We start from the raw sequence: 57,671 nt of genomic DNA, 5'->3' as shown, positions 1-57,671 counted from the left end.
GCGCGGGGGCGGGGGCCCGCCATCGCCGCGGGGCACAAGTCGTTGGATTCTTCGGCGGCGGCTTGGACGCGCTGTCCGGGGCGTGCGGATACCGCGCTGCCAGCGCTACGGGGCAACGAATTCCGTCGAACTATGGCGCTCTGTACGCGATATCGGTAACTTATCGCGATGTGAACGATCGATATGAGCAGCCGCTGCCCCCGGACGCACAGGCCCGCCCCGGCCGCGCCGCGCTTCCCGCGACCCTGCCCGTCACCGACCGCACCCGCCACCGCCGCCTGCGCGAGCAGGGCAGTCTGGCCCGCGCCGACCTCGAAGCGGTCCTCGACGCGGGCTTCGTCTGCCACCTCGGCGTCGTCGTCGACGGCCACCCGATGGTCGTGCCGACCGTCTACGGACGCGACGACACCCAGCTCTTCCTGCACGGCTCCGTCGCGAGCCGCAGCCTGGCCGCCGACCCCGGAGCGGCCGTCTGCGTCACCGTCACCCACATCGACGGGCTGATCCTCGCCCGCTCGGTGTTCGAACACGGCGTCAGCTACCGCAGCGCGATGATCCACGGCGTCCCGCGCCGGGTGACCGACCCCGACGAGAAGCTGCGCGGCCTGCGCCTGCTCACCGAGCACGCGACGCCCGGCCAGTGGGACTACGCCCGCCGCCCGAGCCGCAAGGAGCTCGCCGCGACCACCCTGCTCTCCCTCTCCCTGGCGGAGGCCTCGGTCAAGGTCGCCGAGGGGCCGCCCGAGGACGGTGAGGGCCCGGACGCCGAGCTCGGCGTATGGGCCGGAAACCTCCCGCTGACCGCCACCTGGGGCGCGCCGCTCCCCGACCCCCTGCTGCCCGCCGGGATCACCCCGCCCCCGCACATCGCGGGCCGCGCCGGAACCCGGCAGGGCTGAGCGGCCCCGCCCCGCGGGGGCTCAAGGCAGCTTCGGCGCCCCACACCCATGGGCCCGTGCCGAGCGCTTCGCGAACTCCTTCAGCGCGGCCCGCTCGTACGCCAGGTCGCTCGCGGACGGCTTCGCCGGGTGGTGCTTGCCCAGGCCGGCGTAGTCGTTCCGCTCGGACGCGTCGTCCCGCACGGTGAACAGCGCGGGACCGGCCCCGCCCGGACACGTCGCGCTCGCCCAGTGGCCGCCGCCCGCGAACCGGCCCGCGACCGCGTCACCGGGGCCGGGCTTCCCGGAGTACCGGCCCCGGCGTTCTTCGTGGTCGAGGCGCTGGGTCTCCGCGTACGGGCCGTAGTACGCCACGAGGTGGTAGCGCTGGGCATCGTCCACCGGGGCCTGGATCGGCACGCCGGGCCGGCCGCTTGCCACGACGCAGACCTCGACCGGGCTCCCGGAGCGCGCGCCCTCCCACGCCCGGGTCATCCGCCCGCCCCGCCCCGGCACGCCCCGGCAGGTCCCGGACGCGTCGGCGAGCGGCACATCCTCGTCGCGGTCCACCGGGAGCGCCACCGTGCGGAGCGGCTTGCCCAAGTCGGCGTCGCAGCCCCACTTCTCGGCGGCCTTCGCGGCCGTCGCGGTGGCGATCCGCGCGTACGCGGTGCGCCGGCGGGGGTCGTCGAGGGTGACGTCCTCCTCCTTCACGCCCACCGTGACGAGCAGGCCGCCGTCGCGGGCGCACTCCAGGAGCACCGCGGCGGTCGCCGTGCCGTCGGCGGACGAGGACCCGTAGGACTCCTCGGTGCTGAAGAGGCCGCGCCAGCCGTGGCCGAGCGCGGCGGGCGGCAGCTCGGTGGAGGCCGTGGGGTACAACGGGCCTGAGCCGCCCGGCAGATCGGCGGGCCGGTCGGCGGAAGCCCCGTCCGTCGCGCGTTCCCGCACCCGCCGCACGTCGACATCGACCGAGGCATCGCGCGTCGGGTGCCCCGCGTGGTGCTCGGTGTCGCGGCTGACGCTGCACGACTCCTGCCGGATCCCGCCCCCGTCGTGCTCCTCGGGACGGTCCGCGTCGCGGAGCCCGGACCTGCCGGGCCCGCTCCGGTACGGCCCGTCACCGAGCACGGCCCGCAGCTCCGGTGCGGGCAGCACGCCCCGGCACGCCTCGTCGAGGACCTGCCGCGCCACGCTGCGCTCGTGCGGGCCGCCCCACCAGTAGTAGCCGCCCGCGATCAGGGCCAGCGCGACGACCGCCCCGCAGGACGAAAGCACCACACGCCCCGCCCTGGTCTCCCACGTCAGCCGTGCCACCGCGCCACCTCTCCCATGACCTTCGTGTCCCGGCAGTGCGCGCGTCGCGGCCAGCCGCCGGGCGCCTTCAGATAGCGGTCGAGCACGGCACGCGCCCGCTGCGAGATCCGCCGCTGGTCCGCCGTTTCGAGGACGAGCGTGTCCTCCTGCAACGTGGAGTCGGCGGTGAACTCGGGTGTCACCGTGACGCGGTGGTACGTCGGCCCCGCCACGCACTCGGACCGTGCCCACAGGGCGAGCTGGGGGTCGTCGCCGGAGGACCGTTCGACCGTCACCGGCTTGCCGACGGTGGAGGGCGCCTTCGGGTCGGGCACCTTGCCGCTGTCCCGGTAGCTGTCGTACGCACCGGCCGCGAGGACGCCCGACCAGCTCTGCGCGCCCGCGGCCTTGATCGTGAGGTCGCCGGGGGAGCCCATGGTGTCGTCCCACGCGCCGGAGCACGCACCGGCACGGCGGCTGTACGCGGTGTCGCTCCCGGAGAAGGACCACTTGCCGGGGGTCAGGCGCAGCGCCTTGGGGGAGAGCCAGGCGCAGAGCTTCGGATCCTTCGCGGGAGCGGGAGCAGGGGCCGAACCGGAACCGGAGCCGGAGCCGGAGCCGGAGCCGGAGCCAGAGCCAGAGCCGGGTTCGGCGCTCAGGGGCTTGCTGCCGCAGCCCTGCTTGCTCGTGACCCAGTCGGCGACCCGCATCGCCGTCCGGGCGGCGAGCCGCCGATCGGCCTTCGGAACGTAGTACTCCTCGGCCTCCGACGGCAGTTCCACGGAGACGAGCAGGTCCCGCGCGGACCGCACCCGGCCCGTCAGCCCCTTCGGGCAGTCGACGAGCAGGGACGCCGTCACCGCGCTGCCGTGCAGCCGGTCGGCGGAGCCCACGGCGCCCAGCGCGCTCTCCGGCAGGGGCAGCCCGAAGTCGCCGGTCACCGCGTCCGTCGGGGTGCGGGTCAGGACGGCCTCGGCCCGTACCCGGGCGCGCGCGTCCGGCTCCCAGGCGTCACCGCCGCCGCCCCACGAGAGCGTGCAGTCCAGGAGCGCGCGGCTCGGCTGCCGGGGCCGCAGCATCGTCCCGAACTCGTCGAGGGCGCCCCGCTCGTCGTCCGGCACGAAGGAGCGCAGCTCAGCGGGGAGCAGGCCCGCGCAGGCCCGCGTCAACTGCTCCTGGTTGGCGGCGAGCCGGTCGTGGTCCGCGGCCCGCGACACGGCGATCCAGGTCACCGACGATGCGACGAGCACGACCCCCGCCACCGCGGCCGTCAGCCATGTGCGCCGCCGCGTCGCACGCGACGCGCCCGCCTTGGGCATGGCGCTCCCCTTCCCCCGTGAACGGCACCATGATCGGAGCCATGATCGGAGTGGACGCTATCAATCCGCCGGGCCGCGACGGCGGGCCGGGACCCTTGTCGCCGGTGGGGGCGTCTGCTTGACTCCGCTCGCCGAACGCCCCCGGAACGCCGTGCACGTCACCGTTGGAGGCCGTCATGGAGCTCACCCGCAGACGCCTGCTGTCCGCCCTGTCGGCCACCGGCCTCCTGGCGGTGGTCCCGGCGGGCCGGGTGAGCGCGGCCGCCGCCGCGGCGGGCCGCGCCCGGCTGCTCGCCAACACCGTGGCCGTCTTCGCCGGGACCGCCGCGTCCAACGCCCGCCCGGAGACGGCCGGGAAGCTCGCCGCCGTCGAGAAGACAGCGCGGACCCAGCTCACGTCGATGGACGACGCGGGCGCGGGGGAGCTCTTCGCGGGCCTGGCCCTCGGCACCGACGAGGCCAACCTGAACACCGCCTACCGCAGGCTCTACGAGATCGCCCTCGCCACCCGCACGCCGGGCACGGCCTCTGACCTGTACGGCAGTGCGGCCGTACAGCGCCGGGTGATCGACGGGCTCGGCTGGCTCCACGAGCGTTACTACGGGGACCAGTCAAAGGGGTACTACGGGAACTGGTTCCACTGGGAGATCGGCATCTCCCAGCACATCAGCAAGACCCTCGTCCTGCTCGCCGACGCGGTGGCCGCCCACCGCCCCGACCTGCTGCCCGCCTACGTCGCCTCCATGGACGCCTATCTGCGCAACGGCACCGGCGGCGACGTCGACCTCGACTCGCGCTTCCACACCGGCGCCAACCTCGCCGACATCACGACCAACCGGATACTGCAGGGCGCCCTCCTGGGCGAACCGGGCGAGGCCCGTATCCGCAAGGCCCTCACCGACCAGCTGACGGTGTTCGCGACGATCGACCCGTACCACCTCGACCACGGAGTGACGGACGGCCATTACGCGGACGGCTCCTTCATTCAGCACGCCTCCGTCGCGTACACCGGCTCGTACGGAAAGGGCCTGCTGACCCGCGTCGTACAGACCCTCAAGGTCCTGGACGGCACGGGCTTCGCGCACGGCGAGGAGCTTGTGCCGACGGTGTCAGGATGGGTACGGAACGGCTTCGCCCCGCTGATGTTCGAGGGCTGGATGATGGAGATCGTCAAGGGCCGCGCGGTGTCGCGCACGGACTCCGGGTACACCGACGCGGCCGTGGTCGTGGAGGCGGTCGTCGACCTCTCCTCGCTCGCGGCGGGCGCCGCGGCCACCGCCCTGAAGAGCTACGTCAAGCATGTCAGAGCCACCTCGCGGGCCGCCCTCGACCCGGCCCGTTTCGTCTCCCCGGTCAGCATCGTGCGCTACGCCGACATCCTCGGCGACGCCGCCGTCCCGGCCGCCGACCTCAACGCCCCCGCGCGCAGCGTCGCGTTCAACGCCATGGACAGGACCGTGCACCGCAGACCGGGCTACGCCTTCGCGCTCGCGCGCAGCTCGGACCGGATCAGCAAGTACGAGTACATGAGCGGCGAGAACCTCATGCCGTGGTTCCAGGGCGACGGGGCGTACCACCTCTACCTCGCCGGGCAGGACCAGACGCAGGCGTACGGCGTCGACTACTACACCACGGTCTCGCCTTACGGCCTCGCCGGTGTCACCGCGCCCGTCGAACAGCGGCGCACCGTACCGGAGTTGTACGGCAAGCCGTACTACGACAACCCCGGCCACCCGCTCCACTTCACGCCGTCGTCCGAGTCGCAGAACACGTACGTCTACTTCCCGCGCGGCACCAACCAGTACTCGGGCGGCGCCGTCCTCGGCGCCTACGGCGCGGCGGGAATGGTGCAGTCCGACGACGTGACCCACCGCGACCGGCACCTGCTGCCCGACGACTTCGTGGTCTACCGGGGGGCGACGGCGACGAAGTCGTGGTTCCTGCTCGACGACGAGATCGTGGTGCTCGCCGCCGACGTCGGCGACGCCGCGGGCCGGGCCGTCACCACCACCGTCGACGCCCGCACCGCCGCCGTGTCCGACCGCACCACGCTCACCGGCGTGCGGCGCGACGGTCGCCCCTGGACCGGCCCAGGCACCGCCGACCTGCGCTGGCTGCGCTATGCCAACGCCACCCAGGGCACCGCCGTCGGCTATCTGTTCCTCGACGCCCCGCCGGTACGGGTGACCCTGGCCGACGTCACCCGAAGCCGCCGGACCGTGCGCACCGCCAACCCCGATACGAACGTGACCCGTTCGGTCCTCGGCGTCACCCTTGACACCCCCGCGGGCGCCCAACCGACGCGCATCGCCTACGCGTTGCTGCCGAACGCCGACGACGACCGGCTCGCCGCCCACCGCCACGGCCCGCTGCGGGTCCTCGCCAACTCCGCCCGCCTGCAAGCCGTCGCCCACAGCGGGCTCCGTCTGACGGCCGCCAACTCCTTCGCGCCGGGGTGGCACCGGGTCCAGGGCCTGCACGTGCACGGGCCCGCCTCGGTCATCCTGCGCCGGGAGCACCGCGGCGCGACGGTCTCCCTCGCGGTGTCCGACCCGACGATGGGCCGGGACACCGTGACGGTACTGCTCCCCGGCCGTCCGCCGCGGAAGGTCACCGCGGAGCCCGGGGTGCGGGTGCGCGGGGTGCCGGGCGGCACCCGTGTCGAGGTCGACACCCACCATGCGTACGGCAGGAGCTTCACGGCCACTCTGCGGCACTGAAGCCCCCGCCGTACACCGATCACTGACGGCCCATCAGTCCTTGTCGACGCTGATGGCCCGCACCGGACACGCCCGCGCGGCCTCTCGCACCAGGGGGTCGCCGCCGCCGTCCTGGCGGCCGGGCAGGATCTCGCTGAGGCCGTCGTCGTCCTGGGTGAAGACGCGCGGCGCGGTGAGCGCGCACATGCCCGCGCCCACGCACCGGTCCTTCTCGACGTGGATCACCGTGCTCGTCATGGCCGACTCCTACCAGGTGACGGGGAGTTCGAGCATCCCCTGGATCGTGTCGCCCGGCTTGAAGGGGATGTCCTGCGCGGGCGCCGCGAGACGCAGCCCCGGCAGCCGTTCGAAGAGGGTGCCAAGCGCGATCTCCATCTCGGTGCGTGCGAGGTTCTGGCCCAGGCACTGGTGGATGCCGAAGCCGAAGGCGACGTGGTGGCGGTCCGGTCGGTGCCAGTCCAGCTCCTCGGGCTCCTCGTAGGTCACGTCGTCGCGATTGATGAGGGACGTGGCGAAGACGACGCCGTCGTCGGCGCGGATGGTGCTGCCCGCGAACTCGATGTCCTCCTTGGCCACCCGCAGCAGCCCGTCCGCGATGGACAGGAAGCGCAGCAGCTCCTCGACGGCGGCGGGCATCAGTGGCGGCTCGGCCCGCAGCCCCGCACGGAGTTCCGCCAGCCGGTCGGGGTGCTGGAGCAGCGTGAACGTGCCCAGCGAGATCATGTTGGCCGTGGTCTCGTGCCCGGCGATCAGCAGGATCGAGGCCAGCCTGACCACTTCCTCCCGGTCGAGCGCGCCCGACGCGAGCTGCTCCTGGATCAGCTCGTCGAGGAGTCCGTCGCCCGGTTCGGCGCGCTTGATGTCGATCAACGCGTAGAAGTACGCGTCCAGTTCGTCCCGGGCCCGTTGGGTGTCCTCGGCGGCGGGCCCGCGCAGCAGCCGCCGCGACTGCTCCTCGAAGAACTCGTGGTCGGCGTAGGGCACGCCGAGCAGGGCGCAGATCACCATGGAGGGGACAGGCAGCGCGAAGGCGCTCACCAGGTCGGCGGGCGGGCCCTGTTCGATCATGGTGTCCAGGAGTCCGTCGACCGTCTCCTGGATCCGCGGCCGCATGGCCGCGATGCGCTTGACGGAGAAGCTCGGGATCAGCATGCGGCGCTGTGCGTTGTGCTCGGGGTCGTCGACGCCGAGGAGGGCGATGCGGCGGTCGTTCAGCCGGGCGAAGCGTTCGGTCGGCGAGGGGAACGCCTCGTGCTGGCGGTCCGCGGAGAGACGTGGGTCGACGAGCAGCTCGCGGGCCGCCTTCTGCCCGGTGACCAGCCATACGGAGCGGCCGTCGAAGAGGTTGACGCGGGAGAGCGGGCGGGTCTCGCGCAGCGGCGCGTATGCGGTCGGCGGGTGGTAGGGACACGAGCGGTTCTGGGGGAAGGAGATGGTTTGCATCGCCTTCGTTGACTCCGTCATGGGTGTACCTCGCAAGCGCAGTTCTTCCCTCTGTCCCGGCCTATTGGATGCCTGGGGCATCTATTTGGTCCACGACAAGACCGGCCAGATCGCCGCGTCGCGACATCTGTCCGGAACCACCCCCTCCGGGCAACCTGCCTGCGTCTACGGGTGTGCGAGGTCACGCGCTGCACGGGAGCCGGTCTCGCCGGGGGCGCCGCTCCGTCATGTCACGGCCTGCCAGGCGCTGTTGACGGCTGTCGCCGAGCGAATTCCGGCCGACTACGAAGCGTGGCAGGAGGGGTCGGACACCGAGGCCCGGTCGGCCCTCGCGCCGGACCGGCGGGCGGCGCGCGGTCAGCTCCGGTCGAGGTCGGCGTAGAGAGTGATCTGCACGCCGAGCGCCACCAGGCCCGCGCTCTCGGCCAGGGAGACCGTCAACAGCGGCCAGGTGAGGTGGCCGTTGACCCAGAAGACGGTCAGCGCGGCGGCCGGGCCGAAGCAGAAGGCGAGCAGGTCCACGGCGAGCTGGAGTCTCTTGCGGGCCACCCGGCGACGGTCCTGGCGATGGGCCGCCTCCCAGCCGAACACGTCGTCGCTCTGGTCCACCATGGCCGTGAGACGCGGGCTCAAGGTGCCCCGGATGTACTGCCCGATCGCCGAGATCTTCTCGTCGTTCACCAGGTAGGTCCAGCCGAGCAGCACGGAGAGCGGCGGGAGAAGCAGCAGCAGGGCCGTCCGGCTGGTGGACGGGATGGTGGCGGCGATCACCGCGGCGGTCGCGGCGAGCATCGCGTAGATGAGGTTGTCCCGCAGGGCGATGCGGCTCTTCTGCTCCGCCTTCAGCTGCTCGTACTCCGCGAGGAGCACGCGTCCCGGCGTCACTTCCTCCGGCGGTCCGGGGATCACGTGAGGTGGGGCAGCAGCGCACCGAAGACGTAGGCGGCGTTCCGGCCCGCTGTCTCGTGGTGGCTGTCGCTCTTCTGCCGGTCCGCCGCGTCGGAGATGCCGCGGACCACGAGCCAGGCCTCGGCGGCTCCGGACTCGCCGAAAGACGTATGTGCGGCCGCCGCGAGACCGGCGCCCTCCGTCTCCACGGCAAGGATCTTTTCGTTGTACTCGCGCAGGTAGCGGCGTTCATCGGCACGCACGTCCGCGAGTACGGCCTCACCCGAACCGATCAGGCCGCGCAGCGCTCGGTGGCCGGAGGAGCCGGGCAGCGTCCAGGGTTCTCCGTGCGACGTGAAGAAGCCGTTGACGGCGCGCTGGACTCCTGCCGTGACGGCGTGGCTGCGGCCCCGGCGGAGCACGCCCTCCGGCGTCACCTTGCGCGGCTCGTAATGGACGATTTCCTGAGCGATCACGACGTCACCCAGGCGCACGTCCGGATGGATGGAGCCGGCGATCCCGACCAGCGCGACCAGCCGCGGGGCGTACTCCCTGCGCAACTGCTCGACCGCGGAGGCCGCGAAGTGCTGCCCCGGCAGGAGCGACTGGGTCACGGACAGCCGAACGGTCCGGCCCTCGCCCTTATGCACGGACTCATGCACGGACTCATGCACGGGCTCATGGACGGACTCATGGACGAACTCGTGGAAGACGGTGCCCTGCAGGGTGCGCCGTTCGGTGTGGGCCCCCCACTTCGCGAGCTCGTCGAGCACGGCGCGGGTCTCCACGGAGAGAACCGTGACGACCCCCACGTCCCACACCTGCTCCTTCGCCCTCGGCTCCGCGGGGGCCGCCGGCCGGACGTCGTGCCGCGTCGCGGTCGTGTTCCTGCCCATGGCGACGGTGCCGGAGACGCTGACGTTCCCGGAGCCGGTGTTGCTGATCCCGTAGTTGCTCATCCGGAATCTCTCCTCGTATCACTTGGAGACGCTGGTTCCCTGCCCCATCGCCGCATCCTGCACGTCGACGTTCCCGGAACCCGTGTTGATGATCCCGTTGTTGAGGATGGCGGTGGCCCGCTGCAGGAACTCCGTGGTGTCGACACCGTGCTCCTTGAGGAATTCCCCGACCGTGGCCAGCAGGCGTCGTTCGATGACCTTCGAGTGCTTGGCGACGTCGAAGGTCTGGAAGTAGCTCTCGTCCGCCTCGATGGAGGCGATCTCCCGTGCGCTGAGCGAGGCACCGATGTCGAAACCGCGCTTGAGGCTCGCCGCCGTGGAGTCGGCTCCGGCGCGGGCGGACCCCAACAGGAGGGTGGCGGCGGCCACCATGCGTACGGGGGCCATGGCGACCGCCGGGAGGCGCCGCACACTCGCGAACGCGGCCCGGAACGCCGCCATGCGTCCCGTCCCGCCCACGACGTCGACCACGTGATACTCCAGCCTGGTCGGCGCGAGCCCGCAGGTGGTGAACTCGATGTAGAGAGTGCGTCCCTGGAGCGACACATGGACGAAAATGGTCGTCACCAGGTCGCCGCCCCATGACTCCACCCGGCAGGTCAGATGGTGGCGGGCGGTCTCCGTGGGGCTGTCCAGCATGCGCCGCACCAGGTCGGCGCCGGGCACCGCGGTCAGTTCACCCGCGTAGCTCTGCGCGTAACGGCCCTCCACGAAGAGGGAATCGTCCACGATGAGGCCGGGAAGCCGGGTCTCGGGGTCCTCCTCGGTACCCAACGCGGTGATGGCCCGCCGGAGTTCCTCCACGAGCTCCCAGGTGGGGAAGGGCTTCTTCGCGAACTCCACGTCCTTCTCGCCGCCGATCCCCTTGGTTTCCACCAGGCGTTGGGCGAAGGACCACGTCCGCAGGCGTCGGCCGCTGCCGATGAACGGCTCGTTCCCCGAGTACACGACCATGGGGTGCCGCTGCTGGCCATCGATGACGGAGAGCCGCCTGCTGGTCCGTGCGGGCCGGTTCATCTCCAGGTGCCGTCGCAGCCTGTTCAGCGCGAGCTGGCGCAGGACGTCCGTCACCGCGAGGACCGCACAGGGCGCCGCCGCGACGAGGGCAGCCGTCCGGAACCCCGGCACCCCGTCGTTCGCCAGCAGTACGGCAAGGGCAAGCACGGTGGCCAGTGCCGCCACGTACATGCCGTTCTCCAGGTACTTGAACGATGGCGCACGAGGGCTCTCGTCGTCGTCCTCCGTGCCGGTGCGCAGACCGGACCAGCGACTGGAGAGGCGCACGGCCAACGAGCCGAGGAGCGCGAGGTCGACGAGGACGGTCGCGGCGAAGAAGGCGGCGGCGGGCCGGGTGGCGAGGGCCGCGCAGAAGACCGCGAGGATCACGGCGTCCTCGACCGTCGACAGCCACCAGGCGCGCCAGGCGTGCGCGATTACGGGGACCAGGTCGTATCCGTAAGAGGGGGCGACGCGGCGACGGCGCGCGTTGTAGACCTCATGGATCACCGCGGTGCGGAACCGGGCGTCCACGTAGACGCCTGCGCACAAGCGTCGGGTCGCGGCTCGATCCTGTGCGCCCAGTGTCCCCACCGGTGTCTCGGGTATCGCCATTTGTCCCCCGTTTCGCCCCTGGGCGCGAATGTGGCAGGCAGCGTAGCCACTGCCGTGGTGGGGCAACAGCTCAATGCCGGACGTCCTCTTCGGGTGGTGGAAAAAGCGGTGGCGTCGGGTTCGGGGCGGTGGTTAGGCTCTGGGATGTTCCCTCCGGGCGGCCACGTGGTCGTCCGGGTCGACCGTGCAGGAGTGGAGGTGTTGACCGATGGCTGTCGTTGCGATGGGCGCTGCCCGCATCCGGAAGTTCATCAAGTCCACCTCCGTGGCCTCCGGCTGATCTGATCCACCTCCGCGCCGACCGTGCGCGGATGCCGGGGCCATCCCTGTGAAGGGTCACCCCTTGTCTTTCTCTTCTTCCTCCTCTTCTCTCTCTTCGTCTTCGTCCGCTTCTTCGTCGGCTTCCTCGTCGGCTTCGTCGGCCTTCTCGCATCCTCTTGCCCCGTACGGCTGGGACGCGGGCTGGGAGGCCGAGTTCGCGCCGTACGCGGCCCGGGACCTCGTCGCCGGACGCGTCGTCCGGGTCGACCGCGGGCAGTGCGATGTCCTCACCGCCGACGGAACCGTGCGGGCCGACACCGAGTTCGTCACCCCGCGGGACCCGCTGAAGGTCGTGTGCACCGGTGACTGGGTCGCCGTGGACCCGGCCGACCACGACCCCCGCTACGTACAGGCGTACTTGCCGCGGCGTACGTCCTTCGTGCGCTCCACCTCGTCCAAGCGGTCCGAGGGGCAGATCCTCGCCGCCAACGTCGACCACTCGATCATCGCGGTGCCGCTCGCCGTGGAGCTCGACCTCGCGCGGATCGAGCGCTTCCTCGCGCTCGGCTGGGAGTCGGGCGGCCAGCCCGTCGTCGTCCTCACCAAGGCCGACCTCGTGCCGGACGCCACCACGCTCGGCCACCTCGTCGAGGACGTGACGACCGCGGCGCCCGGCGTGCAAATCCTGCCGGTCAGCGCGGCCACCGGAGAGGGCGTCGACGTCCTCGCCGCCCTCGTCTCCGGCGGCACGTCGGTGCTGCTCGGCCAGTCCGGCGCCGGGAAGTCGACGCTGGCCAACGCGCTCGCGGGTACCGACGTCATGGAGGTCCAGGCGATCCGTGACGTCGACGGAAAGGGCCGTCACACCACGACGACCCGCAACCTCATCCCGCTGCCCGGCGGCGGAGTCCTCATCGACACCCCGGGGCTGCGCGGCGTGGGCCTGTGGGACGCCGAGAGCGGCGTCGGGCAGGTCTTCTCCGAGATCGAGGAGCTGGCGCAGCGCTGCCGGTTCCACGACTGCGCCCATGGCGCGGAGCCGGGGTGCGCGGTGCTCGCCGCCGTCGAGGACGGCACGCTGCCCGAACGCCGCCTCGACAGCTACCGCAAGCTGATCCGCGAGAACCAGCGCATCGTCGCCAAGACGGATGCGCGGGCTCGGGCGGAGATGCGGAGGCAGTGGCGGTTGCGGGGGGCGGAGGGGAAGGCGGCCTTGGAGGCCAAGCGGGGGCGCTTGCGCTGAGCTTTGGCGGTGGGGGGCGTGGGGGGCGTGGGGGCTGCGGGGCCGGTGTGGCTGGCGCGCAGTTCCTCGCGCCCCTCAAGGATTGCGCAGTTCCCCGCGCCCCTGAAAGCTCGCGCAGTTCCCCGCGCCCCTTGAGGGGGCGAGCGTCGTGTCCGAAAGCCGCTAGCCGATGCCAGGGGCGCGGATCACAATGAGGGGGTGATCGATGAAGAGACCAGGTACGAGGCCGTGCGGAGTCGGGATGCCCGGTTTGACGGGGAGTTCTTCTTCGCTGTCGAGACGACCGGGATCTACTGTCGGCCCAGCTGCCCCGCCGTCACCCCCAAGCGCAAGAACGTCCGCTACTACACCACCGCGGCCGCCGCCCAGACATCCGGCTTCCGTGCCTGTCGGCGCTGTAGGCCTGACGCCGTTCCCGGGTCCGCCGACTGGAACGTACGCGCCGACATCGTGGGCCGCGCCATGCGCATGATCGGCGACGGCGTCGTCGACCGCGAGGGCGTGCCGGGGCTCGCCGGGCGCCTGGGCTACAGCGCCCGGCAGGTGCAGCGCCAGCTCACCGCCGAGCTGGGCGCGGGCCCCGTCGCCCTGGCGCGGGCCCAGCGCGCGCACACCGCCCGCGTGCTGTTGCAGACCACGGAGCTGCCGGTCACGGAGATCGCCTTCGCCGCCGGGTTCGCCAGCGTCCGGCAGTTCAACGACACCATCAAGGCGGTGTACGCGCTGACGCCGACCGCCCTGCGCGCCGCCGCCCCCCGGCGCGGCGCGGCCCGCCCCACGCCCGCCGCCGGGATCCCGCTGCGCCTCGCCCACCGGGGCCCCTACCGCGCCGACGCCGTCTTCGACCTGCTCGCCGACGAGGCGGTCACCGGGATCGAGGAGGTCGCGGGGGAGCGGGGCGCCCGCGCCTACCGGCGTACGCTCCGACTGCCGTACGGCACCGGCATCGTGGCCGTCGAGGAGGCGCACCACGACTCCACCACGGGCAGCGGCGGAGGGTCGAGTACCGAGGCCGTGCACCGCGGCGGCTGGCTCGACGCCCGGCTGCACCTGACGGACCTGCGCGACCTCACCACGGCCGTGCAGCGCCTGCGCCGCCTCTTCGACCTCGACGCCGACCCGTACGCCGTGGACGAGCGGCTCGGCGCCGACCCCCGGCTCGCCCCGCTCGTCGCCGCCCGGCCCGGACTCCGGTCGCCCGGCGCCGCCGACCCCGACGAGTTCGCGGTGCGGGCGCTGGTGGGGCGGGCGGGTGCCGAGCGGCTCGTGCAGCGGTACGGCAAGGTGCTCGACGCCGCGTGCGGACGGCTCAGCCACGTCTTCCCCGCCCCGGCCGACCTGGCGGCCGAGCCCGGCACGCTCGGCGCCCTCGCCGCGGCCCTCGCCGACGGCTCCCTGCGCCTGGACGCGGGCGCGGACCGCGACGACGCGGAGGCGGGACTCCTCGCCCTGCCCGGCATGGACGCGCGGACGGCGGCGCTCATCCGGATGCGGGCCCTCGGCGACCCAGACGTGAGCCTGCCCGGTGGAGCGGAGCCTGCCGCCGACGCCTGGCGGCCGTGGCGTTCCTACGCTCTGCGCCATATGTCTGATCTGTCTGATCTGTCTCGGCCGGTCAGCCCCAGATGAGCGCCCCGAGCCACGCCCCCACGATCAACAGGCACGCGAACAGCTCGGTCAGCACGCTGCTGCCGCCCATCCGCAGGGCCGTCCGCGTCGCGGCCGCCGCCTCGCCGTGCCGACCGAGCCGCAGCCGCTCCCCGGCGTAGATCCCGCCGATGAAGCCGGGGATCGCGCCGATCACCGGCACCACGCAGAAGCCGAGCAGCGCCCCGGCCCCGGCGAAGACCGCCATCCGGGGGGTGGCGCCGCTCTCCCGCAGCCGCCGGGGCGGCAGCTGCCAGCGCACGGCCTGTGCCGCGAGCAGCACCACGGTCGCGCCGACGAGGATGCCCCAGGCGAGGCCGTTCGGGTCGTACAGCGTCCACCACAGGACCGCGGCCCACACCAGCCACGACCCCGGCACGCCGGGCACCAGTACTCCGCACAGGCCGAGCAGCATCACCACGCCGACCAGCAGGAGTTCCCACGCTCCCATCTGACAAGCGTGCCTGAGATCCGGTGAAACCGCAGGTCAGGTGAGGGCCGGGGGGAGGAGGAAGGCCGGGTCCGTCAGTCCTGGGGCGGCCGGGGGCGGCGTGACACCCAGTCCCTCTCGTACGCGTGCCAGCCCAGCTGGAGCCGCGTCGTGACGCCCGCGAGCTCCATCAGGCGCTTCACCCTGCGCTGCACCGTGCGCAGCCCCAGGTCGAGCTGTTTGGCGACGCTCGCGTCCGTCAGACCGGCCAGGAGCAGGGAAAGGATCTCCAGGTCCGTGCCGTCGGGGCCCTCGGGGGCGTCCTCGACGACCGTGCCGCCGTCCTGGCCCTCGCCCAGGCGCAGCGGCAGCGCCTGGCGCCACACCGCCTCGAAGAGGCCCGTCAGCGATTCGAGCAGGCCGCTGGCGTGCACGACGAGTGCCGCGGGCTCCGCCGTGCGCGAGGTCAGCGGGACCATCGCGAGCGATCCGTCGGCGATGACCAGCTTGGTCGGGACCCGGTCCACCACCCGCACCTGCTCGTCCCTGCCGATCGCCGTCGACAGCTCGACGAGGCCGGTCGGCAGGTCGAGGACCGTCCGCTCGACCACCACGCGGTAGCGCACGCCGCGGTCCGTGGCCTGCTCCTCGGCGCTGTTCTCCGTGCCGGTGATCGCGACGGGGCTGCCGGTCACCAGGGCGCACACCTCGTCGCCCGCGCCCAGCTGCAACTGGAGGAAGCGCTGCGAGACGGCGGCCGCCCCGGTGACCACCTCGACCAGGTCGTGGACGGCGGGCTCGGCGGCCTGCGCGCGGTACTCCTCGGCGAGCAGGGTGGCCGCGAGCTCGGCCTTCTCCAGTTCGTGCCGCTGCTGGGTGAGGAGCGCGCCGAGCGCGACCCCGGGCGGCGCCGCCACCCAGCGGCCCGCCCTGCCGGACGCCTGCGCGGCCAGACCGTGCCGCTCCAGGCGGCGCAGCGTCCGCTCGGTCTCCGGCTCGCCGAGTGTGAGCCTGCGCGCAAGATCCGCGACGTCGGCGGCGCCCACGGACACCAGCGCCCGGTACGCCGACTCGTGCGTCTCGTCCAGACCGATCGCTGCCAGCATGCGGCGACGTCCCTCCCCAAGGCTCCGTTCGGGCGGCGCCGTGGCGGGAAACGGCCACGGCGTAAACCCGCCCGATCACATCATCCCCGCACTACCCGTCTCTCTGCCAAGGTGACGCCACCGCAGCACCAACCGCGGCCGCTTTTGTGGCCTTTGGGCCGAATCGGCCTGTGGTTCCGCATGCCCGTCAACATGCCCGTCAACCCTGGGGAGAGCGATGCGCCCGATATCGCGTACGGCGTTGGGGGCGGCGTCCGCCGCCGTCCTCGCCGTCACCGCGGCCGTCCCGTCCGTGGCCGAGCCGCGACCGTCCGCGGAGCGTCCGCCGCTGACCGGGAGTGCGCCACAGGGCGCCGCGCGGGGCGGTGGAAGCTCCGTCGTCACGCTCGTCACCGGTGACCGGATCCTGGTGACGTCCGACGGGAAGGGCGGGTCGGGGGCGGCCGCGCTGCCCGGCGCGGACGGCACCGCTCCGCTGATCCAGACGCGCCGGTCCGGCGAGGACCTGTACGTCTACCCCGAGGGCGCCGAGCACGCCATCGCCCGGGGCCTCGTCGACGAGGAACTGTTCAACGTCACCGGGCTCGTCCGCCAGGGCTACGACGACGCGCACGCCAAGAAGCTGCCGCTCATCGCCGTGTACGACAAGTCCGTCGACGTCGCCCGCTCGCTGCCCGCCACGCCGCGCGGCGCCGAGCGCGGCCTCGTCCTCGAACCCGTCGACGGCGTCGCCCTGAAGGCCGACAAGAAGAAGGCCGCCGCCTTCTGGGCGGACATCGCGAACCCCGGGTCACGTGCGGCGGGCGACCTGAAGAAGCTCTGGCTCGACGCCAAGGTAGAGGCCACCCTCGACAAGTCGACCCAGCAGGTGCACGCCCCCGAGGCCTGGGCGGCAGGCTACGACGGCAAGGGCACCAAGGTCGCCGTCCTTGACACCGGTGCGGACGCCGGACACCCCGACCTCAAGGGCCGCATCGGAGCGACAAAGAACTTCACCGACTCCCCGGACAACGAGGACCGCCAGGGCCACGGCACCCACACCACCTCCACCGTCGGCGGCTCCGGCGCGGCGAGCGGCGGCAAGAAGAAGGGCGTCGCACCCGGCGCCGAGCTGTTGCACGGCAAGGTACTCAACGACTCCGGTTCCGGAGCCACTTCCTGGATCATCGCGGGCATGCAATGGGCCGTCGACCAGAAGGCCGACGTCGTCTCCATGAGCCTCGGCAACCCGGCCCAGACCGACTGCACCGACCCGATGAGCACGGCGACCGAGGAACTGGCGCGGTCCGCGAAGGACACCCTCTTCGTCATCGCCGCGGGCAACACGGGCCCGACCCTCAACTCCGTCTCCTCGCCCGGCTGCGCGCCCGGCGTCCTGACCGTCGGCGCCGTCGACCGCGACGACTCCACGGCCTCCTTCTCCAGCCGCGGCCCCGCGTACGGCTCGCACACGCTCAAGCCGGAGATCGCCGCGCCGGGCGTCGGCATCTCCGCCGCGGCGGCCGGTGGGCGCGGCCTCTACGCGTACCAGTCCATGAGCGGTACGTCGATGGCGACCCCGCACGTCGCGGGCGCCGCCGCCCTCGTCAAGCAGCGCCACCCCGGGTGGAGCGCGCAGCAGGTCAAGGCGGCCCTCGTGTCGTCGGCCGACAGCCGCATCCCCGGTGACGCGCGCGAGACCGGCGGCGGACGGCTCGACGCCAAGGCCGCGATCGACCAGCAGGTGCTCGGCTCGCCCGCCGTGCAGGGCGGCAGCTTCGGCTGGCCGCAGGACTCCTCGGACCGCACCACGGTCGACGTGCCCTACACCAACACCACTGATAAAGCAGTCGAGTTGAAGCTTTCGCTGGAAGGCGTCACCGGCAATGACGGCTCGGCCGTGAGTTCCGACGTCGCACGGCTCGGCAAGCGCTCCGTGAGCGTCCCCGCCGGGGCCACCGTCAAGGTGCCGCTGAAGCTCACGCCCGACGCGGACCTGAAGCGCGCCCAGTACGGCGACGTCACGGGGCGCGTCCTCGCCACGGTGGACGGCGGCACCCGCGTCTCCACCCCCTTCTCCCTCTACGTACAGGCGGAGACCGTCACCCTCCGCGTGAAGCTCGTCGACCGGAACGGCGAGCCCGCCGCCGGGGCGTCGTCGGTGGACCTCATCGGCACCGACACGGCGAGCGGCGAACGCCGCTTCAACGAGGGCGCGAACGACCAGACGTACCAAGTCCGCCCCGGCGCCTACTTCTTGACCAGCTTCATCGCGACCGGCGACAAGACCGGCGGCACCCTCACCGACTCCCTCACGCACCTCGCCCGCCCCCAGGTCGAGGTCACGAAGGACACGACCATCACGCTCGACGCCCGCAAGGCGCACCGCCTCGCCGTCGAGACCGACAAGGCGTCCGAAGTCCGCGGCGCCACCCTCGCCTTCGCCCGCTCCTGGGGCAAGGACCACTGGCTGCACGCGGGCACCGCCGCGGGCCCCCGCACCGTCCGCCGCTACTACCAGTCCATCGAGGGCAAGCCGTCCGAAGGCACCTTCGAGTCGGGCAGCTACTGGCGCGCGGCCGCTCCCCAGATCTCCCGGCTCGGCGTGGTCGGCGGCGCGGCGCTCCACCCCGTGACGGCCTCGACCGGCTCCGCCAACCTCGACGGAACCGGCCACGCGGTCCTCGTCGACGCCAGGTCCGGCACGCCGGACGAGCTCGCCGCCGCCGGGGTCAAGGGCAAGATCGCCCTGGTCAAGGTCCCCGACAGCGGCCAGGCCGCCACCGTGGCGGCCGACGCGAAGAAGGCGGGCGCGCTCGCCGTCATCGCCCACCGCGCGGCCCCCGGCCGCTGGTACCCGTCGGCAGGCTTCACCGGCTCCCCGCTGCCGGTCCTCGGCATCCCGACGGACGAAGCGGCAGACCTTCTTGCCCAACTGCACGTCGGGCAGGTCCAGTTGAAGTGGAAGGCGACGGCCAGGAGTCCTTACGTCTACAACCTCGCCTTCCCCGAGAAGGGCCAGCTCCGCGAGGACCGCACCTACCGGGTGCGGGACAAGGATCTCGCCGCGAACCGCTCGACGTACCGGGCGATGGGTGAGACAACGGACTACGTGGACCTGCCCTCGGCTGCCCGGCCCAGCGGCCTGGAGATCTACTTCGGCGACCTCGCGTCCGTGCCGGCCCCCGGCAAGCGGACCGAGTACTACTCGGCGGGCACGACCGGCTGGGGCCACCAGGTCTCCAGCAGCTTCCCGTACGGCGAGTTCATGATCGACCCGGTGCGTACGTACAAGAAGGGCGAGCGGCGCGACGAGACCTGGTACGACGGGGCCCTCGTGCCCGGCACCCCGCGCGACGCGGCGGGTGACCCCGTGCTCGCCGGAGAGCGGCAGGGCAACCTGATCGGGGTCGCGCCCGGCTTCTGGTCCGACGCGGAACACGCGGGCATCCAGGGCGGCTTCGGCGACATCGGCTCCGTACGGCTCAAGCGGAACGGCGAGGTCGTGGGGGAGTCGGGCTGGCCGTCCGGGGTCTTCACGGTCCCGGCCGAGGACTCCGCGTACGAACTCACCCTCGCCACGCAGAAGATCGGCTCGCGGGTCTGGCAGCGGTCGACGGGAACGGAGACGACCTGGTCGTTCCGCTCGCACCTCGACGAGAAGGCGTACTCGCAGGGCATCCCGATGCTCTTCCCCACCTACCGCCTCCCGGAGGACGGCCTCAAGACGCTGCCCGCGAAGGACGGACTGCGGATTGAACTCGGCGCGACGGGGCACGCGGGCTACGAGCCGGGAGCGCTCGCGGGAGTGGAGCTGTCGTACTCCTACGACGAGGGCAAGACGTGGCAGGCGGCCACCACCGCCGAGCACGATGGCGCATGGCGCGCGACCGTGAACCACACGGGCGCGTCCGGCAAGCAGGTCTGGCTCAAGTCCCGGCTGACGGACGCCCACGGCAACTCCGTCACGCAGACCGTGGCTCGCGCGTACGACGTGCGCTAGCCACGTGGGCTCCGCCGGGCGGTCCTCCCGTGGGGGGTGGGGCCGCCCGGCGGTCTCCGTCGGTCCCTGTCGTCCCCGGCGGTCGGAAATTTTCCGGTTGCACCGTTTTCGTACGGCCTCCGCGGTGGAAAATAGGGGCATGAGCCAGCAGGGGGACAGGCCCACCGGCCGCGACGACGACTGGTGGGGACAGCTGTACGACGACGCCGCGCCGGACACGGGGCCCGCGCCCGCACCGGACACCCTCGACGACCGGTTCGCCTCGGCGGCGGACGCACTGCAGGGAGGGTTCCCCGCGCAACGCGATCCCGCCTCGCGCGACTCGGCGGCCCGCGACCCCGCGCCCCGCACCTCCGCTCCCGAGCCGCCCGAGCCGCCCGAGCCGCCCGAGCCGCCCGAGCCGCGCATGCCGCCGGAGCCACCTGAGCCCCCCGCCCCGCCCCGCCCACCCGGCGCCCCGCCCACCTTCACCGCCCCCGCCCCCTGGGCCCCGCCCCCCGCCGCCCCCACCGGGCCCGTGACCTTCCCGGCCGGTGGGACGGGCAAGGGGAGCGCGTACTCCACGCCATCCACGCCGTCCACGCCGTCCACGCCGTCCCCTGAGGCGACGCGAGGGGACGAGTCCGCGTCGCGCGGGCCCGACGACCGTGCCCGCCACCGCGGGCGGGACGGCGAGACGGTGCCGCCGGGCGCGGCCCTCGCCCATGTGGGGGACGGGCCGCCGACCTACGACGCCGAGCCCACCGTGCTGCCCGCCGCAGACCCGGACGACCTCGGCGATCTCGTCGCCGACACCGTGCTCGACGGCGCGCGGTACGGGACCAGCACGCTGCGCGCCGCCTCCGTGCGCGGGGACTCCGCCAGGTACCGCGGCGAGCCGCGCCGGGACTCCCTGCTCACCGCCCGCTTCGGCAGCGGCGAGGACTCCCTGGTGCTCGTCGCCATGGCCACCGGCGCCCGCGCGACCCCGGGAGCGCACCGCGCCGCCGCCGAGGCCTGCCAGTGGATCGGCCGGGCCGTGGGCCGCAGCCACCTGCGCCTCGCCGAGGACATCAGGGCCGCCCGGCGCGGCGACCTGAAGTCGGGCCTACACCGGCTCACCGACCGCAGCCTCGGCAAGCTCCGCGCCCGCGCCGTCGACCTGGGCCTGGAGCCCGACGAGTACGCGGCGTCCCTGCGCTGCCTCCTCCTGCCCGCCGACCCCCAGTGCCGTACGCGGGTCTTCTTCGGCGTCGGCGGAGGCGGCCTCTTCCGGCTGCGCGGCGGCGAGTGGCAGGACATCGAGCCCCGCGTCGCCGACGCCACGGGCGACGCCGTGGTCGGCTTCGGGTCGCTGCCCGCGCAGAGCCCCGAGGGCGACCACCTCACCATGGACCTCGGCATCACCACCCCGCCGAGCCCCTACGAACCGGCCCCCGAGCCGCCCAGGGAGCCCTTCCGCTTCCGGGCCTCGGTCGCCCGCCCGGGTGACGCGCTCGTCCTGTGCAGCGGCGGCCTCGCCGAACCGCTGCGCGGCGAGCCCGATCTTGCCGAACACCTCACCCGCAGATGGGAGAAGAGCGGCCCGCCGGGCCTCGCCGCCTTCCTGGCCGACGTCCAGGTCAGGGTCAAGGGGTACGCCGACGACCGGACGGCCGCCGCGGTCTGGGAGGCATGACCGCCGCACCTGTGACTTCATGGACCCGAGGAACGCCCGAGCAGGAGTACGAGTGAAGACCGGGTCCACGGGTCACACGGGGTGAGCCACGGTTCACCAGCGTCGAGAGGTGCGTACAGCATGGCCAAGCAGAGCGTCGCCGAGCAGTTCGTCGACATCGTCGTCCGCGCGGGCGTCAAGCGTCTGTACGGAGTCGTCGGCGACAGCCTCAACCCCGTCGTGGACGCCATCCGCCGCACCAAGGAGATCGACTGGGTGCAGGTGCGGCATGAGGAGACCGCCGCCTTCGCGGCCGGCGCCGAGGCCCAGATCACCGGACGCCTGGCCGCCTGCGCGGGCTCCTGCGGCCCCGGCAACCTCCACCTGATCAACGGCCTGTACGACGCGCACCGCTCCATGGCCCCGGTCCTCGCCCTCGCCGCGCAGATCCCGTCGAGCGAGATCGGACTCGGGTACTTCCAGGAGACCCATCCGGACCAGTTGTTCCGCGAATGCAGTCACTACAGCGAGCTGATCTCGACGCCGAAGCAGATGCCGAGGCTGCTGCATACCGCCATCCAGAACGCCGTGGGCCGCAGCGGCGTCAGCGTCGTGTCGCTGCCCGGCGACGTCGCGGGCGAACCCGCCCCGGAGAAGGCCGCCGAGACCGCGCTGGTCACAGCGCGGCCCTCCGTGCGCCCCGGCGACATGGAGATCGAGCAGCTCGTGACGATGATCGACGAGGCGCGCAAGGTCACCCTCTTCTGCGGCAGCGGCACGGCGGGCGCGCACGCCGAGGTGATGGAGTTCGCCGAGAAGATCAAGTCCCCGGTGGGTCACGCCCTGCGCGGCAAGGAGTGGATCCAGTACGACAACCCGTACGACGTGGGCATGAGCGGCCTTCTGGGGTACGGGGCCGCCTACGAGGCGACGCACGAGTGCGACCTGCTGATCCTGCTCGGCACGGACTTCCCGTACAACGCCTTCCTGCCGGACGATGTGAAGATCGCTCAGGTGGACGTGCGCCCCGAGAACCTCGGGCGCCGCTCCAAGCTGGACCTCGCGGTCTGGGGCGACGTGCGGGAGACGCTGCGCTGTCTGACCCCGCGCGTCTCGCCGAAGTCGAACCGCAAGTTCCTCGACAAGATGCTGAAGAAGCACGCCGACGCCCTGGAGGGGGTCGTCAAGGCGTACACGCGCAAGGTCGAGAAGCACGTCCCCATCCATCCCGAGTACGTCGCCTCGGTCCTCGACGACCTCGCCGCCGATGACGCGGTCTTCACCGTCGACACCGGCATGTGCAACGTCTGGGCGGCCCGTTACCTCACCCCCAACGGCAAGCGGCGCATCATCGGCTCCTTCAGCCACGGCTCGATGGCGAACGCCCTGCCGCAGGCGATCGGCGCCCAGTTCACCGACCGCAAGCGGCAGGTCGTCTCGATGTCGGGCGACGGCGGCTTCTCGATGCTGATGGGCGACTTCCTCACCCTCGTCCAGCACGACCTGCCGGTGAAGGTGGTCCTGTTCAACAACTCCTCCTTGGGGATGGTGGAGTTGGAGATGCTGGTGGCCGGGCTGCCGAACTACGGCACGGCCAACCACAACCCCGACTTCGCCGCCGTCGCCCGCGCCGCGGGTGCCTACGGCGTCCGCGTGGAGAAGCCCAAGCAGCTCGCGGGCGCCCTCAAGGACGCCTTCGCGCACAAGGGCCCCGCCCTCGTCGACATCGTGACCGACCCGAACGCCCTCTCCATCCCGCCGAAGATCAGCTCGGACATGGTGACCGGCTTCGCCCTCTCCGCCAGCAAGATCGTCCTTGACGGCGGGGTGGGCCGGATGGTGCAGATGGCCCGCTCGAACCTGCGGAACGTGCCGAGGCCGTGACGCCCGCCCCGGCACCCGCCTCGGCACCCGCCCCGGCACCCGCTCCGGTCAGGCGGGCCGCAGCCGCAGCGTGACGATCTGGAACGGCCGCAGCGCGAGGGCCAGGCCCGCCTCGCCCGTCTCCGCCTCGTGCAGCGGCCGTTCGAGCAGGTCGGTCACCTCGGCCCCGGCCACCGGGAACGACGTGCCGAGCACGGCCGCCGCCCGCCCGCCGCGCGACTCGTAGAGACGTACGACGACGTCGCCGCTGCGGTCGTCGGCGAGCTTCACCGACTCGACGGTGACCGCCGGGTGGTCGACGCTCACCAGCGACGGCAGGGCGGGCGCGTCGGCCACCCGCAGCGGCAGATTGAGCGCGAGCCCCTCGGCGACCGCGTCGCCGGTGTCCGCCCCCGGCAGCAGCGCGTACGTGAAGCGGTGCGTGCCAAGGTCGGTCTCCGGGTCCGGGCTGTGCGGGGCCCGCAGCAGGGTCAGCCGCACGGTGGTGCCGAGCGCGTCGCCGTGGTCCTCGCGCGTCACGTCGTGGCCGTACGTCGAGTCGTTGAGCACCGCGACGCCGTACCCTTCCTCGGCCACCCGCAGCCAGCGGTGCGCGCAGATCTCGTAACGCGCCGCGTCCCAGCCGGTGTTGGCGTGTGTGGGCCGGTGCACATGGCCGAACTGGATCTCGGCGGCGGACCGTTCGGCGTGCACGTCGAGGGGGAACGCCGCCTTGAGGACCTTCTCCGACTCGCGCCAGTCGACGTCCGTGACGACGTCAAGACGCCGGCTGCCCGCCGCGAGACGGATCTCCTGGGTGATCCGCGACTCCCCGAAGGACCGCACCACGCGCACGGCGACCCGCAGCGGCCCGTCCTCGACGAGCTCGACGGACTCGGCGTTCGTGAGGTCGGTGTGCCGGTGCCGGTAGTGCTTGTCGAGGTCCCAGGCGTCGTAGTGCGTGGGGTGGTCCGGGTGCAGCTGGAGGAGGTTGCCGGGGGCGGCGAGCACCTCGCGGCCCGCGTCCAGGTCCTTGACGGAGGTCAGCAGCCCGGCGGCGTCGACGGTGACGCTCAGATGCTCGTTGGTGAGCAGGATCGTGTCGCCGGTCGTGTGCGCGACGGCCCCGGGGCCCGCGTCCCGCGCGGCGTCCAGGCTCCGCGAGCCGAGCGCGGGGACGGCGACGCGCACCAGTGTGCCGTCACCCGGGGCGACGACCTCGTCGCGCGGGTACGGCGATGCGTTCAGCGCCGCGGGCCCGCCCGCCCCGAGGGACCGCACGGCCGACGCCGTGATCTCGTCGAGCTCGGCGAGGACCCGCTCGTAGGTGTCGCGCGCCTCCCGGTGCACCCAGGCGATCGACGAGCCCGGCAGGATGTCGTGGAACTGGTGCAGAAGCACCGTCTTCCACAGCCGGTCGAGGGTGTCGTACGGATACACGTACGCGGGGTCGCGCACCGCGGCCGCCGTACACCACAACTCGGCCTCGCGCAGGGCGTGTTCGCTGCGCCGGTTGCCGCGCTTGGTCGCCGCCTGGGTGGTGTAGGTGGCGCGGTGCAGCTCCAGATACAGCTCGCCCGACCAGACCGGCGCCTGCCCGCCGTACTCCTCCTCGGCCGCCGCGAAGAACGCCGACGGCTTCTCGATCTCGACGCGCGGCGACCCCTCCAGGGAGCGCAGGCGCCGCGCCCGCTCCATCATCTCGCGGGTGGGGCCGCCCCCGCCGTCGCCCCAGCCGAACGGCACCAGGGAGCGGGAGGCGCGCCCCTTCTCGGCGAAGTTCCGTTCGGCATGGGCGAGTTCGGCGCCGTGGAACTGGGAGTTGTAGGTGTCGACGGGCGGGAAGTGGGTGAAGACCCGGGTGCCGTCGATGCCCTCCCACCAGAAGGTGTGGTGCGGCATCTTGTTGGACTGGTTCCAGCTGAGCTTCTGCGTGAGGAACCAGCGGATGCCCGCGAGCTTCGCCAACTGCGGGAAGGCGGCGGTGTAGCCGAAGGAGTCCGGCAGCCAGATCTCCTCGGTCTCGACGCCGAACTCCTCCCGGAAGAACCGCCTGCCGTGCGTGATCTGCCGGGCGAGCGCCTCGCCGCCCGGCATGTTGGCGTCCGACTCGACCCACATCGAGCCCACCGGCGCCCAGTTCCCGTCCGCCACGGCCTTCTTGATGCGCTCCCAGATGTGCGGCTGGTGCTCCTTCACCCAGGCGTACTGCTGGGCCTGCGAGCACGCGAAGACCAGCTCCGGGTACTCCTCGGCAAGCGCCGTCACATTGGCAAAGGTGCGCGAAGCCTTCCGTACCGTCTCGCGCAGGGGCCACAGCCACGCCGAGTCGATGTGCGCGTGACCGGCCGCCGACACCCGGTGCGCACTGGCGTGCGCGGGACGGGCGAGGACGTCGGCGAGCTCGGCACGCGCCGCGGCGGCCGTGCCGGGCACGTCGTGCAGGTCGAGCGCGTCGAGCATGTCCTCCAGGGCGCGCAGGATTTCGTGGCGACGCGGACGTTCGGGGTCCAGTTCGCGCATCAGCTCGGACAGCACCTCGATGTCCAAGGTCAACTGCCAAACGTCCTCGTCCAGTACGGCGAGATCGGCAGACGCGAATCGGTACATCGGGGTATTGCCTGCGGTCAGTACGTCGCCGAGGGGTGTCGGCATGAAGTCGTGCAGAACGACAGGATTGGCCGCCGCTTCAAGGAGTAGGTGCACCGGTTCGCCGCCCCGGGCGGGGGAGGCCACCGGAATATGCCGATTGCGCGGGTGAACGCCCTTCAGCGGGACGCCCGACGCGTCGTACACGAGCCCCTCCGCCTGGAAGCCGGGGCCGTCCCCGCTGAACCCGGGATCGATCACGACTTCGACCCGTCGGCCGCGCCACTCCTCCGGCACCCGACCTTGAATGCGGAACCAACTGGTGGACCAGGGGTTTCCCCACTCCGTGCCGGTCTCGAAGGGCTCGTAAGCGGCTTCGAGGGCCGTCCCGACCGGCACAGGTTCGCCCGGCGCGTGCCAGACGGAGAGGGAAAGCGGCGTGCGCCGCGCGTACTGGGCGGGCTGGATGAACTGGCGCAGTGCCCGCTCCAGGCGGCCTTCCACCAGCAGTCGATCGTCGTGCACTCGGGCTCCTCGGGGCTGAAGCGGTGGGGTCCACCGCTTCACTTCCCCCCGATGCCGTGATGCACCCCCCGCCATTGGTTGACGATTCGACAAGCGTGCCGCCACGGGCCCGGGGCATGCATCTCGTGAGGTTGTTCGAGCAGGGAGGCAGAGACATCGCTTTGTGGGCGGGGGTCATGACGAGGCAGTCACGTGGGGGCGGCCCCGGGGGAATCGGGGCCTGCTCGCCGAGAGAAACGGACGAGAGGACCGGCGAAGTGACGGGCGGCCCGGACAGCGGTCAGCTCGCGCGAAGGCTGGGAAGAGCGGATCTGCGGGCGGTGTCCGAGGTCAGGAGGGCCCTGAGGGAGCTCCTGCGGCACTGGGGGAAGCCGGGACGGTCCGAGACAGCCGAACTCCTCACCAGCGAACTGGTCACCAATGCACTGGTGCACACCGATCACGACGCGTACGTCACCGCGACCCTGGGCCCACGCGGCCTGCGCGTCGAGGTGCGGGACTTCGTGGCGGTCCGCCCCGAGCCGCGGGTACCGAACGCCGACGACGGTACGAACGGGCGGGGCCTGATCCTCGTGCAGTCCCTCGCCGACGCGTGGGGCGTGCGGGCGCACGGGGTGGGAAAGGTGGTGTGGTTCGAACTGGACAGCGGCGGCGGCACGGTATGAGCCGTGCCGCCGCCGGTCCGGTCGGGCCTGGTGCGATCAGCCGAACTGCTGCTCCAGGTCCTTGAGCTTCTGCTCCAGCGAGTCGAGCCGGGGCAGGGCCTGCGTGTCGTCCTCCGCCGTCAGGTCGACGGCGACGGGGACGGCGGGGTCGGCGGGGTCGGATCCGTCAGAGCCGTTCCTGACGGCCTGGAGGGAGGGCCGGGAGCGCACCGGCAGCTGTTCCTGCGGCGGTATTGCAGGGTCCGCGCCGACCTGCGCGGACCCGGCGGCCTGCGAGACGGCCTGCACCTCCACCTGACGGCCGCCGCCGCGGCCCTGCCAGTTCCGGTGGCCCCGGCTGAGCGCCTTGAGCTGGGCGCGCTCCAGCTTCTCCTGGTCACGCCTGCGCAGCCGCGTGACCTCCTTCTCGCGGCGGTCCTCCCGCACTTCCTCGACGGCCTCCTCCAGGGTGCGCACACCTTCGAGGAGCATCAGCGACCAGGCGGCGAAGGTCTCACGGGGTGCGCGCAGCCACCGCACGATGCGGATCTGCGGCAGCGGCCGCGGCACCAGGCCCTGCTCGCGCAACGCCGCCCGGCGGGTCTGCTTCAGCGCGCGGTCGAAGAGCACCGCGGCCGAAAGGGACATCCCGGCGAAGAAGTGCGGAGCGCCCGCGTGACTCAACCCCCGTGGCGCGTGCACCCAGTTGAACCAGGCGGCCGCACCCGCGAACGTCCACACGAGCAGCCGCGAACCGAGTGCCGCGTCGCCGTGGCTCGCCTCGCGCACGGCGAGGACGGAGCAGAACATCGCCGCCCCGTCGAGGCCGAACGGGACCAGGTACTCCCAGCCCCCGGAGAGGCTGAGGTTCTGCTGTCCGAAGCCGACCAGGCCGTGGAACGAGAGCGCGGCCGCGACGGCGGCGCAGCAGAACAGGAGCACGTAGGAGGCGGTGCCGTAGACGGCTTCCTTGCGTCTGCGGCGTTCCTCGCTGCGCTCCCACGAGTCGTCGCCCGCGCTCTCCTTCGCCGCCTTGCCGTGGCCTCGCTTGCCGCGCGCGAGCACCGCCACCGCCACCAGCATGCCCAGGAGCAGAACGCCGCCGGGAAGCAGCCAGTCCAGCGATATGTCGGTCAGTCTCATCTGGGGGTCCCTTGCGTTGCGGTAGGGCGTATCGGGCGCCATATTGACCCAACCCAGATGGCATGCAGGGGGTTTCGGGGGAAGAGGACGCCAAGGGGGGTGCATGGGAGCACACACGGCGTACTTTTGCTCGAACTCGTGGCCAGGAACCAGGCATTGAGTTCGATTAAACGAGGCTCGACCGAACGGGACTCAGCTGCTGAACGGGACTCAGCCGGTCAGGAGGCCGCGCTCAGCCGTGCGACGCGCTCCGCGTCGCAGGTGCGCGGGCAGGTGACGCAGGTGTCGTCGGGGCGCAGCGTGTAGAACATGCAGCAGCTCGCCCGGTCGCGGGTCGGCAGCGCCTCCCCAGCGGGGCCCGTCAGCTCCCGGAAGCCCGCCGTGCCGACGTAGGGCTTGGTGGCGCCGGGGAGCAGGCGCTCCAGCTCCGTCACCGCGCGCTGCTCCTCGCCGAAGAGGTGGGCGACGTACCAGAGGCCCTCGACGATCTCGTCGGTGGCAAGGCTCCACAGGGCGCGCGAGCGGCGCCGCATCCGGGGGCCGAAGGCGTCGAGGAGCGGCCCGAGGTGCTCGGCCACCGCGGCCCGCACCTCCGCGCGCAGTGCCTCCTCGTCCGGTACGACCCGGGCTCCGGGCAGGGCCGCGGCGGGGTCGTCGGGGAGGCAGGCGAATTCCTGTGTGCGTACGGCCATCCGGCCCAGCGTGCGGTGGAAGGAGACGTCGGCGACCGGGAAGCGGGGGACGCGGCGGTGCAGGAACCAGGGGACCGTGATGAGCAGGACGGCCGGCCAGGCATAGCGGTGCAGGCCGAAGCTGGCCACCACGTCCGGCCGCGCCTTGGTGCCGTAGTCCTTCAGGACCTGGGCGTCGTCCCAGGCGAGAAACGCGTCGAGGTCGGCCCCGCCCTCCGCGAGCCGGGCGGCGCTGACCCAGCCGCCGCCCTGGGGGGTCTGTTCCTCGCGGCCGAGCCCGGTGATGTGCATTCCGGAGTACACCTCGGCGAGGCGGGCATACGAGTCCGCTACGGCACTGTGAGCGCCCAGGGCGGGTGCGGCCAGGGTGGGTACGGACATGCGGGGACCACCGAATCGCGATCGATAGCAGGTTAGCCTTACCTTACCCGACGTGATCGAGGTTTCAACTCCGGTCCTGTCCGCCTATGGTGCCTCTCGTACCTTTCGGAGCAGTCAGAAGCGGGGCGGGACGTCGTGGAGCAGACCGGAGCACGCGAGGGGGGTCCCCTGGCCGGGCCGCCGCGCGTCCGGGTGCCGGAGCAGGCGGGGGCCGAGTCGCGCGGGCCCGCCGCGAACCGGGGGGAGCGCACGGTCGCCGTCCCCGGGCCCCGCCGCACGGTCCGGCGCAGCTCCGTGCGCGGGCAGATCCTCGCCGCGCTGCGCGCCGCCCTCGTCGGCGGCGAGCTCGCGCCCGGCGAGGTGTACTCGGCGCCCGCCCTCGGCGAGCGCTTCGGCGTCTCCGCGACCCCCGTCCGCGAGGCGATGCAGCAGCTGGCCGTCGAGGGCGCCGTGGAAGTCGTCCCCAATCGCGGCTTCCGGATCACCGAGCGCAGCACGCGGGAGCTCGCGGAGCTGGCCGAGGTGCGGGCGCTGATCGAGGTGCCCGTGATGCTGCGGCTCGCCCGCACCGTGCCCGCCGAGCGCTGGGCCGAGCTGCGGCCGCTGGCCGAGGCGACCGCGACCGCGGCGGCGGGCGGCGACCTCGCGCGCTACGCCGAGTCGGACCGCGCCTTCCACGGCGCGCTGCTCTCCCTGTCGGGCAACCAGCAACTGGTGCAGGTCGCGGACGATCTGCACCGGCGCTCGCAGTGGCCCCTGGCGAGCGGCCCCGTCGCGGGCCGCCGGGCCGACCTGGTGGCGGACGCGGCCGAGCACATGGCGCTCCTTGAAGCGCTGGCCGTCCAGGATCTGGGCGTGGTCTCGGCCCTGGTCAAGGAGCACTTCACGGGGGCCGCGGGCTGACGCCGCGCCGGGCCCTGGTGGGGCCCGGCGGCCGTGAAAGACAGGCTCTGAGCTACACCGCGGCGGCCGGTGGCTGCAGATGCTGGGCGAGCCACGACGGTACGCCGCCCAGGAGGCGGAACAGACGGGTGGCCTCGGCGCGCAGCCGGGTGGCCTCCGGCTCCGGCTCCGCGTCCGCGAGCGCGGCGAGCGCCGGGGCCGTGCCGACCAGGTAGCCCAACTCCTCGCGGATGCGCAGGGACTCCGTGAAACCGTGCCGCGCCTCGGCCAACTCCCCGTCGCGCAGGGCGAGTCCGGCCAGATGCCGCCAGGTGAAGGAGAGCAGCAGGGGGTCGGAGTGCGCCGTGGCGCCCGCGTGCGCCCTGCGGTAGGCCGCCTTCGCGGACTGCGGCGAGTCGGAGATGTGCTCCGCGATCAGCCCTCTGCGGAAGTCGAGCAGCGGCCGCCCGGGGGCGTTCGGGGCGAGCAGCGCGGCCGCCCTGCCGAGCGCCGTGCGTGCCTCGTCGGCCCGGTCGCGTACACCCAAGACCGTTGAGGCATACGCCAGTTGGCCTCGCTCGCAGGCCGCCGCGCCCCGGTCGCCGTCGTCCTCGGCGAGCGCCTCCGCGGTCCGCAGGCCGTCCTCGGCCTCGCCCCAGCCGTCCCCGGTGAACAGGCACCGCTCGACGAGGAGCGCCGTCCTCTGGAGTGCCGCGGCCGCCCCGCCCCGCGAGGCGAGCAGCGCTGCCGCGTCGGTCCAGCAGCCGCGTGAGCGCAGCCGCCATACCGCGGTCTGGAGTGGATCGTCCCCTGCAGTCGTTCCGGTACCAGACATGGCGGTATGCGCCACGTTGCCCTCCCCGAGCACCCCATTGAGCTGTTGAGTCGTGGGCGAATCTCAGCATGGATCGCGGCACCGGGCCAAGAGGCTGGGTGAAAGAATTCACAAAGGGCGGGCGAGGAACGGGGTCCTGGCCGGTCGGCGCCTTGCGGGCGCCGACCGGCTCCGCACCCCGATGACCTCAGCTCATCCGCAGCGCGAGGAAGAAGTCGAGCTTGTCCTCCAGGCGCGAGAGGTCACGGCCCGTCAACTGCTCGATGCGGCCCACCCGGTAGCGCAACGTGTTGACGTGCAGGTGCAGGCGCGCGGCGCAGCGCGTCCACGAGCCGTCGCAGTCGAGGAAGGCCTCCAGGGTCGGGATGAGCTCGGCGCGGTGGCGCTTGTCGTACTCCCGCAGCGGGTCGAGGAGGCGCGCGGTGAACGCCCGGCGCACGTCGTCGGGGACGAACGGCAGCAGCAGGACGTGCGAGGCCAGCTCCTGGTGCCCGGCCGCGCAGACCCGGCCGGGGCGCGCCGCGGCGACCCGGCGCGCGTGCCGCGCCTCTTCAAGGGCGCCGCGCAGGCCCTCCGCCGAGTGCACGGACGCGCTGACGCCAAGCGTGACGCGGCCGTCGCCGTCAAGGCCCGCCGACAGCGGGTCGTGCACGGACGCCAGGAGCGCGTCCGCGATCAGGCCCGTCTCCGAGCCGTCGTGCTCGCTGGAGACCGCGGGCAGCGGCACGAGCGCGATGGCCTCGTCGCCGGTGTGCGCGACCGCGATCCGGTCGGACGGCTCGGGCCCGGCCGCCGTCGGGTCCACGAGGATCTCCTCCAGGAGCGACTGGGCGACCGGACCGCCGTCGACCTCCCCGCCCTCCCACTCCACGCGGGCCACCACGACCTGCCAGTGCGGGGCCGCGCCGAGGCCCGGCAGGAGCACCGGGGCGGCGACGCGCAGCCGCGCGGCGATCTCGGCGGGCGCCGCGCCCGACTGCACCAGCTCAAGGACCTCCTGGGCCAGGCGGCGCCGCACGGTGCGGGCCGCGTCGCGCCGGTCGCGCTCGACAGCGATCAGCTGGGTCACGCCCTGTAGCAGGTCGAGGCGTTCCTCGGGCCAGTCGCCCGCGTCGGCCTCCACGGCGAGCATCCAGTCGGAGAGCACCGACTCGCGGACGTCGCGCGCGGCACCGGCCGATCCGCGCCCACTGGTCCGAATGGGGAACAGCGAGTACGTGACCGAGTCGACCGTCACGCGGTGCGGCCCGCGCCGGCCCGTCCGGACGGCCGCCAGGTGCTCCCCGGCCAGCCGTGCGCAGAGCGGCCCCGGCAGGGCGGTGCCCGCCGCGCCGGATCCGGCGATCACGCGCCCCGCGGGCGAGAGCACCCAGGCCCGCAGGTCCAGGTCGGTGCCGAGCAGGTCGAGGACGACGTCGGGGCCGCCGCCCGCGGGGCCCGAGGTCATCAGGCGGCGGTGCCGGTCGACGACGGCCGCGAGGTCCCCGGCGCGTTCGCCCGAGACCTGGCGCACCACGTGCTCGGTGATGGTCGCGAAGGCCACGGATTCGTTGACCGCGAAGAGCGGCAGGCGGTGCCGGGCGCAGGCCTCGACGATGTCGTCGGGGATGTCCCCGAGCTCGGCCTCACCGGCGGCGAGCGCCGCGACCCCCGCGCTCGCGAGGATGCGCACGAAGGGCTCGGTGTCCGAGGCGTCGTGGCGCCAGGCGAGGCCGGTGAGGACGAGCTCGCCCCCGGCCAGATAGCGGGTGGGGTCCCGCAGGTCCGTGGTCATCACACCGCGCACGGTGCGGTCCAGCTCGTCCTCGCCGCCGAGCAGCCGCAGGCCCAGCGCGTCGGTGTCCAGGAGTGCGCGCAGCCGCATGGTGTCGTCGCCGCCGATCTGTCTCGAATGGTGTGTACAAACATGTGCGCTCTGTAGCGACGGGGCCCGCTGTCGCAGGATGGCCGCGGTTTCCGGGGGGAACCCGCGAGGTTCCTGGGGCCCGTTCTTCATACGAATCTACAAGACGCGCGGCTTGGCCAGCCAACTCCTTCATGGTTTCGGTGACTGACCCCATCGGACGAGCGAGCGGTGTACTTGCCCCACTCCGCGTTAACAGCACATGAACGAGCAGTCGAGGGACCAACGGCCCGAGTGGCCTAAACGGAATCCTCTGATTCGGAAATCTCCGGTCCCTCGAAGCGAACGACCCTCGATACGAACAAGAAGAGAGCCTCATGGACTTCCTTCGCCCCGCCAGCTGGGAGGAGGCGCTCGCCGCCAAGGCCGAGCACCCCACGGCTGTGCCGATTGCGGGTGGCACCGACGTGATGGTCGAGATCAACTTCGACCACCGGCGTCCCGAGTACCTGCTCGACCTCAATCGCATCGCCGAGCTGCGCGAGTGGGCGGTGGGCGAGGAGACGGTCCAGCTGGGTGCCTCCGTCCCGTACACGCAGATCATGGAGGAGCTCCGCACGGAGCTCCCCGGCCTCGCGCTCGCCTCGCACACGGTGGCCTCGCCGCAGATCCGCAACCGCGGCGGCGTCGGCGGCAACCTGGGCACCGCGTCCCCCGCGGGCGACGCCCACCCGGCCCTTCTCGCCGCCGATTGCGAGGTCGAGGTGGAGTCTGTGCGGGGCTCCCGCCTGATCCCGATCGACGACTTCTACACCGGTGTGAAGCGGAACGCGCTCGCCGCGGACGAGCTCATCAAGTCCGTCCACATCAAGAAGGCGGACGGCCCGCAGCAGTACTCGAAGGTCGGCACCCGCAACGCGATGGTCATCGCCGTGTGCGCCTTCGGCATCGCGCTGCACCCCGAGACCCGCAGCGTGCGGACCGGCATCGGTTCCGCCGCCCCCACCCCCATTCGGGCGAAAGCGGCCGAGGACTTCCTGAACGCGGCCCTCGACGAGGGCGGTTTCTGGGAGAGCAAGAAGATCATCACCCCCTCGATCGCCAAGCAGTTCGCGGAGCTCGCCTCCGGTGCCGCCAACCCGATCGACGATGTGCGCGGCACGGCGAGCTACCGCCGCCACGCCGTCGGGATCATGGCCCGCCGCACGCTCGGCTGGACCTGGGAGTCGTACCGCGGCAACGGCCGCAGCACTGAGGGAGTCGCATAATGCGCGTGAACTTCACGGTCAACGGCCGTCAGCAGGAAGCCGACGACGTGTGGGAGGGCGAGTCCCTCCTCTACGTGCTGCGCGAGCGCATGGGCCTGCCGGGCTCCAAGAACGCCTGCGAGCAGGGCGAGTGCGGCTCCTGCACCGTCCGGCTCGACGGCATCCCGGTCTGTTCGTGTCTGGTCGCGGCGGGCCAGGTGGAGGGCCGCGAGGTCACCACCGTCGAGGGCCTCGCCGGTTACGCCAAGCACCGTCAGGACGCCCACCCGGGCGGCGGCTGCGCCTCCGGCGCGTGCGGCACCTCGCTGCAGGACGCCAAGGGGTGGCAGGCCAACCCGGAGAAGGGGGCCACCGACTCGCAGACCGGCGAGGGCGGCGAGCTCTCTCCCATCCAGCAGGCGTTCATCGACGCAGGCGCCGTCCAGTGCGGCTTCTGCACCCCCGGCCTGCTCGTCGCGGCCGACGAGATGCTGGAGCGCAACCCGCAGCCGTCCGACGCCGACATCCGCGAGGCGCTCTCCGGCAACCTCTGCCGCTGCACCGGCTACGAGAAGATCCTTGACGCGGTCCGCCTCGCGGCCGCGCGCCAGTCCGAGGGGGTCTGACGCCATGGGAACCACAGGTACACCCACCAAGATCACGCAGGGTTCCACGACCAAGGGCGGCATCGGCGAGTCGACGCTGCGCCCCGACGGCACCCTGAAGGTGACCGGCGAGTTCGCGTACTCCTCGGACATGTGGCACGAGGACATGCTGTGGGGTCACACCCTGCGCTCGACCGTCGCGCACGCCGAGATCGTCTCCATCGACATCTCGGAGGCGCTCGCGCAGTCCGGCGTCTACGCCGTCCTGACCTACGACGACCTGCCGGCCGCGATGAAGAACTACGGCCTGGAGATCCAGGACACCCCGGTCCTCGCGCACAAGAAGGTCCGCCACCACGGCGAGCCGGTGGCCATCGTGGCCGCCGACCACCCGGAGACCGCGCGCCGCGCCGCCGCCAAGATCAGAATCGAGTACAAGGAGCTGCCCCTCATCACCGATGAGGCCTCGGCGACCGCTCCCGACGCCGTACTCGTGCACGAGGGCCGCGACGACCACCACATCGGCCACGTCCCGCACCCGAACATCGTGCACCGCCAGCCGATCGTCCGCGGCAACGCCGAAGAGGCCGCGAAGAAGGCCGACTTCATCGTCAAGGGCGAGTACACCTTCGGCATGCAGGACCAGGCCTTCCTCGGTCCCGAGTCCGGTCTCGCGGTGCCTTCCGAGGACGGCGGCGTCGAGCTCTACGTCGCCACCCAGTGGCTGCACTCGGACCTCAAGCAGATCGCCCCCGTCCTCGGCCTGCCCGAGGAGAAGGTGCGCATGACGCTCTCCGGTGTCGGCGGCGCGTTCGGCGGCCGCGAGGACATCTCGATGCAGATCCACGCCTGCCTCCTGGCGCTGCGCACCGGCAAGCCGGTCAAGATCGTCTACAACCGGTTCGAGTCCTTCTTCGGCCACGTGCACCGCCATCCGGCGAAGCTCTACTACGAGCACGGCGCCACCAAGGACGGCAAGCTCACGCACATGAAGTGCAAGATCGTCCTGGACGGCGGCGCCTACGCGTCGGCCTCCCCGGCGGTCGTGGGCAACGCCTCGTCCCTCTCGGTCGGCCCGTACGTGATCGACGACGTCGACATCGAGGCGATCGCCCTCTACTCCAACAACCCGCCCTGCGGCGCGATGCGCGGCTTCGGCGCCGTCCAGGCCTGCTTCGCCTACGAGGCCCAGATGGACAAGCTCGCCGACAAGGTGGGCATGGACCGGGTCGAGTTCCGTCGGCTCAACGCCATGGAGCAGGGCACGCTCCTGCCGACCGGACAGCCGGTCGACTCGCCCGCCCCGGTCGCCGAGATCCTGCGCCGCATCAAGGCCCGCCCGCTGCCGCCCGAGCGCCAGTGGGAGTCCAGCGAGGGGGCCGACGTGCGCCAGCTGCCGGGCGGCCTGTCCAACACCACGCACGGCGAAGGTGTCGTACGCGGTGTGGGCTACGCGGTCGGCATCAAGAACGTCGGCTTCTCCGAGGGCTTCGACGACTACTCCACCGCCAAGGTGCGCATGGAGGTCATCAACGGCGAGCCCGTGGCGACCGTGCACACGGCGATGGCCGAGGTCGGCCAGGGCGGCGTCACCGTCCACGCGCAGATCGCGCGGACCGAGCTGGGCGTCACGCAGGTGACGATCCACCCCGCCGACACCCAGGTGGGCAGCGCGGGGTCGACGTCCGCGTCGCGCCAGACGTACGTCACCGGCGGCGCCGTCAAGAACTCCTGCGAGCTCGTCCGCGAGAAGGTCCTGGAGATCGGCCGCCGCAAGTTCGGCACGTACCACCCCGCGTGGGCCACCGCCGAACTGCTCCTGGAGGGCGGCAAGGTCGTCACCGACGGCGGCGAGGTCCTCGGCGACCTGGTCGACGTCCTGGCGGGCGAGACCGTCGAGATCGAGGCCGAGTGGCGCCACCGCCCCACCGTCGCCTTCGACCTGGAGACCGGCCAGGGCAACGGCCACGTCCAGTACTCCTTCGCCGCGCACCGCGCGGTCGTGGAGGTCGACACCGAGCTCGGCCTGGTCAAGGTCATCGAACTGGCCTGCGCCCAGGACGTCGGCAAGGCGCTCAACCCGCTGTCCGTGATCGGCCAGATCCAGGGTGGCACCACCCAGGGCCTGGGCGTCGCGGTCATGGAGGAGATCATCGTCGACCCGAAGACCGCGAAGGTCAGGAACCCCTCCTTCACGGACTACCTGATCCCCACCATCCTCGACACGCCGACCATCCCCGTCGACGTGCTCGAACTCGCCGACGAGCACGCCCCGTACGGGCTCCGCGGCATCGGCGAGGCCCCGACCCTGTCGTCCACCCCGGCGGTCCTCGCGGCCATCCGGAACGCGACGGGCCTGGAGCTCAACAGGACGCCGGTACGGCCTGAGCACCTGACCGGCACGTAGTCCTGCCGGGGTGGAGAGCAGCCGTCCACCCCCCCAAATTCTCCGAGCGGTGCGGGCGATCCCAGGAACGTCACACTTCCACCCGCCCGCACCGCTCGGAGCCCAGCTCCCCCTCCCCACGAGGGAGCGTCGTTCGTCTCGGGCCGTCCCCCGGGTCGTGCAGCCAATGCACCATCCCAAATCCCGTGAACTCAGCGGGTGCCCCTGTGAACCTTGGGAGTAGGCACCATGACCCAGTCGTCAGTGGAGCCCAAGACCACCGCAGAGGACGCGGGCCCCGGCTCACGCGTCCCGGCCGGCAGGTCTTGGCTCGATCGGTACTTTCACATATCCCTCCGGGGATCGACGGTCGCGCGTGAGGTGCGCGGCGGCATCACCACCTTCATGGCGATGGCGTACATCGTCCTGCTCAACCCCGTCCTGCTGTCGGGGAAGGACGCGGCCGGAGACACCATGGGCCAGAAGGCCCTGGTCACCGCGACGGCGCTCGCCGCGGCCGTCACCACGCTCCTGATGGGGTTCGTCGGCAAGGTGCCCCTGGCCCTGGCCGCCGGACTCTCCGTGTCCGGAGTGATCTCCTCGCAGGTCGCGCCCGAGATGACCTGGCCGCAGGCCATGGGCATGTGCGTGATGTACGGCGCCGTGATCATGCTCCTTGTGGTCACCGGGCTGCGCGAGATGATCATGAATGCGATCCCGCTCGCCCTCAAGCACGGCATCACCATGGGCATCGGGCTCTTCATCGCCATCATCGGCCTGGTCAAGGGCGGCTTCGTGCACCCCGGCAGGGCCACCCCGCTCTCGCTCGGCCCCGCCGGTGAACTCTCCGGCTGGCCCGTACTGCTCTTCGCGGGCACCCTGCTGCTGATCTTCATGCTGCAGGCGCGCAACACCCCGGGCGCGATCCTGATCGGCATCGTCACCGGCACCGTCGTGGCCGTCGCACTCAACGCGTTCGACGTCATCGACCCCAAGCAGTGGGCGAACGGCGCCCCCGAACTGCACGGCAGCGCGATCTCGTCCCCCGACTTCTCCCTCCTCGGCGACGTCGAGTTCGGCGGCTGGGGCGAGGTCGGCGCGATGACCGTCGGCATGATCGTCTTCACCCTGGTCCTGGCCGGCTTCTTCGACGCGATGGCCACCATCATCGGCGTCGGCACCGAGGCCAACCTCGCCGACGACAAGGGCCGCATGCCGGGCCTGTCCAAGGCGCTGTTCATCGACGGCGCCGGCGGTGCCATCGGCGGCGTGGCGGGCGGCTCCGGCCAGACCGTCTTCGTGGAGTCCGCGACCGGCGTCGGCGAAGGCGCCCGCACCGGCCTCTCCTCGGTCATCACCGGCCTGTTCTTCGCCGGCTGCCTCTTCTTCACGCCGGTCACCGCGATCGTGCCCCAGGAGGTCGCGTCCGCCGCGCTCGTCGTCATCGGAGCGATGATGATGATGAACGCCCGGCACGTCGACTGGGCCGACCGCGCCACCGCGATCCCGGTCTTCCTGACCGTCGTGCTCATGCCCTTCACGTACACCATCACCACCGGTGTCGCGGCGGGCGTCATCTCCTGGGTCGCCATCAAGATCGCCCAGGGCAAGGCCCGCGAGATCGGGGCCTTCATGTGGGGCCTGACGCTCGTCTTCATCATCTATTTCGCCCTCAACCCCATCGAGAGCTGGCTGGGCGTCCACTGAGGCGCCGAGCCCTCCGCACACCCGTAGAGCCTTGAGGAGGCCGAGATGCTGGACATCGCCGACGAGCTGAACCGGTGGGTCGAGCAGGGACGTGACTTCGCCGTCGCCACCGTGGTGGCGGTCGGCGGCAGCGCGCCCCGGCAACCGGGCGCCGCGCTCGCCGTCGACAGCGAGGGCACGGCGATCGGCTCGGTCTCCGGCGGATGTGTGGAGGGCGCCGTCTATGAACTGTGCCGACAGTCCCTCGACGACGGCGAGACCGTACTCGAACGCTTCGGCTACAGCGACGAGGACGCCTTCGCCGTGGGTCTGACCTGCGGTGGCATCATCGACATCCTCGTCACCCCGGTCCGCGCGGACGCCGCTGCGCGGCCGGTCATCGGCGCCGCGCTCGCCGCCGCGTCCGCCGGGGAGGCGGCAGCCGTCGCCCGCGTCACCTCCGGACCCACCGGCCTTCTCGGCCGCGCCCTCCTCGTCCGCGCGACGGACGGGGCGGGGGCGTACGAGGGCGGCCTCGGCGGCCATCCGGAGCTGGACCGCACGGTGGCGGGGGAGGCGCGCGCGCTGCTCGACGCGGGCCGCACCGCGATCGTGGAGATCGGCGAGGACGGCTCCCGGTGCGGCTCGCCGCTGGTCGTCCTCGTCGAGTCCAGCGTCCCGCCGCCCCGCATGATCGTGTTCGGGGCCATCGACTTCGCCTCGGCGCTGGTACGCATGGGCAAGTTCCTCGGCTACCACGTGACCGTGTGCGACGCGCGCCCCGTCTTCGCGACGCCGACGCGCTTCCCCGACGCCGACGAGATCGTCGTCGAGTGGCCGCACCGCTACCTGGAGTCCGCCGACGTCGACGCCCGCACCGTCCTCTGCGTCCTCACGCACGACGCCAAGTTCGACGTGCCGCTGCTGCACCTGGCGCTGCGGCTGCCCGTCGCCTACGTCGGCGCCATGGGTTCGCGCCGCACCCACGAGGACCGCAACGAGCGCCTGCGCGAAGTGGGCGTCACCGAGCTGGAGTTGGCCCGCCTGCACTCGCCCATCGGGCTCGACCTGGGCGCACGCACGCCCGAGGAGACCGCCCTGTCGATCGCCTCGGAGATCGTCGCCCACCGGCGCGGCGGCAGCGGAGTCTCCCTGACCGGCGCGCACACGCCCATCCACCACGACGCGGCACGCACCCCCTCGGGGCGGATCGGCTCGGTCGCCTGAGCGGCGCCCTTCTTTACGGGGACGGCTTCCGCCTTTGCGTACGCCTTCCGCCTTTACGGACGGCTTCCGCCTTTACGGACGGCTTCCGTCTTTACGGACGGCTTCCGTCTTTACGGACGGCTTCCGCTCGGTACCGGTACCGGTCCCGCCGCGATCAGCCGGTCCGCGGCGCCCCCGAACATCCGCCGCGCCACGGCCGCGAGAACCCCGTCGAAGAGCGCGGGCAGCCACCGTACGCGCAGGTCCTCGCGCCACACCAGCGCCGAACCCGGGCCGTGCGCGGGGTAGACCTCGATCTCCGCCCACCCCGTCACGAGCGTCCCCCGCTTCTCCAGACGGCAGCGCCCCGGTGCCGTACCGTCCGGCGGGCTCCACTCGACGACCTCCATCACGTCGTCGAAGCCGACGGGGCCCAGCGCGCTGCGGGCGACGAAGACCGTGCCCACGTGGGTGGGCGGGGGAGTGCGGACCGCGACGCGGGTGAGCGGGACGACGTCGCCGTGCCGCTCCCAGGCGGTGAGGCGGCGCCACGCCTCGGCGGCGGGCAGGGGAAGGTCTCGGGTGATCTGGAAGATGGCCACGGTGTGAGCCTGCCAGGCCGGGGCCCGGATGGCAGCGGGCCGAGGGCACCGGGCCGACGGCAGCGGGGCCATCCGGTACAGGCCAGGCCCTAGCGGTAGACCTTGCCCGGCTCCGCCTTGCCCGGCGCGAGCAGCTGCGGGACCGTCACGAAGACGTATCCGCGCTTCTTCAGCTCGTCGATGACACCGGGGACGGCCGGCACGGTGCCCTTGTAGATGTCGTGCAGCAGGATGATGCCGTCCCGCTTCGTCTGGTCGATGACCCGCTTCTGGATCAGCTTGGAGTCATTGGTCGTGTAGTCCTTCGCGGTGACGGTCCACAGGACCTCCGCGAGGCCGAGCTCCTTGGAGAGCTTGTTGACGTCGTCGTCGGTGCGGCCCTGCGGCGGGCGCATCAGCGTCGGCTTCTTGCCTATGAGCTTCTCGATCGCCTTGTTGGGGCGCTCCAGCTCGCTGCGCGCCGCCTTCTCGTCGATCTTCGTCAGGATCTTGTGCGACCAGGTGTGGCTGGCGACCTCGTGGCCCTCGGCGTCCATCTGCTTCACGAGCTCGGGGTACTTCTCGATGTGGTTCTTGCCGAGCGTGAAGAAGGTGGCGTGGACCTGCTTCTCCTTGAGGATCTTGAGAAGTCTGGGCGTGTTCTCACTGGGGCCCGCGTCGAAGGTCAGCGCCACGCACTTGGCCTTGCGGCAGTCGACGGTGCCCATCTTTCCCTGATCCGCGGCCTTCGCGTCCGCGCCTTCCTTACGGACGGTGCTGGGCGAGGTGGTGTCGAGCTGGGTGCACCCCGTCAGGGCGAGCGTGAGGGCCGCTCCCGTCGCGAGGACGGATATGGCGCGACGAGGCAACCTCTTGGGGGAGCGCGTCGTCTTGATCTCGGAAGGGATGTTCGTGGGGGGCATGTACACACTATACACATCGTGTATACACCTCGCGCATAGTGTGCGTCGACTTCCGGCGGAACGGGTAAGGGCAGCGGGCAGGCGACACCTCACCGGCCCTTCCCCGAGGAGCAAGATGTCACCGTCCCCCCGGCCCCGCGCCGCGCTCGCCATGTCGCAGGGAGCGGCCGAGGCCGTCCTGGAACAGCCTGCCCTCGACGCGCTCGCCCGGGTCACGACGCTCGAACCGCCGCCCGTGCTCGACGACTTCTCCACCGACCGCGCCCGCGCCGTGCTCGCCGGGGCCGAGCTCCTCGTCACCGGCTGGGGCTGCCCACCCCTCACCGCCGAGGTGCTCGCACACGCCCCGCGCCTGCGCGCCGTCGCCCACACGGCGGGCTCCGTGCGCGCCCACATCACCGAGGCGTGCTGGGAGCGCGGCATCGAGGTGTCCTCGGCCGCAGCCGCCAACGCGCTGCCCGTCGCCGAGTACACCGTCGCGATGGTCCTGCTCACCGGCAAGCGCGTCCTGGAGAGCGCCCGCGACTTCCGCGCCGCCCGCGCCGAGGTGGACTGGCGGCGCACGCCCCGCGGCGTCGGCAACTACCGCCGCTCGGTGGGCCTCCTCTCCGCCTCGCTGATCGGGCGCCGCGTCATCGAGCTCCTTCGCCCCTACGACCTTCGAGTGCTGCTGTCCGACCCGTATGTGTCCGAGGAGGAGGCCGCCGCGCTCGGCGTGGAGCTCGTGCCGCTCGCCGAGCTCTTCGCGCGGAGCGACACCGTGAGCGTGCACACCCCGCTGCTGCCCGCCACGCACGGTCTCGTCGGCCGTGAGCTGCTCGCGTCGATGCGCCCCGGCGCCGTGCTCATCAACACCGCGCGCGGCGCCGTCGTCGACCAGGAGGCGCTCACCGACGCCGTCACCGCGGGCCGCGTCCGCGCGGTGCTCGACGTGACCGACCCTGACGTCCTGCCGCCCGGCCATCCGCTGTGGGACTGCGAGCACGCCCTGCTCACCCCGCACCTCGCGGGCTCCCAGGGCAACGAGTGGCGGCGCCTCGCCGAACTCGCCGTCGACGAGGTCAGCCGCTGGGCCGCGGGCGACGGCTTCGCCCACGCGGTACGACGCGACAGGCTCCCGTACATGGCATGAGACGGATGGCGTGAGTCGGATGACGTGAGCCGGATGGCATGAGCCGTAATCAGCAAGAGCGTCCCCCCGACCCGTTGGACGGCGTATAACCCTCTCGCACACGGCGATTAGGGTGGTGTTCCGTACGACAAACGAACTCGGGCAAGGACGCTGTGCGGGATTTCCTCTTGGTTTTGTGCGTGGTCGCTGCCGTCACCTGTCTTGCCACGGGGCCGGTGCGGAAATTCGCCATTGCGGCCGGGGCCGCCCCAGCGGTCCGGGCACGCGATGTGCACCGCGTGCCCACGCCCCGCCTCGGCGGCATCGCCATGTTCATCGGCCTCTGTGCCGGTCTGGTCGTCGCCAGTCGACTGCCGGGCCTCGCGCGCGTCTTCCCCACCGGTCAGCCCCAGGCCCTGCTCGGCGGCGCGGCGGTGATCTGGCTGGTCGGGACCCTGGACGACAAGTTCGAGATCGACGCGTTCAGCAAGCTCGGCGGCCAGATCATCGCGGCGGGTGTGATGGTCTACAAGGGTCTCGTCATCCTCTGGCTGCCGATACCCGGCTACGGCACGCTCTATCTGGACCAGGTCCAGGGCTCCTTGCTGACGGTCGCCCTGATCGTCATCACCATCAACGCCGTCAATTTCGTCGACGGGCTCGACGGACTCGCGGCGGGCATGATCTGTATCGCCGCCGCCGCATTCCTCATGCACAGTTACCGCTTGCTGTTCGGTTACGGCATCGAAGCCGCCGAGCCCGCCGCGCTGTTCTCCGCCCTGCTCGTGGGCATGTGTCTGGGATTCCTGCCGCACAATGTGCATCCGGCGCGGATTTTCATGGGCGATTCCGGTTCGATGCTGATCGGCACGGTTCTCGCCGGGTGCGCCATTTCGCTCACCGGCCAGGTGGACGCCTCCCTGTTCGTCCAGGCGGCGGGCAGCACGCACGAGGCGAACAAGGTGATGGTGCCGCTCTACATCCCCCTGCTGCTTCCCCTCACCGTGCTCGCGCTCCCCGTGAGCGACCTCGTGCTGGCGTTCGTCCGGCGCACCTGGCGCGGGCAGTCGCCGTTCGCGGCCGACAAGGGGCATCTGCATCACCGGCTCCTGCAGATCGGCCACTCGCACCGCAGGGCCGTACTGATCATGTACGCCTGGGCGGCCCTGTTCGCCTTCGGCACAGTGGCGGTCGCCGCGGGCGGGGGAGCGCGCTGGTTCCTGCTGGGGCTGCTCGTCGTCTGCGCGACGGGGATGGTGGTGCTGATGCTTCCGGGCTTCTCGCCGTCCGCGACGCTGCGGACCGCACGATCGCTGGTCCCGAGCCTCAGATCTGCGAGGTCTGCGAGGTCTGCCAGGTCTGCGAGGTCTGCCAGGTCTGCGCCTGCTCCGGCCGATGCGCCCTCACCGTCCGGCGTGCCGGTCCCGGTCGTGGCGCAGCAGCACGAGCACCGCACGCCGCACGGCCGCCGCGACGCCTAGCGCCCCGCCGGTCCACCGCAGCCCCTTGACGACGCGCGGCGGCAGATCCCAGAACAGGGCCGGGGCCATGACGACACCGAACACGAAGGCGCCGACGACCAGGGCGCTCACGAGCGCGAACATGATCTCGACGGTCATCGCGTCCTTCTCCCAGCGGGACTCACGGCCCATATCCATGACCGGAGTTTCCCACGGCGCTCACGAGAGGGAGCGCGGGAGCGGCGGGTCGGTGGGGCAGGCGCGTCAGTGGTGGAAGGCCAGCAGCTTCGCGATCCCGTTGCGCTGGATCTCCGAAGTGCCGGTGAGGATGCGGAACATCCGGATCTTGCGGAAGAGGAACTCGATCTCGTTGCCCTGGGTGAGCCCCTCCTTGCCATGGATCTGCACGGCCTCGTCGAGGATGCGGAACGAGGACTCGGCGACGAAGAGCTTGCACATAAACGCTTCGGCGTGCACCTCGCGTCCCTCGTCGAGGGCGGCGAGCGCGGCGTACGTCATGGAGCGCGCGGCGTAGAACTCCGTGGCCATGTCGGCGACCTTGTGCTGGATGGCCTGCAGCATGAGCAGGGGCTGTCCGCCGGCCACCTTGCGGGTGCGGGCCCGGTTCAGCGTCAGGTCGAGGGCGCGGCGGGTGGCGCCGAGGACGGTGGGACAGTGCAGCAGCCGGTTCGTGGTGACCCGGCCGAGGGCGATGCGCATGCCTTTGCCCTCCTCGCCGAGGAGGTTCGCCGCGGGAACGTGGCAGTCGTCCAGCACGATGTCGCTCTCGATGTGCTCGCCGGACATCGGGGTCGCCCCGTCCTCGACCCGGCAGCCCGGACTGTCGAGGTCCACGAGGAACGCGGAGAAAAGCGGTTTCTCGCCGTCCTGTTCACCGGTACCGGCCATGCGGGCCACGACGATGGCGAAGTCGGCGAAGGGCCCGGCGGAGGAGAACACCTTGTGCCCGGTCAGCCGGTAGCCGTCACCGTCCCGTACGGCGACGGTCCGCATCGAGCGGACGTCGGAGCCCGCGTCGGTCTCGGTGAGGGAGAAGCAGCAGGCCCGCTCGCCGCGGATCAGGGGCAGCAGATACGTCTCCAGCTGGTGTGCGGTGGCGTACTTGACGATGTCGCCCGCACGCAGCGGCCCACCCATGTCACCGAGGACGCAGTGCGACAGAACGCGTCCGCTGGCGCCCACCTCCTCCTTGAGCGCCGCGAGTTGGGAGTAGGTGAGGTGCTGGCCTCCGTACTCCTCGGGGAGGTGGATGCCGTAGAAGCCGAGTTCGCGACTGCGGCGCCAGACAGGCTCCAGGTCGGCGCGGGTGAGGCGGCTGTCGTGGGTGAGCCCGCGCTCGCGTTCGTAGTCGGCGAGTTCGCCGTCGAGGTAGTCGCGCAGCCGTTCGACGAGTTCGGCGGTGCGCGGGTCGGCAGGGGCGGGACGCAAGGAGAAGGCGGTCATCGAGAGGTCCTTGAGGTAGCGGCGGATGTACGAACGAGGCTCGTGGGTGCGTCAGTTGACGCGGCGGGCGGTGTGGGCCCAGTACGGCTCACGCACGGCCCTGCGGTCGAGCTTGCCGTTCCGGTTGTGCGGCAGCTCGGTCGCGAAGTCCACGGAGCGCGGCTTCTTGAACCGGTCGAGGCGCTCGGCGCAGAAGGCGATCAGCTCGTCCGCGCCGACGACCGCGCCGGAGTGGCGTACGACGACGGCCTTGACCGCTTCGCCCCACCGTTCGTCGGGCACGCCGACGACGCAGGCTTCCCGGACGGCGGTGTGCTCGTACAGGGCCGCCTCGACCTCGGTGCAGTAGATGTTGAAGCCACCCGAAATGATCATGTCTTTCTTGCGGTCGACGAGGAAGAGATAGCCGTCCTCCCGCATCCAGGCGAGATCGCCGGTGTGCACCCACCCGTCACGGAAGGTCTCCGCGGACAGCCCTGGCTCCTGCCAGTACTCGCGTACGCAGTCGGGTCCGCGCACGATGATCTCGCCGACCTCGCGCGGGGCGAGCTCCCGGCCCGCTTCGTCGACGACGCGTATCTCGGTGTCGTAGGTGGAGCGCCCGCACGACTGCAGCAGTTCGGGGTCCTCCCGCACCGCGCGGGCGATCTCGTCACCGCTCAGGCCCGCGACCACGCTGGTGGTCTCGCCGAGGCCGTACCCCTGGGCGACGACGGGGCCGAAGAACTCCACGGCGTCGCGCAGGCGTTGCGGTGAGACGGGCGCCCCGCCGATCCGCACGCTCGTCAGCGAGGACAGGTCGTGTCCGGCGGCGCCGGGGTGGGCGAGCACCATGTTCACCATCGCCGGTACGAGGAAGGTGGCGGTGATGCCTTCCTTCTCGACCGTCTCCAGGAAGGCCTGCGGGCTCCAGGAGGGCAGGACGTACGTCGTGGAGCCGCCGAACACGCCGGCGAGCAGGCCCATTCCGGTGGCGTGGGTGATGGGGCCGCAGGCGAGGTAGCGGGTGCCGGGGCGGGGCCGGGACTCGTCGGCCATCAGCAGTTTGCGCATGTTCGCCAGCCGGTTGCCGACCGTCTGCACCGCGGCCTTGAGCGCCCCGGTCGAGCCGGAGGTGAAGTTCAGGACACAGGGCTCGTCCTCGCCCACGTCGACGAGGAAGGGGGCGTCGTCGCCCCCGGCCAGCAGCGTGCCGTAGGTGATCCCGTGCGCGTCGGGATCGTCCGGCGGGCCGTCCCGCGGATCGTCCAGCGCCACCGGCAGACAGTCGGTGCCGGCCGCGGCGATGGCGGCCAGGGCGTCCTCGCGGTGGGCGGCGTCGAACACCAGGGCCCGCACGGGGGCGTAGCGCAGGATGTGCTCGATCTCCCCCCGGCCGAGGCGGGCGTTGATCGGCGCGCGTGTCAACCCCGCTTTGTACAGGGCGAATTCGACCTCCACCAGCTCACCGCGGTTCCACGCGAGCGAGGCCACGGCGTCGCCGGGGTGCAGCCCCCTGGCGGTCAGGGCGGAGGCCAGTCGACTGGTCGCACGGTCGAGCTCGGTGAAGCTCCAGGAGCGGTCCTCGCAGACGAGTGCCGGGGCCTTGGGCCAGTAGCGGGCGCTGCGGGACAGGTAGGTGCCGAGATTCATGAAGCCGACTCCAAGCCAGAGGCGAAGCTGAAGATGTACACCAGGATCAATTGCAGACAGCTTGTTCAGTAACTGCTGCAGTGTCAAGCGTCTCCTAGACTGGGCGTGCACGCAGCGCGCGGATCGAACGCGGATCGAAAAAGGGGTGGCTCCATGGCCGAGGACAGACGGACGAGGCGGTCGCGCCGGGCCCTGGGCTCCGCCCTGGTGGAACTGGCGCTCGAACGCGGCTTCACCGCGCTGACCGTGGAGGACATCACCGAACGGGCGGACGTGGCCCGCGCCACCTTCTACGCCCACTTCCGCGACAAGGAAGACCTGTTCGCCCGTGTGACGGGCGACCTGCTCGCCGGACTCGCCGAGCGGCTCGTCCCCGCCGTCGCCGACAGCGGGATCGGCTTCACGGGCAAGCCGGTCCTGGAGATGCTGCGCCACGCGCGTGAGGAGCGCGACCTCTACCGGATCGTGCTGCGCGGCGAGGGCGACGGCAAGCCGCTGCAGATGTTCGTGGACGCCTGCGCGCGGGCGACGGCGGAGGAGTTCCGCTCCCGCGCGGAACGCAACGACGTGCAGCCGCGCATCGACCCCGAACTGCTCGCGCGGGTGTGGGTGGGGGAGCAGGTGGCCGTGTTGCGCTGGTGGGTGGAGCAGGAGGCTCCGTCACTGCCCGCCGAGGAGGTCGTGCGGATGCTCCTCGACCTGGCGATGCGCGGTCGGTACTGGGCCAGCGGCTTCGAGACGCCGGCCTGAGCTGGCGGGGCCGGTACCGGCCCCGCCAGTCCCCCTCCCGCCGACCGGCCCCAGCCCCAGCCGTCGTGCGTCCCGGTCCGGACGGATGGCGGCCAGCGCTATCAGCCCGCAGACCAGCATGACGGCGGCGGACAGCAGATACGCCTGGGTGTAGCCGGCGCTCCGTGAGGCGGCGGAGTCCAGGAGGCGGCCGGTCAGGTAGGGCGCGACGAGCCCCGGCGAGGTGCCGACCGCGGCGACGATGCCGAACACGGCCCCCCGCTGGAGCGGCGGGATCACGGCCGAAGTGGTCATGTAGTGCAGGGGGAAGACGATGGCGTGTCCGCCGAACGCCACGGCGAGCAGGGCGAGATGGGCTCCCCGCCCGTCCATGAACGGGAACGCGGCCATGGCCAGCGCGGCCACGATCACGGCGACGCCCTGCGGGACGCCGCTCGACCGGCGGACGGAAGAGCCGCGTCGGCGCAGCTTGTCCACGAAGACCGGTACCGAGAGCAGCAGTACGAGGCTGAACGCGGAGACCGCGCTGATGAGCGTGGCCGCCCCGCCCGGCGTCATGTCGAGCTGGGTCCGCAGGTATGCGGGTAGCCAGGCGTGGCTCACCGCCATCGCCCAGGAGGCGCCGAAGGCCCCGGCGATGCTGCCGAGCACCGTGCCGTTCAGCAGGAGCCGCCGGTAGGGCAAGCGGTCCCGGCGGTCGGGTGCGTGCGGGACTTCGGCGGCGCGCTCCCGGTCGTACGGGCCGTCGTGCCCCACCTTCCACCACACGAGGCTCCACGTCGCGCTCGTCACCGCGAGCACCGCGAACGCCGAGCGCCAGCCGAAATCGGTGATCAGCCACGTCACGACCGGCGCCGCCACCAGGGTGCCCAGTGCGGCACCGCTGATCTGCAGTGCCGAGGGCAGGCCCCGCCGGTCCGCGGGGAACCACTTGTACAGCGCGTGCATCGACATGGACGCCGCGGGCCCCTCGGCAGCCCCGAGCAGCACTCGCCCCGTGACCAGGGCCGGCACCGATGCCACGAACAGCACCGGCAGTTGGGCCACCGCCCACACCGCGGCCATCGCGAAGAGCAGGACCCGGCTGGAGATCCGCGCGGAGACGAAGCCGACGATCAGTCCCGAGAGACTGAACAGCACGGCGAAGGAACTGGATATCGCCCCGTACGTGCTGTTGCTGATGTCGAGCTCGTCCATGATCGGCACGGCCGCCAGCCCCAGCACGGACTTGTCCGCGTAGTTGACGAGCATGAACGTCACGATCAGGGCGGCGATCAGCCATGCGCGCCGCCGGTCGAACCGGGGCTGCGGTTGAGGCGGGGGCGGGGGCGGTTCGGTCATGGGGCGCTCCTGCGGCTCGGGAAGGGGTCGGCAGTGAGGCGGGAGGGGCGCGGAGGTTCCGGCTGCCCCCTGTTCCTGAAACTGAACGGACTGTACGTTAACGAGTGCCTAGTACGGAATAGGTGAGCAAGAGTGCGCCGCATGCCCGAGGGGCCCCGTCGCCTTCGGTGAGGCCTGCGGTGAGGCCCGCGTCGAGGTTTTGCCGCGCAGGTGGACCCGGGTCCCCTGATCGAGGCTCGCCTCGGCTGTGGAAACTGGCCGAATGTGGCCTTGCGGGCGAGTTCCGGGGGCCTTTTTCACGTATAGGTAAGGTTAGGCTAACCTCTCCCCGTGCTTGAAGGTGAAGAGACGGCCGCCGCCACGCGTGCCCAAGGTCATGAACTGTCCGCCACGGGCGTCACCGTGGCGTACGACGGCGTCGACGTGGTGCACGACGCCTCGATGACGCTGCGGCCGGGCGAAGTCACCGTCCTGGTGGGCCCGAACGGCAGCGGGAAGTCGACGCTGTTGCGCACGCTCGCGCGGCTGCAGCGGGCCCGCACCGCCGCGCTCGTCATCGACGGCGGGACCGACGGCCTCGCCATGGGCCCCCGCGAGTTCTCCCGGCACGTCGCCCTGCTCACCCAAGGGCGCCCCACCCCCAGCGGCCTGACCGTGCGCGACGTCGTCGAGTTCGGCCGCTATCCGCACCGGGGCCGCTGGGGCAAGGCCGACCCGGGCGGCCGGGCGGCAGTGGACCGCGCGCTCGCCCTGACCGGCGTCACGGAGCTCGCCGAACGCGGCGCCGAGCACCTGTCCGGCGGCCAGCTCCAGCGCGTCTGGCTCGCCGGCTGCCTCGCCCAGGAAACGGGCGTACTCCTGCTCGACGAGCCGACGAACCACCTCGACCTGCGCTACCAGGTCGAACTCCTCGACCTCATGCGGGACCTGGCGGACGACCACGGCATCGCCGTCGGCGCCGTCCTGCACGACCTCGACCAGGCCGCGGCCATTGCCGACCGGATCCTCCTCCTGGACCAGGGCCGGGTCGTCGCGGACGGCGACCCCCACGACGTACTGACACCGGAGCGGCTGACCGACACGTACGGCATCCGTATCGAAGTCGACGCCGACCCCCTCACCGGCCGCCTGCGCACCCGCGCCCTCGGCCGTCACCACTCGCGAAGCGAAAGGCTCAGCACCACCTCATGAGACGCCTCCTGTGCACCGCGGCGGCGGCCACCGCCGCGGCCCTCGCCCTGACCGCCTGCGGAACCACCGAGCCCGCCGCCGACGACGCCGAGAAGAACGGCGAGTCCTTCACCCTCACCGACGGCACCGGCACGAAGGTGAAGCTGGACGGGCCCGCCGAGAAGGTCGTCGGCACCGAGTGGAACGCCGTCGAGAGCCTGCTGTCGCTCGGCGTCGAACCGGCCGGCGTCGCCGACGTCAAGGGCTACAAGACCTGGGACACCGCCGTCCCGCTGACCAACGACCCCAAGGACGTCGGCACCCGCGGCGAGCCGAGCATGGACGCCATCGCGTCCATCAAGCCCGACCTCATCATCGCGACGACCGACCTGCCCGCCGCCGCGGTCAAGCAACTGCGCAGGATCGCCCCGGTCCTGAACCTGCGCCCGGCCGACGCCGCCGACCCCATCGGGCAGATGAACGAGAACCTGGACCTCCTCGCCAAGGCCACGGGCACCACCGAGCGGTCCGCCAAGCTCAAGAAGGACTTCGAGGCGAAGCTCGCCGAGGGCAGGAAGGCGCTCGCCGACGCCGGTCGCGGCGGCGCGAAGTACGCCTTCGCCGACGGCTACGTCACCGGCAACCAGACCTCGATCCGCCCGTACACCGACGGCTCGCTGCTCGGTGCCGTCAACGAGAAGCTCGGCCTGAAGAACGACTGGGCGGTCAAGGGCGACAAGGCGTACGGCCTCGGCGCCACCGATGTCGAGGGCCTCACCAAGCTCGACGAGGACGTGCAGTTCGCCTACATCGGCAACGACGGCGACAAGGGCAGCAACCCGTTCGCGGGCGCCCTGAAGAAGGACAAGGTGTGGACGTCGCTGCCGTTCGTGAAGAAGGGCAACGTGCACCGGCTGCCCGACGGCATCTGGATGTTCGGCGGCCCCGGTTCGATGAACCAGTACGTCGACTCCGTCGTGAAGGCCCTGAAGAAGTAGGGCCCTGAAGAAGTAGGGCCCCTGAAGAAGTAGAGCTCTGAACAAGCAAGGCTCCGAAGCAGCAGGGCTCTGAACAAGTAAGGCGCTGAAGAAGCAACACCATGGCCGTCACCGCAACCACCCCCGCCACCCGCCCGTCGACAGCCGCGTCCCGAACGGGTGCGGCCGCGGTGACGGCCGCACTGGTCCTCCTCGTCGCCGCCCTCGCGGTCGTCGACCTCACCCAGGGCACGGCCGCCGTCGGCCCGCCCGAGGCGTGGAAGGCGCTCACCGGCCGCGCCGACACCGCCGACGCGTCCGTCGTCATCGCCTCCCGGCTGCCGCGGATGACCGCGGGGCTGCTCGTCGGCGCCGTACTCGGCATGGCGGGCGCCGCCCTCCAGGCAGTCAGCCGCAACGTCCTCGCCTCGCCCGACACCCTCGCCGTCAACGCGGGCTCCTACCTCGCCCTCGGCCTGGCCGCCGCCACCGGCATCTCGCTGCCGCTCCTCGCCTCCTCCGGCATCGCGTTCGCGGGCGGCCTCGCGGCCGCGGCCGTCGTCCTCGGCCTGTCCGGCCTCGGCGCGGGCACGGTCCGCCTCGTCCTCGCCGGCAGCGCCCTGACCTCCGGCCTCACCGCCGTCACCGAGGGCCTGCTCCTGCTGTTCCCCCAGCAGACCGAGGGCCTCTACCAGTGGAACCAGGGCAGCATCGCGCAGAACGGCTTCGACGGCGTACTGCAGATGGCACCCATCGCCGTCGTCGGCCTCGTCGGCCTTGTCCTCCTCGCCCGCAGGGTCGATGCCCTGGCGCTCGGCGACGACGCGGCCCGCGGTGTCGGCGTGCCCGTCCGCGCCACCCGCGTCACCGCCGTCGTCCTCGCCGCCCTCCTCTCCACCGCGGCCGTCACCCTCGCCGGTCCCATCGGCTTCGTGGGCCTGTGCGCCCCCGCCCTCGTACGCCCGCTCGCCCGCAGGTTCCGCGCCTTCACCCGGTCACGCGCCCGGCTGCCCTTCGCGGGACTCACCGGCGCGGCCCTGGTGCTCGGCTCCGACGTGCTGCTGCGCGCCGTCGTGCCGTCGGACGTGGCGGTCGCCGTGCCGACGGGTGTCGTCACCAGCCTGGTCGGCGCCGTCTTCCTGATCGTCATGGCCGCCCGGGTCCGGGACACGGCGGGCGCGGCCCCGGCCGACCGGCTGCGCATCCGCAGCAGGACCGTCTTCGTCGTCACGACGGCCGTCCTGGTGACCGTGCTGATCGGCCTGACGATCGCCGCCGTACTCATCGGGGACAGCAAGCTGCTCCTCGGCGACGTCGTCAACTGGGCGCAGGGGAGAGCGGGCCAGAGCGTCGGCTTCGTGCTCGACACCCGGATGCCCCGCGTCCTCGCCGCCCTCCTCGCGGGCGCCGCCCTCGCCCTGGCGGGCACCCTCACCCAGGCCGTGACACGCAACCCCCTCGCCGAACCGGGCGTCCTCGGTGTGACCAACGCCGCCGCGGTGGGCGCCGTCCTGCTCGTGACGACCGTGCCGACCGCCGGGTCGTGGAGCATCGCCGCGGGCGCGTTCGCGGGCGCCGCGGTCGGCTCGGTCCTCGTCTTCGGGCTCGCGGCGCGGGGCGGGTTCCGGCAGAACAGGCTCGTCCTCGTCGGCTTCGGCGTCGCCACCGGATCGGCCGCGATCATCAGCATGCTGATCATCCTCACCGACCCGTTCAACGCGACGAAGGCACTCACCTGGCTCGCGGGTTCGACCTACGGGCGGACCCTGCCCGACGTGGTGCCCCTCGCGCTCGTCCTCGCCGCGGGCCTGGCCGTCGCGGTCGCCAGGCGCACCGAACTCGACCTCGTCTCGCTCGACGAGGACACCCCGAAACTGCTCGGCCTGAACCTGAGCCGCGGCCGCCTCGGCTTCCTCGTCCTCAGCGTCCTGCTGAGCGCCACCGCCGTCGCGGCCGCCGGCACGATCGGCTTCGTCGGGCTCGTCGCACCGCACGCGGCCCGCGCCCTCGTGGGCAGGCGGCACGTGCGGGTCGTGCCGGTCGCCGTACTCCTCGGCGCCGTCCTCGTGTGCGCCGCGGACCTGGTGGGCCGCACGGTGATCGCACCGGCGCAGCTCGGCGCCGGACTCATGACGGCGGTGATCGGCACGCCGTACTTCCTGTACCTGCTCGTACGCAGCCGTCGGTAGCCGTCGGTAGCCATCGGTAGTCGCCGGAAGGGCGCGCGTAGACTGTGGGGTCGTCGGCGCGGCGCTGCGCCTCAATCACCGCACGCCGCCCGGTATCACCGCACGCCGCCCGGTACCGCCGGGCGTGCCCGAGCACGACAGGTTCCGCCTCTCTTGTCATCCCCCGCACCGTCCCCGGCCGCGCGGCTGCGCGGCCTGCGTCCCGACTGGCTGTCCGACCCGAAGGTCTGGCGCACCGAGATCCTGGGCGGCCTGGTCGTCGCGCTCGCGCTGATCCCCGAGGCGATCTCGTTCTCGATCATCGCCGGTGTCGACCCCGCGATCGGCCTGTTCGCGTCCTTCACCATGGCCGTGACCATTTCGGTCGTCGGCGGACGCCGCGCCATGATCTCCGCGGCGACCGGTGCGGTCGCCCTGGTCATCGCCCCGCTCAACCGCGAGCACGGCCTGGGCTACCTGGTCGCCGCGGTGATCCTCGCCGGTGTCTTCCAGATCGTCCTCGGCGCGCTCGGCGTCGCCAAGCTGATGCGTTTCGTACCGCGCAGCGTGATGGTCGGCTTCGTCAACGCCCTCGCCATCCTGGTCTTCATGGCCCAGGTCCCCGAGATGCACGACGTGCCCTGGCCCGTCTACCCGCTGATCGTCGCGGGCCTCGCGCTCATGGTGTTCTTCCCGAAGATCACGAAGGTGGTCCCGGCGCCGCTCGTCTCCATCGTCGTCCTCACCGCCGTCACGGTCGGCGCCGCCATCGCCGTGCCGACCGTGGGCGACAAGGGTGACCTGCCGTCCTCGCTGCCCGTGCCGGGCCTGCCCGACGTGCCGTTCACGCTCCACACGCTCACCACCGTCGCCCCCTACGCGCTCGCGATGGCCCTGGTCGGCCTGATGGAGTCCCTGATGACGGCGAAGCTCGTCGACGACATCACCGACACCCGCTCCTCCAAGACCCGCGAGTCCATCGGGCAGGGCATCGCCAACATCGTCACCGGTTTCTTCGGCGGCATGGGCGGCTGCGCGATGATCGGCCAGACGATGATCAACGTACGGGTGTCAGGCGCCCGCACCCGCCTCTCCACGTTCCTGGCGGGCGCCTTCCTGATGGTGCTCTGCATCGTCTTCGGCCCGGTCGTCTCCGACATCCCGATGGCGGCCCTGGTCGCTGTGATGGTGATGGTGTGCTTCGCGACCTTCGACTGGCACTCCATCGCCCCGAAGACCCTGAAGCGGCTGCCCGCGGGGGAGACGATCGTCATGGTCGTCACCGTCGCGGTCGTCGTCGCCACGCACAACCTCGCCATCGGCGTGGTCGTCGGCACCCTCACCGCCACGGTCGCCTTCGCCCGGCGCGTCGCCCACCACGCCGACGTCACGGCGGTCGTCGACCCCGAAGGCACCCAGGTCGTCTACGCGGTCACCGGCGAACTCTTCTTCGCCTCCGCCAACGACCTGGTCACCCGGTTCGACTACGCCGCCGACCCCGACAAGGTCGTCATAGACCTCACCTCCGCGCACATCTGGGACGCGTCGTCGGTCGCCGCCCTGGACGCGATCACCGGCAAGTACGCACAGCGCGGCAAGCAGGTCGAGATCATCGGCCTGAACGAGCACAGCGCCGCGCTGCACGACACCCTCAGCGGAGAGCTGACGTCCTGATCAGGCACCGGCCGCGTCGCGCCTGGTGAAGCGGTGCCACCAGTGCCGCCGCCGCGGATGGACCGCTCGCCCGAGGCGGCGGCCAAGGAGCAGATAGCCGAGCAGCGCCCCGAAGGTGTTGAGGATGACATCGTCGATGTCGAAGGTGCGCCCGGTCACGAACGCGCCCTGCGCCAGCTCGACGAGGACCATGACCACCGCCGTGGCGAGCCCCACCCGGATCAGCCCCCGGGTACGGGGCAGCACCACGGGCAGCAGGAGCCCGAACGGCACGCCGAGCAGGACGTTCCCGCCGAGCTGCTTGACGGTGTCACGGAAGGCGGGCTCCGAGAGGTACGCGTCGATGGAGTCGCCCGGCGTGAAGTTGCTGTGGGTCAGCGCCTCGGAGGCCGCCGACGGCTCCAGCGTCAGCCGGGCGAGCACCACGGCGAAGGCGACCATGGCCGCGAAGGCCGCAAGCATCGTCACCGCCCGGGCGAGCGGCGACAGGCGCGGCGCCCGGCCGGGCGCGGCCCGCTCGACCCGCTCGCCGACTTTCCTGTCACGACCCGCCCGTGCCGTTCGCGTCGGTCGCGTCGGTCGCGTCATGCGTGCCGTCCGAGCCATGCGTGCCATGCGTGCCTCCAGGAAGCGCCGTGTCCGCGGCTGTGTGTCAGGTCGGTTCGGTACGGCCGAACAGACCCGCGTGCCCCGGCGGGAGCTGCGTCAGGATCCGGCGCAGCAGCGCGTCGTCCGCCGCCCGCGCGAGCGTGCCGAGCACGGCGGTCACGGCGCGGCGCGCCCCGGCCGCGTCGTCACCGGTCCGCGCGGCCACCGCGTCGACGAACTCCACGGGGGTCAGCGGCTCGCTGGCGGGCTCCGCCTCGGCAAGCACCTGCCCGCACTGTTCGGGCAGCAGCCTGGCGAGGTCGGTGCGGTCGTCCCCCACCAGATGGGCACCCAGGATGGCCAGGACGTTCTCCATGGCACCCGCCGCCTGCTGACGACTGGCGAAGTCTCCTCGCGCCCGCACCTGGTCCAGCAGTACTTCCAAGGATGTGCCCATGCCGACTCCGTGCGTCTCGGGTCCGGTTCTTGCTCCGGTTACCCGAGCCGGGCCACCTGATGCCTGCGGCCCGCGCCGGAACCTCACCGCACGGCGGCCCGCGCCCGGTCCATCTCCACCGTGAACTGCGCCCCGGCGAGCAGCGCCAGGTTGGACACCCACAGCCAGACGAGGAAGACGACGATGCCCGCGAGGGAGCCGTACAGCTTGCCGTAGGTACCGATCTCGGCGGCGTACAGCGTGAACAGTCCCGAGGAGAGCAGCCAGAGCAGCGCGCCGAGGACCCCGCCGGGCAGGATGTGGCGCCAGCCGCGGGCCTCGGGCGGCGCGTTGCGGAAGAGGACGAGCACGAGCAGCGCCACCAGGCAGACCAGCGCGGGCCACCGCAGGACGGCCCAGGCCGTCTGCCCCGCGTCACCGAAGCCGATGCGCCGTCCCACGTTCTCGGCGAGGGAGCCGCTGAGCACGAGGAGCAGCGCGCTCGCGGCGAGCAGGGCGAGCAGCGTCAGCGCGGTCATGAGCACGCGGTGCGCCTTGCGCCAGGCGGGCCGTTCGTCGGCGACCCCGTGCATCGCGTGCAGCGCCCGCCGGAACACGGCCGCGTAACTGGACGCGGACCACAGCGCGCTGACCCCGCCGGCGATCACCACCGTGAGAGCCGCGGAGCGCGCGTCCGCCATGTCGCTGAGCGCGGAGTGCAGGGAGCGGCCCGATTCCGCGGGCGCCCAGTCCGTGACCTCGGCGATGAGCGCCTGGGTGGTGGAGGGGCTGACCAGGCTGATGAGGCTGACGGTGACGAGGAGCGCGGGGAGCAGGGCGAGGATCGCGTAGTACGTCAGGGCCGCCGCCCAGTCCGACACGTCGTCGTTCCACATCGCCACGGGGGTGCGGCGCAGAGCGGTACGCCGCAGGGCCCAGGTCGAGGGCGCGGCGGTGGCCTCGGTCGTACGGGGGGAGCGTGCCCCGCGACCGTGCGGGAGCTTGACGGGTGCTCCGTGCGCGGCGGGCGGTGGACTGTCCATGCGGGCTGCTCCTTCGTGCAGGTCGGCGGCGAGAGTGCCGCCTCTTGTTCCTCTGTCCGTGTTCCGCTGTTCGGACACGCGGCACGGGGCGGTGTGACGCGGACAGGGGAGCGGGGGCAGCCTTCCCGGCGCTCCGGAGGCCGACCTCCTGGGCCGGGGACGACAGAAGCCCCGGACTCCCGTGTATGGAGTCCAGGGCTTCTCTGGAGCGCTGGGCAGGCCTTGCACCTGCATTTCCCCGCAGGAAGCGGGGCGTCTTTCCTTGGACGACCAACGCCGGTCCCCCGACCGGAAGTCCGGCGCGAGGTGGCAAGAATGATCTTATCCCACCGCGGCCTGTGCTCCGAACCGACGGCCTCACCGCCGCGTCACGGCGCGCCGCGGGCCGGGGTGAGCCGGTCCGCGGC

General features: G+C 72.0%; 44 protein-coding genes. 21 read left to right on the top strand and 23 right to left on the bottom strand.

Annotated features, from left to right (window positions below):
- Window positions 1-194 precede the first annotated feature (194 nt).
- Complete coding sequence (locus ABZ953_RS18485; protein ID WP_361725067.1) at window positions 195-899, top strand: pyridoxamine 5'-phosphate oxidase family protein; 705 nt, start codon at window positions 195-197, stop codon at window positions 897-899.
- 21 nt (window positions 900-920) lie between these two features.
- Here the strand turns inward: ABZ953_RS18485 and ABZ953_RS18480 are convergent, their stop codons facing one another.
- Window positions 921-2,195: a hypothetical protein gene (locus ABZ953_RS18480; RefSeq protein ID WP_361724521.1), complete on the bottom strand. Its 1,275-nt coding sequence runs from the start codon at window positions 2,193-2,195 to the stop codon at window positions 921-923.
- A complete protein-coding gene (locus ABZ953_RS18475; protein WP_361724518.1) occupies window positions 2,183-3,493 on the bottom strand; it encodes a hypothetical protein in 1,311 nt (436 codons plus the stop codon). The genes ABZ953_RS18480 and ABZ953_RS18475 overlap by 13 nt, the downstream gene beginning before the upstream one ends.
- A gap of 176 nt (window positions 3,494-3,669) precedes the next feature.
- Between ABZ953_RS18475 and ABZ953_RS18470 the strand changes: the two genes are divergently transcribed.
- Entirely contained in the window at window positions 3,670-6,213 is a 2,544-nt protein-coding gene (locus ABZ953_RS18470) for a polysaccharide lyase family 8 super-sandwich domain-containing protein (protein ID WP_361724515.1), read from the top strand.
- 33 nt (window positions 6,214-6,246) lie between these two features.
- Here ABZ953_RS18470 and ABZ953_RS18465 read toward each other — a convergent pair whose 3' ends face one another.
- From ABZ953_RS18465 to ABZ953_RS18445, 5 genes are all read right to left on the bottom strand, one after another.
- Window positions 6,247-6,450 carry a ferredoxin gene (locus ABZ953_RS18465; protein WP_361724512.1) on the bottom strand — a complete coding sequence of 68 codons (204 nt, stop codon included), beginning with the start codon at window positions 6,448-6,450 and terminating at the stop codon, window positions 6,247-6,249.
- A 9-nt stretch (window positions 6,451-6,459) separates the two neighbouring features.
- On the bottom strand, window positions 6,460-7,677 hold the full coding sequence (locus ABZ953_RS18460; protein ID WP_361724509.1) for a cytochrome P450: 1,218 nt from the start codon (window positions 7,675-7,677) through the stop codon (window positions 6,460-6,462).
- A 336-nt stretch (window positions 7,678-8,013) separates the two neighbouring features.
- Window positions 8,014-8,565 (bottom strand): hypothetical protein, encoded by a 552-nt coding sequence (locus ABZ953_RS18455; protein WP_361724506.1) that lies wholly within the window; start codon window positions 8,563-8,565, stop codon window positions 8,014-8,016.
- Window positions 8,562-9,503 carry a hypothetical protein gene (locus tag ABZ953_RS18450; RefSeq protein WP_361724503.1) on the bottom strand — a complete coding sequence of 314 codons (942 nt, stop codon included), beginning with the start codon at window positions 9,501-9,503 and terminating at the stop codon, window positions 8,562-8,564. Before ABZ953_RS18450 ends, ABZ953_RS18455 begins: the two co-directional genes overlap by 4 nt.
- A gap of 18 nt (window positions 9,504-9,521) precedes the next feature.
- On the bottom strand, window positions 9,522-11,033 hold the full coding sequence (locus ABZ953_RS18445; RefSeq protein WP_361724500.1) for a hypothetical protein: 1,512 nt from the start codon (window positions 11,031-11,033) through the stop codon (window positions 9,522-9,524).
- Window positions 11,034-11,457: 424 nt separating this feature from the next.
- Here ABZ953_RS18445 and rsgA point away from each other — a divergent pair, with 424 nt between their 5' ends.
- Window positions 11,458-12,618 (top strand): ribosome small subunit-dependent GTPase A, encoded by a 1,161-nt coding sequence (gene rsgA, locus ABZ953_RS18440; RefSeq protein ID WP_361724497.1) that lies wholly within the window; start codon window positions 11,458-11,460, stop codon window positions 12,616-12,618.
- Window positions 12,619-12,819: 201 nt separating this feature from the next.
- Entirely contained in the window at window positions 12,820-14,247 is a 1,428-nt protein-coding gene (locus tag ABZ953_RS18435) for an AlkA N-terminal domain-containing protein (protein WP_361725064.1), read from the top strand.
- Here ABZ953_RS18435 and ABZ953_RS18430 read toward each other — a convergent pair.
- Window positions 14,234-14,716, bottom strand: coding sequence for a DUF456 domain-containing protein (locus ABZ953_RS18430; RefSeq protein ID WP_361724494.1), 483 nt, complete (start codon window positions 14,714-14,716; stop codon window positions 14,234-14,236). The genes ABZ953_RS18435 and ABZ953_RS18430 overlap by 14 nt on opposite strands.
- Before the next feature lie 74 nt (window positions 14,717-14,790).
- Window positions 14,791-15,801, bottom strand: coding sequence for a helix-turn-helix domain-containing protein (locus ABZ953_RS18425; protein ID WP_361724491.1), 1,011 nt, complete (start codon window positions 15,799-15,801; stop codon window positions 14,791-14,793).
- A gap of 217 nt (window positions 15,802-16,018) precedes the next feature.
- On the opposite strand from ABZ953_RS18425, the gene ABZ953_RS18420 reads away from it, so the two are divergent.
- From ABZ953_RS18420 to ABZ953_RS18410, 3 genes are all read left to right on the top strand, one after another.
- The gene (locus ABZ953_RS18420) at window positions 16,019-19,783 is read left to right on the top strand and encodes a S8 family serine peptidase (protein ID WP_361724488.1); all 3,765 of its coding nucleotides are present in this window, start codon (window positions 16,019-16,021) and stop codon (window positions 19,781-19,783) included.
- 139 nt (window positions 19,784-19,922) lie between these two features.
- Window positions 19,923-21,440 (top strand): protein phosphatase 2C domain-containing protein, encoded by a 1,518-nt coding sequence (locus ABZ953_RS18415; protein WP_361724485.1) that lies wholly within the window; start codon window positions 19,923-19,925, stop codon window positions 21,438-21,440.
- Window positions 21,441-21,560: 120 nt separating this feature from the next.
- Window positions 21,561-23,303, top strand: coding sequence for a pyruvate dehydrogenase (locus tag ABZ953_RS18410; RefSeq protein ID WP_361724482.1), 1,743 nt, complete (start codon window positions 21,561-21,563; stop codon window positions 23,301-23,303).
- 48 nt (window positions 23,304-23,351) lie between these two features.
- Here the strand turns inward: ABZ953_RS18410 and ABZ953_RS18405 are convergent, their stop codons facing one another.
- The gene (locus ABZ953_RS18405; protein WP_361724479.1) at window positions 23,352-26,396 is read right to left on the bottom strand and encodes a glycoside hydrolase family 38 C-terminal domain-containing protein; all 3,045 of its coding nucleotides are present in this window, start codon (window positions 26,394-26,396) and stop codon (window positions 23,352-23,354) included.
- Window positions 26,397-26,572: 176 nt separating this feature from the next.
- Between ABZ953_RS18405 and ABZ953_RS18400 the strand changes: the two genes are divergently transcribed.
- A complete protein-coding gene (locus ABZ953_RS18400) occupies window positions 26,573-27,061 on the top strand; it encodes an ATP-binding protein (RefSeq protein WP_361724476.1) in 489 nt (162 codons plus the stop codon).
- A gap of 36 nt (window positions 27,062-27,097) precedes the next feature.
- Here the strand turns inward: ABZ953_RS18400 and ABZ953_RS18395 are convergent, their stop codons facing one another.
- The gene (locus ABZ953_RS18395; RefSeq protein ID WP_361724473.1) at window positions 27,098-28,183 is read right to left on the bottom strand and encodes a DUF2637 domain-containing protein; all 1,086 of its coding nucleotides are present in this window, start codon (window positions 28,181-28,183) and stop codon (window positions 27,098-27,100) included.
- A 218-nt stretch (window positions 28,184-28,401) separates the two neighbouring features.
- Window positions 28,402-29,256: a (2Fe-2S)-binding protein gene (locus ABZ953_RS18390; RefSeq protein WP_361724470.1), complete on the bottom strand. Its 855-nt coding sequence runs from the start codon at window positions 29,254-29,256 to the stop codon at window positions 28,402-28,404.
- A gap of 135 nt (window positions 29,257-29,391) precedes the next feature.
- Here ABZ953_RS18390 and ABZ953_RS18385 point away from each other — a divergent pair, with 135 nt between their 5' ends.
- Window positions 29,392-30,159 carry a GntR family transcriptional regulator gene (locus tag ABZ953_RS18385; protein ID WP_361724467.1) on the top strand — a complete coding sequence of 256 codons (768 nt, stop codon included), beginning with the start codon at window positions 29,392-29,394 and terminating at the stop codon, window positions 30,157-30,159.
- Between the two features lie 52 nt (window positions 30,160-30,211).
- Here ABZ953_RS18385 and ABZ953_RS18380 read toward each other — a convergent pair whose 3' ends face one another.
- On the bottom strand, window positions 30,212-30,973 hold the full coding sequence (locus ABZ953_RS18380) for a hypothetical protein (protein WP_361724464.1): 762 nt from the start codon (window positions 30,971-30,973) through the stop codon (window positions 30,212-30,214).
- Window positions 30,974-31,160: 187 nt separating this feature from the next.
- Complete coding sequence (locus ABZ953_RS18375; protein WP_361724461.1) at window positions 31,161-32,837, bottom strand: PucR family transcriptional regulator ligand-binding domain-containing protein; 1,677 nt, start codon at window positions 32,835-32,837, stop codon at window positions 31,161-31,163.
- Window positions 32,838-33,193: 356 nt separating this feature from the next.
- On the opposite strand from ABZ953_RS18375, the gene ABZ953_RS18370 reads away from it, so the two are divergent.
- The 5 genes from ABZ953_RS18370 to ABZ953_RS18350 all read left to right on the top strand — a co-directional run bounded on the left by ABZ953_RS18370 (window position 33,194) and on the right by ABZ953_RS18350 (window position 39,967).
- The gene (locus ABZ953_RS18370) at window positions 33,194-34,084 is read left to right on the top strand and encodes an FAD binding domain-containing protein (protein ID WP_361724458.1); all 891 of its coding nucleotides are present in this window, start codon (window positions 33,194-33,196) and stop codon (window positions 34,082-34,084) included.
- Window positions 34,084-34,689 (top strand): (2Fe-2S)-binding protein, encoded by a 606-nt coding sequence (locus tag ABZ953_RS18365; RefSeq protein ID WP_361724455.1) that lies wholly within the window; start codon window positions 34,084-34,086, stop codon window positions 34,687-34,689. Before ABZ953_RS18370 ends, ABZ953_RS18365 begins: the two co-directional genes overlap by 1 nt.
- Before the next feature lie 4 nt (window positions 34,690-34,693).
- Window positions 34,694-37,075, top strand: coding sequence for a molybdopterin cofactor-binding domain-containing protein (locus tag ABZ953_RS18360; RefSeq protein ID WP_361724452.1), 2,382 nt, complete (start codon window positions 34,694-34,696; stop codon window positions 37,073-37,075).
- Window positions 37,076-37,303: 228 nt separating this feature from the next.
- Window positions 37,304-38,761, top strand: coding sequence for an NCS2 family permease (locus ABZ953_RS18355; RefSeq protein ID WP_361724449.1), 1,458 nt, complete (start codon window positions 37,304-37,306; stop codon window positions 38,759-38,761).
- Between the two features lie 45 nt (window positions 38,762-38,806).
- The gene (locus tag ABZ953_RS18350; RefSeq protein ID WP_361724446.1) at window positions 38,807-39,967 is read left to right on the top strand and encodes an XdhC/CoxI family protein; all 1,161 of its coding nucleotides are present in this window, start codon (window positions 38,807-38,809) and stop codon (window positions 39,965-39,967) included.
- 110 nt (window positions 39,968-40,077) lie between these two features.
- Here the strand turns inward: ABZ953_RS18350 and ABZ953_RS18345 are convergent, their stop codons facing one another.
- Complete coding sequence (locus ABZ953_RS18345) at window positions 40,078-40,548, bottom strand: SRPBCC family protein (RefSeq protein WP_361724443.1); 471 nt, start codon at window positions 40,546-40,548, stop codon at window positions 40,078-40,080.
- 89 nt (window positions 40,549-40,637) lie between these two features.
- Window positions 40,638-41,450, bottom strand: coding sequence for a polysaccharide deacetylase family protein (locus ABZ953_RS18340; protein WP_361724440.1), 813 nt, complete (start codon window positions 41,448-41,450; stop codon window positions 40,638-40,640).
- A gap of 115 nt (window positions 41,451-41,565) precedes the next feature.
- Between ABZ953_RS18340 and ABZ953_RS18335 the strand changes: the two genes are divergently transcribed.
- Both ABZ953_RS18335 and ABZ953_RS18330 read left to right on the top strand, forming a co-directional pair.
- Complete coding sequence (locus ABZ953_RS18335) at window positions 41,566-42,582, top strand: hydroxyacid dehydrogenase (RefSeq protein ID WP_361724437.1); 1,017 nt, start codon at window positions 41,566-41,568, stop codon at window positions 42,580-42,582.
- Between the two features lie 152 nt (window positions 42,583-42,734).
- Window positions 42,735-44,042: an MraY family glycosyltransferase gene (locus ABZ953_RS18330; protein WP_361724434.1), complete on the top strand. Its 1,308-nt coding sequence runs from the start codon at window positions 42,735-42,737 to the stop codon at window positions 44,040-44,042.
- On the opposite strand, the gene ABZ953_RS18325 is transcribed toward ABZ953_RS18330, so the two are convergent.
- From ABZ953_RS18325 to ABZ953_RS18315, 3 genes are all read right to left on the bottom strand, one after another.
- Entirely contained in the window at window positions 43,965-44,219 is a 255-nt protein-coding gene (locus tag ABZ953_RS18325) for a DUF6332 family protein (RefSeq protein ID WP_361724431.1), read from the bottom strand. The genes ABZ953_RS18330 and ABZ953_RS18325 overlap by 78 nt on opposite strands.
- A 66-nt stretch (window positions 44,220-44,285) precedes the next feature.
- Window positions 44,286-45,485, bottom strand: coding sequence for an acyl-CoA dehydrogenase (locus ABZ953_RS18320; RefSeq protein WP_361724428.1), 1,200 nt, complete (start codon window positions 45,483-45,485; stop codon window positions 44,286-44,288).
- Window positions 45,486-45,536: 51 nt separating this feature from the next.
- The gene (locus ABZ953_RS18315; protein ID WP_361724425.1) at window positions 45,537-47,117 is read right to left on the bottom strand and encodes an AMP-binding protein; all 1,581 of its coding nucleotides are present in this window, start codon (window positions 47,115-47,117) and stop codon (window positions 45,537-45,539) included.
- Window positions 47,118-47,270: 153 nt separating this feature from the next.
- Between ABZ953_RS18315 and ABZ953_RS18310 the strand changes: the two genes are divergently transcribed.
- Complete coding sequence (locus ABZ953_RS18310) at window positions 47,271-47,867, top strand: helix-turn-helix domain-containing protein (RefSeq protein WP_361724422.1); 597 nt, start codon at window positions 47,271-47,273, stop codon at window positions 47,865-47,867.
- Here ABZ953_RS18310 and ABZ953_RS18305 read toward each other — a convergent pair.
- Window positions 47,778-49,208, bottom strand: coding sequence for an MFS transporter (locus ABZ953_RS18305; RefSeq protein WP_361724419.1), 1,431 nt, complete (start codon window positions 49,206-49,208; stop codon window positions 47,778-47,780). The genes ABZ953_RS18310 and ABZ953_RS18305 overlap by 90 nt on opposite strands.
- A 330-nt stretch (window positions 49,209-49,538) precedes the next feature.
- Here ABZ953_RS18305 and ABZ953_RS18300 point away from each other — a divergent pair, with 330 nt between their 5' ends.
- From ABZ953_RS18300 to ABZ953_RS18285, 4 genes are all read left to right on the top strand, one after another.
- On the top strand, window positions 49,539-50,399 hold the full coding sequence (locus ABZ953_RS18300; protein WP_361724416.1) for an ABC transporter ATP-binding protein: 861 nt from the start codon (window positions 49,539-49,541) through the stop codon (window positions 50,397-50,399).
- Window positions 50,396-51,376: an iron-siderophore ABC transporter substrate-binding protein gene (locus ABZ953_RS18295; RefSeq protein ID WP_361724413.1), complete on the top strand. Its 981-nt coding sequence runs from the start codon at window positions 50,396-50,398 to the stop codon at window positions 51,374-51,376. The genes ABZ953_RS18300 and ABZ953_RS18295 overlap by 4 nt, the downstream gene beginning before the upstream one ends.
- 101 nt (window positions 51,377-51,477) lie before the next feature.
- Complete coding sequence (locus ABZ953_RS18290; RefSeq protein WP_361724410.1) at window positions 51,478-53,544, top strand: iron ABC transporter permease; 2,067 nt, start codon at window positions 51,478-51,480, stop codon at window positions 53,542-53,544.
- Window positions 53,545-53,697: 153 nt separating this feature from the next.
- Window positions 53,698-55,197 carry a SulP family inorganic anion transporter gene (locus ABZ953_RS18285; RefSeq protein WP_361724407.1) on the top strand — a complete coding sequence of 500 codons (1,500 nt, stop codon included), beginning with the start codon at window positions 53,698-53,700 and terminating at the stop codon, window positions 55,195-55,197.
- Here ABZ953_RS18285 and ABZ953_RS18280 read toward each other — a convergent pair whose 3' ends face one another.
- The 3 genes from ABZ953_RS18280 to ABZ953_RS18270 form a co-directional block, all read right to left on the bottom strand.
- Window positions 55,198-55,812, bottom strand: coding sequence for a VanZ family protein (locus ABZ953_RS18280; RefSeq protein WP_361724404.1), 615 nt, complete (start codon window positions 55,810-55,812; stop codon window positions 55,198-55,200). It abuts the gene before it with no gap.
- Window positions 55,813-55,849: 37 nt separating this feature from the next.
- A complete protein-coding gene (locus ABZ953_RS18275; RefSeq protein ID WP_361724401.1) occupies window positions 55,850-56,242 on the bottom strand; it encodes a DUF2267 domain-containing protein in 393 nt (130 codons plus the stop codon).
- A gap of 83 nt (window positions 56,243-56,325) precedes the next feature.
- Window positions 56,326-57,264, bottom strand: coding sequence for a YihY/virulence factor BrkB family protein (locus ABZ953_RS18270; protein WP_361724398.1), 939 nt, complete (start codon window positions 57,262-57,264; stop codon window positions 56,326-56,328).
- Window positions 57,265-57,671: the final 407 nt, after the last annotated feature.

The sequence above is a fragment of the Streptomyces sp. NPDC046465 genome, from assembly GCF_040646035.1.
Classification (GTDB): Bacteria; Actinomycetota; Actinomycetes; order Streptomycetales; family Streptomycetaceae; genus Streptomyces.
This window is presented reverse-complemented; position numbering and strand designations above follow the sequence as displayed.

Coding starts and splice junctions, on each gene's coding strand:
- ABZ953_RS18290 (WP_361724410.1), top strand. CDS start 51,478: ATGGCCGTCACCGCAACCACCCCCGCCACCCGCCCGTCGACAGCCGCG.
- ABZ953_RS18350 (WP_361724446.1), top strand. CDS start 38,807: ATGCTGGACATCGCCGACGAGCTGAACCGGTGGGTCGAGCAGGGACGT.
- ABZ953_RS18410 (WP_361724482.1), top strand. CDS start 21,561: ATGGCCAAGCAGAGCGTCGCCGAGCAGTTCGTCGACATCGTCGTCCGC.
- ABZ953_RS18340 (WP_361724440.1), bottom strand. CDS start 41,450: ATGCCCCCCACGAACATCCCTTCCGAGATCAAGACGACGCGCTCCCCC.
- ABZ953_RS18270 (WP_361724398.1), bottom strand. CDS start 57,264: ATGGACAGTCCACCGCCCGCCGCGCACGGAGCACCCGTCAAGCTCCCG.
- ABZ953_RS18325 (WP_361724431.1), bottom strand. CDS start 44,219: ATGGATATGGGCCGTGAGTCCCGCTGGGAGAAGGACGCGATGACCGTC.
- ABZ953_RS18315 (WP_361724425.1), bottom strand. CDS start 47,117: ATGAATCTCGGCACCTACCTGTCCCGCAGCGCCCGCTACTGGCCCAAG.
- ABZ953_RS18380 (WP_361724464.1), bottom strand. CDS start 30,973: ATGTCTGGTACCGGAACGACTGCAGGGGACGATCCACTCCAGACCGCG.
- ABZ953_RS18470 (WP_361724515.1), top strand. CDS start 3,670: ATGGAGCTCACCCGCAGACGCCTGCTGTCCGCCCTGTCGGCCACCGGC.
- ABZ953_RS18460 (WP_361724509.1), bottom strand. CDS start 7,677: ATGACGGAGTCAACGAAGGCGATGCAAACCATCTCCTTCCCCCAGAAC.
- ABZ953_RS18430 (WP_361724494.1), bottom strand. CDS start 14,716: ATGGGAGCGTGGGAACTCCTGCTGGTCGGCGTGGTGATGCTGCTCGGC.
- ABZ953_RS18355 (WP_361724449.1), top strand. CDS start 37,304: ATGACCCAGTCGTCAGTGGAGCCCAAGACCACCGCAGAGGACGCGGGC.
- ABZ953_RS18465 (WP_361724512.1), bottom strand. CDS start 6,450: ATGACGAGCACGGTGATCCACGTCGAGAAGGACCGGTGCGTGGGCGCG.
- ABZ953_RS18320 (WP_361724428.1), bottom strand. CDS start 45,485: ATGACCGCCTTCTCCTTGCGTCCCGCCCCTGCCGACCCGCGCACCGCC.
- ABZ953_RS18475 (WP_361724518.1), bottom strand. CDS start 3,493: ATGCCCAAGGCGGGCGCGTCGCGTGCGACGCGGCGGCGCACATGGCTG.
- ABZ953_RS18360 (WP_361724452.1), top strand. CDS start 34,694: ATGGGAACCACAGGTACACCCACCAAGATCACGCAGGGTTCCACGACC.
- ABZ953_RS18375 (WP_361724461.1), bottom strand. CDS start 32,837: ATGCGGCTGCGCGCACTCCTGGACACCGACGCGCTGGGCCTGCGGCTG.
- ABZ953_RS18335 (WP_361724437.1), top strand. CDS start 41,566: ATGTCACCGTCCCCCCGGCCCCGCGCCGCGCTCGCCATGTCGCAGGGA.
- ABZ953_RS18420 (WP_361724488.1), top strand. CDS start 16,019: ATGCGCCCGATATCGCGTACGGCGTTGGGGGCGGCGTCCGCCGCCGTC.
- ABZ953_RS18400 (WP_361724476.1), top strand. CDS start 26,573: ATGACGAGGCAGTCACGTGGGGGCGGCCCCGGGGGAATCGGGGCCTGC.
- ABZ953_RS18370 (WP_361724458.1), top strand. CDS start 33,194: ATGGACTTCCTTCGCCCCGCCAGCTGGGAGGAGGCGCTCGCCGCCAAG.
- ABZ953_RS18395 (WP_361724473.1), bottom strand. CDS start 28,183: ATGAGACTGACCGACATATCGCTGGACTGGCTGCTTCCCGGCGGCGTT.
- ABZ953_RS18450 (WP_361724503.1), bottom strand. CDS start 9,503: ATGAGCAACTACGGGATCAGCAACACCGGCTCCGGGAACGTCAGCGTC.
- ABZ953_RS18425 (WP_361724491.1), bottom strand. CDS start 15,801: ATGCTGGCAGCGATCGGTCTGGACGAGACGCACGAGTCGGCGTACCGG.
- ABZ953_RS18415 (WP_361724485.1), top strand. CDS start 19,923: ATGAGCCAGCAGGGGGACAGGCCCACCGGCCGCGACGACGACTGGTGG.
- ABZ953_RS18275 (WP_361724401.1), bottom strand. CDS start 56,242: ATGGGCACATCCTTGGAAGTACTGCTGGACCAGGTGCGGGCGCGAGGA.
- ABZ953_RS18305 (WP_361724419.1), bottom strand. CDS start 49,208: ATGACCGAACCGCCCCCGCCCCCGCCTCAACCGCAGCCCCGGTTCGAC.
- ABZ953_RS18310 (WP_361724422.1), top strand. CDS start 47,271: ATGGCCGAGGACAGACGGACGAGGCGGTCGCGCCGGGCCCTGGGCTCC.
- ABZ953_RS18365 (WP_361724455.1), top strand. CDS start 34,084: ATGCGCGTGAACTTCACGGTCAACGGCCGTCAGCAGGAAGCCGACGAC.
- ABZ953_RS18295 (WP_361724413.1), top strand. CDS start 50,396: ATGAGACGCCTCCTGTGCACCGCGGCGGCGGCCACCGCCGCGGCCCTC.
- ABZ953_RS18390 (WP_361724470.1), bottom strand. CDS start 29,256: ATGTCCGTACCCACCCTGGCCGCACCCGCCCTGGGCGCTCACAGTGCC.
- ABZ953_RS18280 (WP_361724404.1), bottom strand. CDS start 55,812: ATGGCACGCATGGCTCGGACGGCACGCATGACGCGACCGACGCGACCG.